Annotated in this window: 51 protein-coding genes, 1 pseudogene and 2 riboswitches; of the genes and pseudogenes, 34 read left to right on the forward strand and 18 right to left on the reverse strand. The window is 63.2% G+C overall.

Annotated elements, in window-relative coordinates; genetic code table 11:
* The first annotated feature begins 891 nt into the window (after positions 1-891).
* Positions 892-1109, forward strand: a riboswitch (cobalamin riboswitch).
* Positions 1110-1204: 95 nt separating this feature from the next.
* Genes HEP69_RS21905 through cobJ form a run of 8 tightly spaced genes read left to right on the forward strand, consistent with a single transcriptional unit; the run spans position 1205 to position 9361 of the window.
* Positions 1205-1570: a DUF1636 domain-containing protein gene (locus HEP69_RS21905; RefSeq protein WP_290560645.1), complete on the forward strand. Its 366-nt coding sequence runs from the start codon at positions 1205-1207 to the stop codon at positions 1568-1570.
* Complete coding sequence (gene cobW, locus HEP69_RS21910) at positions 1567-2619, forward strand: cobalamin biosynthesis protein CobW (protein WP_290560646.1); 1053 nt, start codon at positions 1567-1569, stop codon at positions 2617-2619. Before HEP69_RS21905 ends, cobW begins: the two co-directional genes overlap by 4 nt.
* A gap of 12 nt (positions 2620-2631) precedes the next feature.
* Complete coding sequence (locus tag HEP69_RS21915) at positions 2632-2856, forward strand: hypothetical protein (RefSeq protein ID WP_290560647.1); 225 nt, start codon at positions 2632-2634, stop codon at positions 2854-2856.
* Positions 2856-6131 carry a cobaltochelatase subunit CobN gene (cobN, locus tag HEP69_RS21920; protein WP_290560648.1) on the forward strand — a complete coding sequence of 1092 codons (3276 nt, stop codon included), beginning with the start codon at positions 2856-2858 and terminating at the stop codon, positions 6129-6131. Before HEP69_RS21915 ends, cobN begins: the two co-directional genes overlap by 1 nt.
* A complete protein-coding gene (locus HEP69_RS21925; RefSeq protein ID WP_290560649.1) occupies positions 6128-7261 on the forward strand; it encodes a cobalamin biosynthesis protein CobG in 1134 nt (377 codons plus the stop codon). The genes cobN and HEP69_RS21925 overlap by 4 nt, the downstream gene beginning before the upstream one ends.
* On the forward strand, positions 7258-7887 hold the full coding sequence (locus HEP69_RS21930) for a precorrin-8X methylmutase (RefSeq protein ID WP_290560650.1): 630 nt from the start codon (positions 7258-7260) through the stop codon (positions 7885-7887). The genes HEP69_RS21925 and HEP69_RS21930 overlap by 4 nt, the downstream gene beginning before the upstream one ends.
* Positions 7888-7895: 8 nt before the next feature.
* Positions 7896-8612 (forward strand): precorrin-2 C(20)-methyltransferase, encoded by a 717-nt coding sequence (locus HEP69_RS21935; RefSeq protein WP_290560651.1) that lies wholly within the window; start codon positions 7896-7898, stop codon positions 8610-8612.
* Entirely contained in the window at positions 8609-9361 is a 753-nt protein-coding gene (gene cobJ / locus HEP69_RS21940; RefSeq protein WP_290560652.1) for a precorrin-3B C(17)-methyltransferase, read from the forward strand. Before HEP69_RS21935 ends, cobJ begins: the two co-directional genes overlap by 4 nt.
* Here cobJ and HEP69_RS21945 read toward each other — a convergent pair.
* Entirely contained in the window at positions 9334-10089 is a 756-nt protein-coding gene (locus HEP69_RS21945) for a cobalt-precorrin-6A reductase (protein WP_290560694.1), read from the reverse strand. The two genes, cobJ and HEP69_RS21945, sit on opposite strands and share 28 nt — an antisense overlap.
* On the opposite strand from HEP69_RS21945, the gene cbiE reads away from it, so the two are divergent.
* From cbiE to HEP69_RS21980, 7 genes are read left to right on the forward strand one after another with little or no spacing between them, the layout of a single operon-like run.
* Positions 10088-11284 carry a precorrin-6y C5,15-methyltransferase (decarboxylating) subunit CbiE gene (gene cbiE / locus HEP69_RS21950; protein WP_290560653.1) on the forward strand — a complete coding sequence of 399 codons (1197 nt, stop codon included), beginning with the start codon at positions 10088-10090 and terminating at the stop codon, positions 11282-11284. The two genes, HEP69_RS21945 and cbiE, sit on opposite strands and share 2 nt — an antisense overlap.
* A complete protein-coding gene (locus tag HEP69_RS21955) occupies positions 11281-11643 on the forward strand; it encodes a cobalamin biosynthesis protein (protein ID WP_290560654.1) in 363 nt (120 codons plus the stop codon). The genes cbiE and HEP69_RS21955 overlap by 4 nt, the downstream gene beginning before the upstream one ends.
* Positions 11640-12434 carry a precorrin-4 C(11)-methyltransferase gene (gene cobM, locus HEP69_RS21960; protein ID WP_290560655.1) on the forward strand — a complete coding sequence of 265 codons (795 nt, stop codon included), beginning with the start codon at positions 11640-11642 and terminating at the stop codon, positions 12432-12434. The genes HEP69_RS21955 and cobM overlap by 4 nt, the downstream gene beginning before the upstream one ends.
* Positions 12427-13746, forward strand: a complete 1320-nt coding sequence (locus tag HEP69_RS21965) for a cobyrinate a,c-diamide synthase (RefSeq protein WP_290560656.1) — start codon at positions 12427-12429, stop codon at positions 13744-13746. Before cobM ends, HEP69_RS21965 begins: the two co-directional genes overlap by 8 nt.
* Entirely contained in the window at positions 13743-14471 is a 729-nt protein-coding gene (cobA, locus tag HEP69_RS21970) for a uroporphyrinogen-III C-methyltransferase (RefSeq protein ID WP_290560657.1), read from the forward strand. Before HEP69_RS21965 ends, cobA begins: the two co-directional genes overlap by 4 nt.
* Positions 14464-15207 carry a precorrin-6A synthase (deacetylating) gene (cobF, locus tag HEP69_RS21975; RefSeq protein WP_290560695.1) on the forward strand — a complete coding sequence of 248 codons (744 nt, stop codon included), beginning with the start codon at positions 14464-14466 and terminating at the stop codon, positions 15205-15207. The genes cobA and cobF overlap by 8 nt, the downstream gene beginning before the upstream one ends.
* Complete coding sequence (locus HEP69_RS21980) at positions 15204-15551, forward strand: DUF1636 family protein (RefSeq protein WP_290560658.1); 348 nt, start codon at positions 15204-15206, stop codon at positions 15549-15551. Before cobF ends, HEP69_RS21980 begins: the two co-directional genes overlap by 4 nt.
* On the opposite strand, the gene HEP69_RS21985 is transcribed toward HEP69_RS21980, so the two are convergent.
* From HEP69_RS21985 to HEP69_RS21995, 3 genes are all read right to left on the reverse strand, one after another.
* Positions 15535-16032 carry a hypothetical protein gene (locus tag HEP69_RS21985; protein WP_290560659.1) on the reverse strand — a complete coding sequence of 166 codons (498 nt, stop codon included), beginning with the start codon at positions 16030-16032 and terminating at the stop codon, positions 15535-15537. The genes HEP69_RS21980 and HEP69_RS21985 overlap by 17 nt on opposite strands.
* Positions 16033-16113: 81 nt before the next feature.
* Positions 16114-16815 carry a CbtA family protein gene (locus HEP69_RS21990; protein WP_290560660.1) on the reverse strand — a complete coding sequence of 234 codons (702 nt, stop codon included), beginning with the start codon at positions 16813-16815 and terminating at the stop codon, positions 16114-16116.
* Positions 16816-16819: 4 nt separating this feature from the next.
* Entirely contained in the window at positions 16820-16990 is a 171-nt protein-coding gene (locus tag HEP69_RS21995) for a CbtB domain-containing protein (protein ID WP_290560661.1), read from the reverse strand.
* A gap of 33 nt (positions 16991-17023) precedes the next feature.
* A riboswitch (cobalamin riboswitch) is annotated at positions 17024-17234 on the reverse strand.
* Positions 17235-17609: 375 nt separating this feature from the next.
* Between HEP69_RS21995 and HEP69_RS22000 the strand changes: the two genes are divergently transcribed.
* The gene (locus tag HEP69_RS22000) at positions 17610-18725 is read left to right on the forward strand and encodes a Fic family protein (protein WP_290560662.1); all 1116 of its coding nucleotides are present in this window, start codon (positions 17610-17612) and stop codon (positions 18723-18725) included.
* 141 nt (positions 18726-18866) lie between these two features.
* Here the strand turns inward: HEP69_RS22000 and HEP69_RS22005 are convergent, their stop codons facing one another.
* Genes HEP69_RS22005 through HEP69_RS22015 form a run of 3 tightly spaced genes read right to left on the reverse strand, consistent with a single transcriptional unit; the run spans position 18867 to position 20979 of the window.
* Positions 18867-19139, reverse strand: coding sequence for a DUF6525 family protein (locus tag HEP69_RS22005; protein WP_290560663.1), 273 nt, complete (start codon positions 19137-19139; stop codon positions 18867-18869).
* Entirely contained in the window at positions 19136-19771 is a 636-nt protein-coding gene (locus tag HEP69_RS22010) for a DUF1826 domain-containing protein (protein WP_290560664.1), read from the reverse strand. Before HEP69_RS22010 ends, HEP69_RS22005 begins: the two co-directional genes overlap by 4 nt.
* Complete coding sequence (locus HEP69_RS22015) at positions 19768-20979, reverse strand: GTP-binding protein (RefSeq protein ID WP_290560665.1); 1212 nt, start codon at positions 20977-20979, stop codon at positions 19768-19770. Before HEP69_RS22015 ends, HEP69_RS22010 begins: the two co-directional genes overlap by 4 nt.
* A gap of 407 nt (positions 20980-21386) precedes the next feature.
* On the opposite strand from HEP69_RS22015, the gene HEP69_RS22020 reads away from it, so the two are divergent.
* A complete protein-coding gene (locus tag HEP69_RS22020) occupies positions 21387-21785 on the forward strand; it encodes an Rrf2 family transcriptional regulator (RefSeq protein ID WP_290560666.1) in 399 nt (132 codons plus the stop codon).
* A gap of 151 nt (positions 21786-21936) precedes the next feature.
* On the opposite strand, the gene HEP69_RS22025 is transcribed toward HEP69_RS22020, so the two are convergent.
* Genes HEP69_RS22025 through HEP69_RS22040 form a run of 4 tightly spaced genes read right to left on the reverse strand, consistent with a single transcriptional unit; the run spans position 21937 to position 25110 of the window.
* Positions 21937-22383 carry a MarR family winged helix-turn-helix transcriptional regulator gene (locus HEP69_RS22025; protein WP_290560667.1) on the reverse strand — a complete coding sequence of 149 codons (447 nt, stop codon included), beginning with the start codon at positions 22381-22383 and terminating at the stop codon, positions 21937-21939.
* A complete protein-coding gene (locus HEP69_RS22030) occupies positions 22380-23666 on the reverse strand; it encodes a TRAP transporter large permease (RefSeq protein WP_290560668.1) in 1287 nt (428 codons plus the stop codon). Before HEP69_RS22030 ends, HEP69_RS22025 begins: the two co-directional genes overlap by 4 nt.
* Positions 23663-24118: a TRAP transporter small permease subunit gene (locus HEP69_RS22035; RefSeq protein WP_290560669.1), complete on the reverse strand. Its 456-nt coding sequence runs from the start codon at positions 24116-24118 to the stop codon at positions 23663-23665. Before HEP69_RS22035 ends, HEP69_RS22030 begins: the two co-directional genes overlap by 4 nt.
* Positions 24118-25110: a TRAP transporter substrate-binding protein gene (locus HEP69_RS22040; RefSeq protein WP_290560670.1), complete on the reverse strand. Its 993-nt coding sequence runs from the start codon at positions 25108-25110 to the stop codon at positions 24118-24120. Before HEP69_RS22040 ends, HEP69_RS22035 begins: the two co-directional genes overlap by 1 nt.
* A gap of 96 nt (positions 25111-25206) precedes the next feature.
* Between HEP69_RS22040 and HEP69_RS22045 the strand changes: the two genes are divergently transcribed.
* The 5 genes from HEP69_RS22045 to HEP69_RS22065 all read left to right on the forward strand — a co-directional run bounded on the left by HEP69_RS22045 (position 25207) and on the right by HEP69_RS22065 (position 29292).
* Entirely contained in the window at positions 25207-25995 is a 789-nt protein-coding gene (locus HEP69_RS22045; protein ID WP_290560671.1) for a hypothetical protein, read from the forward strand.
* 97 nt (positions 25996-26092) lie between these two features.
* Entirely contained in the window at positions 26093-26251 is a 159-nt protein-coding gene (locus HEP69_RS22050) for a hypothetical protein (RefSeq protein ID WP_290560672.1), read from the forward strand.
* A 359-nt stretch (positions 26252-26610) separates the two neighbouring features.
* Positions 26611-27294 carry a GntR family transcriptional regulator gene (locus tag HEP69_RS22055; RefSeq protein ID WP_290560673.1) on the forward strand — a complete coding sequence of 228 codons (684 nt, stop codon included), beginning with the start codon at positions 26611-26613 and terminating at the stop codon, positions 27292-27294.
* Positions 27295-27298: 4 nt separating this feature from the next.
* Entirely contained in the window at positions 27299-28141 is an 843-nt protein-coding gene (locus HEP69_RS22060; RefSeq protein ID WP_290560674.1) for a CoA ester lyase, read from the forward strand.
* Entirely contained in the window at positions 28138-29292 is a 1155-nt protein-coding gene (locus HEP69_RS22065) for an amidase (RefSeq protein ID WP_290560675.1), read from the forward strand. The genes HEP69_RS22060 and HEP69_RS22065 overlap by 4 nt, the downstream gene beginning before the upstream one ends.
* Before the next feature lie 12 nt (positions 29293-29304).
* Here the strand turns inward: HEP69_RS22065 and HEP69_RS22070 are convergent, their stop codons facing one another.
* Genes HEP69_RS22070 through HEP69_RS22095 form a run of 6 tightly spaced genes read right to left on the reverse strand, consistent with a single transcriptional unit; the run spans position 29305 to position 34971 of the window.
* Positions 29305-30852: a malonyl-CoA synthase gene (locus HEP69_RS22070; RefSeq protein WP_290560676.1), complete on the reverse strand. Its 1548-nt coding sequence runs from the start codon at positions 30850-30852 to the stop codon at positions 29305-29307.
* A 20-nt stretch (positions 30853-30872) separates the two neighbouring features.
* Positions 30873-31712: a MaoC family dehydratase N-terminal domain-containing protein gene (locus HEP69_RS22075; protein WP_290560677.1), complete on the reverse strand. Its 840-nt coding sequence runs from the start codon at positions 31710-31712 to the stop codon at positions 30873-30875.
* Between the two features lie 2 nt (positions 31713-31714).
* Positions 31715-32521, reverse strand: a complete 807-nt coding sequence (locus HEP69_RS22080; RefSeq protein WP_290560678.1) for an enoyl-CoA hydratase — start codon at positions 32519-32521, stop codon at positions 31715-31717.
* Positions 32518-33291 carry a short-chain dehydrogenase/reductase gene (locus tag HEP69_RS22085; protein ID WP_290560679.1) on the reverse strand — a complete coding sequence of 258 codons (774 nt, stop codon included), beginning with the start codon at positions 33289-33291 and terminating at the stop codon, positions 32518-32520. Before HEP69_RS22085 ends, HEP69_RS22080 begins: the two co-directional genes overlap by 4 nt.
* The gene (locus HEP69_RS22090) at positions 33281-33670 is read right to left on the reverse strand and encodes a cupin domain-containing protein (RefSeq protein WP_290560680.1); all 390 of its coding nucleotides are present in this window, start codon (positions 33668-33670) and stop codon (positions 33281-33283) included. The genes HEP69_RS22085 and HEP69_RS22090 overlap by 11 nt, the downstream gene beginning before the upstream one ends.
* On the reverse strand, positions 33661-34971 hold the full coding sequence (locus HEP69_RS22095) for an MmgE/PrpD family protein (protein ID WP_290560681.1): 1311 nt from the start codon (positions 34969-34971) through the stop codon (positions 33661-33663). The genes HEP69_RS22090 and HEP69_RS22095 overlap by 10 nt, the downstream gene beginning before the upstream one ends.
* Between HEP69_RS22095 and HEP69_RS22100 the strand changes: the two genes are divergently transcribed.
* The 12 genes and pseudogenes from HEP69_RS22100 to HEP69_RS22155 all read left to right on the forward strand — a co-directional run.
* On the forward strand, positions 34964-35263 hold the full coding sequence (locus HEP69_RS22100; protein WP_290560682.1) for a hypothetical protein: 300 nt from the start codon (positions 34964-34966) through the stop codon (positions 35261-35263). The genes HEP69_RS22095 and HEP69_RS22100 overlap by 8 nt on opposite strands.
* 84 nt (positions 35264-35347) lie before the next feature.
* Positions 35348-36511, forward strand: a complete 1164-nt coding sequence (locus HEP69_RS22105) for an ABC transporter substrate-binding protein (RefSeq protein ID WP_290560683.1) — start codon at positions 35348-35350, stop codon at positions 36509-36511.
* 6 nt (positions 36512-36517) lie between these two features.
* Positions 36518-37438 carry an ABC transporter permease gene (locus tag HEP69_RS22110; RefSeq protein ID WP_290560684.1) on the forward strand — a complete coding sequence of 307 codons (921 nt, stop codon included), beginning with the start codon at positions 36518-36520 and terminating at the stop codon, positions 37436-37438.
* 9 nt (positions 37439-37447) lie between these two features.
* On the forward strand, positions 37448-38332 hold the full coding sequence (locus HEP69_RS22115; protein WP_290560685.1) for an ABC transporter permease subunit: 885 nt from the start codon (positions 37448-37450) through the stop codon (positions 38330-38332).
* A 17-nt stretch (positions 38333-38349) separates the two neighbouring features.
* Entirely contained in the window at positions 38350-39441 is a 1092-nt protein-coding gene (locus HEP69_RS22120) for an ABC transporter ATP-binding protein (protein ID WP_290560686.1), read from the forward strand.
* A 6-nt stretch (positions 39442-39447) separates the two neighbouring features.
* Positions 39448-40356, forward strand: coding sequence for a polysaccharide deacetylase family protein (locus HEP69_RS22125; protein WP_290560687.1), 909 nt, complete (start codon positions 39448-39450; stop codon positions 40354-40356).
* Positions 40349-41536: a CoA transferase gene (locus tag HEP69_RS22130; protein ID WP_290560688.1), complete on the forward strand. Its 1188-nt coding sequence runs from the start codon at positions 40349-40351 to the stop codon at positions 41534-41536. The genes HEP69_RS22125 and HEP69_RS22130 overlap by 8 nt, the downstream gene beginning before the upstream one ends.
* An 11-nt stretch (positions 41537-41547) precedes the next feature.
* Positions 41548-42738 carry an acyl-CoA dehydrogenase family protein gene (locus HEP69_RS22135; RefSeq protein ID WP_290560689.1) on the forward strand — a complete coding sequence of 397 codons (1191 nt, stop codon included), beginning with the start codon at positions 41548-41550 and terminating at the stop codon, positions 42736-42738.
* 129 nt (positions 42739-42867) lie between these two features.
* Positions 42868-43842, forward strand: a complete 975-nt coding sequence (locus tag HEP69_RS22140; protein WP_290560690.1) for a TRAP transporter substrate-binding protein — start codon at positions 42868-42870, stop codon at positions 43840-43842.
* A gap of 70 nt (positions 43843-43912) precedes the next feature.
* Positions 43913-44449: a TRAP transporter small permease subunit gene (locus HEP69_RS22145; RefSeq protein WP_290560691.1), complete on the forward strand. Its 537-nt coding sequence runs from the start codon at positions 43913-43915 to the stop codon at positions 44447-44449.
* A 42-nt stretch (positions 44450-44491) separates the two neighbouring features.
* Complete coding sequence (locus tag HEP69_RS22150; protein ID WP_290560692.1) at positions 44492-45796, forward strand: TRAP transporter large permease subunit; 1305 nt, start codon at positions 44492-44494, stop codon at positions 45794-45796.
* Positions 45797-45859: 63 nt separating this feature from the next.
* Positions 45860-46075, forward strand: a pseudogene (locus tag HEP69_RS22155) (transposase); the annotation flags it as partial.
* Here the strand turns inward: HEP69_RS22155 and HEP69_RS22160 are convergent.
* A complete protein-coding gene (locus tag HEP69_RS22160; RefSeq protein WP_290560693.1) occupies positions 45978-46241 on the reverse strand; it encodes a helix-turn-helix domain-containing protein in 264 nt (87 codons plus the stop codon). The pseudogene HEP69_RS22155 and the gene HEP69_RS22160 overlap by 98 nt on opposite strands.
* Between the last annotated feature and the right edge of the window lie 152 nt (positions 46242-46393).

Genomic DNA, 46393 nt, shown 5'->3' on the forward strand with positions numbered 1-46393 from the left:
CTCCTGTCTCGCGCCTGCGCGTTCCCCCCCCCCCTGTGGGACGTTCCTTGGCCCTCCCCCCTCCCCGGGCGGTCCCTCCCCGCTCCCGACCCCATTCCCCCTACCCGGCCCTCGTTCCCCGTCCCACCAAACCCCCCGATCCCGCCGCTCAACATCCGTCCCGCGCTCCTCGCTGGGGTTGCAATCGTCGACCGCGCCGGACCCGCAACGATGAAGATGCCGCAGCGTCACATGTCAGGAGAAAACAAAACCCGGTTTGTCATGGCAACCGAGCATCCGGCCTCTCCCGCATGCGAGTGGGTACCACCTCAACAAATGCAGCTCTTCTCAAATCAGGGCGCAAAGATGCTCAGCCCAAAGTGCCAAAATTCCGCAAAACAATCGCGTTCTTACATTTAAATGATAAGGGACAATCGGTTGCTCCATCATTCTGATGAGCGCTTTCATTGTGATCAGGGTCTGAACTGGACCGGGTTTGTAAGTTGGCTCTGACGACCCACTGCCCTCCATGGCGGTGCCATGCGCTCAGATGAATTTTTGTACTTCGGGCCTAGCCGAGATCACGCCTAGCCTCAAATTGGGCGACCCAATGGAGCCGGCTCTCATGCAATCTGCAACATCCGTCAGATTGGCTTCTCCTGACACCTTCGCCGCATGATCTACAAACGGCTGTTCTGGGAAGGAGTGCCGTTCGCTGCACTGTGCACGGGCTGGTAAAGTGGTGGGACAAGGACGAAACCGCTCTCGCGGTATTGGTGCTTGTTGCGGGCGATCTGGCCCATCTGCGGGCGCAGGGCTGGACCGCCGATCCGGAGGCGCATCTGAATACTGACGGGCCATTGGCCGCCGCACGCCAGGGTCATTGTCGCTTGACATCAACCGGACTCTCGGCACAGTCATCCAGACGCTGGTGCCTGCTCTGTTGCAGGTGAAAAGGGAATGCATCAACCGAGGCAAGCTCGGCCAAATGCAGCCGCCCCCGCGACCGTGACCGGAGAGGTCCCTCAATCGCCACTGGCCATCGCGCTGGGAAGGCCGGGGGACCGGGTGGAGCGCCAAGCCCCACACATCCGCAAGCCGGGAGACCTGCCCGCGTGACGTGAATGAAACCGGACGGGGTGTTCCGGTGACGGGACCCAAGCGAGCTTGCCCCGCCATTTTACCCCTGCCGAAAAGGAACTGGACGTGCCGCGTGGATGCTGCGTTGAAACCTGTCGAATTGCTGGTCTGCACCAAGTGCAACCGGGCCGATGCCCTGGGAGACGTGGCGCTTAGCCATGGCACGCAGCTTTATGAAGAGCTGGCAGCCGAACCGCCGGAGGGCGTGAAAGTCACGCCCATCGATTGCCTGTCCAATTGCACGCGCAGTTGCTCAATTGTCCTGCGCGGGGAGGGGCGGTGGACCTATGTCTATGGCAACCTTCACGAAGGCGATCACCCCGACATCATCCGAGAGGGCGCACAGAAATACGCCGCCACGACCGATGGCCTGGTGACGTGGCGCGAGCGTCCTGAACATTTCCGAAAAAACTGCATGGCCCGCATTCCGCCAATGGAGATCCCAGAATGACCAATCTCGAAAAGCTGCCCGTGACCGTGATCACCGGGTTCCTTGGTTCCGGCAAGACGACGCTGATCAGCCATCTGATGCAGAACCCCGGCGGCAAAAGGCTCGCGGTGGTGGTCAATGAGTTCGGCGATGTCGGTGTCGACGGGGAGATCCTGAAAGGTTGCGCCATCCCCGATTGCCCGGCAGAGAATATCATGGAGCTTGCCAATGGGTGCATCTGTTGCACCGTGGCCGATGATTTCATCCCGACGATCGAGGCGTTGATGGCGCTGGATCCGCGCCCGGATCATATCCTGATCGAAACGTCGGGCCTTGCGCTTCCGAAACCGCTTCTGAAAGCCTTCGACTGGCCCGATATCCGCTCCAAGATCACCGTGGATGGCGTGATCGCACTGGCCGATGCGGAGGCCGTGGCAGCGGGCCGGTTCGCGCCGGACGTGGCCCGCGTCGATGCGCAACGGAAGGCCGATGAGAGCATCGACCACGAAACGCCGCTGAGCGAGGTATTCGACGATCAGATCAGCTGCGCCGACATTATCCTTCTAACGAAACCCGATCTGGCGGGCGCTGTCGGTGTGGCGAAGGCGAAAGAATTCATCGCGGCAGAGGCTCCACGCCCGCTGCCCGTGGTCGAAGTGACCGAAGGTGCGGTCGATGTCCGCGTGATCCTGGGGCTGGAAGCGGCGGCGGAGGATGACATGGAGGCGCGCCCGTCGCACCACGATGGCCATGACGATCACGAGCATGACGATTTCGAAAGCATCGTCGTGAACATCCCCGAACTGACCGACCCCACCGATCTGGTGGCCCGGATCGAGCGTCTGGCCAATGAGCGCAACATCCTGCGGGTGAAGGGCTATGCTTCCGTCGCTGGCAAGCCGATGCGTCTTCTGGTGCAGGCAGTGGGCGCGCGGGTGAGGCATCAATACGACCAGCCCTGGGCAGATCGCCCCCGACAGGGTCGTCTGGTGGTGATTGCCGAACATGACGACATGGACGCGGCGGCGATCCGCGCGATCCTCGCGCCGGTACCGGCCGCGGCTGAGTAGCGGGAGATGGTGTTGGGGCTGAAACAGACGGAGGGGCAGGGCGGCGCAAGCGGCGTCTTGCGCGATGTCGTCCAACTGACCGGCAGCGGGGCTGTGGCGATCTTAGCGGAGATCGATGGAACGGTGCGGACCGGTGATCTGGCGCAGCTGCCCGGCGGCCCTCCAACCGCGACCGGGAGAGAGGCGCTTCTTCCTTTGAACGGCACACGGATTTCCTTCGCCGGGGGAGATGGCTGATGCATGTCGTCTTTCGCGAAAGCCACGGGCTGGACGATACCGAGACCCCGCAGGATCTGGCGCAGACGCCCGCCGATCTTGTGGTGCTGTCGCTATCGGATTCCGACCTTGGGGCCTTTGCGGCGGGCTGGCACCGCGCGAAGGGGGCGCTGCCGCCCCTGCGGCTCGCCAACATCATCGGGCTGAAACATCCGTTGTCGGTCGATACCTATTTGGAGCAGACGCTGGAAGGTGCGAAGGGCATCCTGATCCGTCTGATCGGGGGTGTGCCCTATTGGCCCTATGGCTTGCAACAGATCGAAACTCTGGCGCGCAACAAAGGGATCGCGCTGGCGGTCCTTCCCGCTGATGGGCGGGTCGATCAGAGGCTTGATGAGATTTCCACTTTGCCGGTCAGCACCCTGCGCCGGTTGCAGCATCTGTGTGATGCGGGCGGAGAGGTCGCAGCGCAAGCGGCGCTGCAGCAGATGGCCCTGGCCTCGGGCCTTTATGCCGGTCCCGTGGTCGGTGTGAAGGGGTTGCCGCAGGTCGGTGGCTGGACACCTGAGGATGCCGTTTGCTGCCCGGTTCTGGCCGGTGGTGGCAATAGGCCATTGGTATTGGTGACCTTCTACCGGTCGTTTCTTGCAGCGGCCGATCTGGCCCCGATCGCCGCCTTGTTCACCGCACTGAGGGAACAGGGGTTCGAGGTGATGGGGCTCTTTGTGCCGTCGCTAAAGGCACCCGGCGCGGCGGAATGGATGACACGTATGGTCGCTCATCTAGCGCCTGCGGCGATCGTCAATGCGACCTCGTTTTCCGGCAGAAGGGGTGCGGGTGCCTCACCGCTGGATGCGAGCGATGTGCCGGTGTTCCAGGTGGCGCTCGCAACATCCACCCAAGAGGCCTGGGCAGACGCAGAGCGGGGATTGTCGCCCGCCGATCTGGCCATGCATGTGGTTTTGCCCGAGGTCGATGGCCGCCTCTTTGCGGGTGTCGCCTCGTTCAAGGAGCCGCAGGTCCGGGATGGCGCCCTGCAATTCGCACGCTTCGTGCATCGGACCGAGGTTGAGCGGGTGGGCGCCATCGCGCGCCGGGTGGGGGCCTGGCACAGGCTGGCGGTGTCGCACCCGAAGGATCGGCGCTTGGTCTTGGTCCTGTCGACCTATCCGGGGCAGGAGTGGAATTCGGCCCATGCCGTCGGCCTGGACGCGATTGCGTCGGCTGAAGCGATCCTGGGGGATCTGGCAGGGGTCGGGTATGGCGCGACCGGGACGGTGAAGGGCGACGCATTGAAAGAGGCGCGCCTGATCTGGCCGATGATGGAGTACAAGGCCGCGCTCGGGCGGCTGCCGCAAGAGCTGCAAGATGCGCTCCACGCCGCGTGGGGCAATGCCGAGGACGACGCGGATGCGTCGGAGGAAGGGATTGCCCTACGGATCCTGAAGCGCGGCTCGATATGGGTTGCGCTGCAACCCGAACGCGGCAATCCGCAGCTTCGCGATGCGGAATATCACGATCTCGCCCGCGTGCCGCGCCATGGCTATGTCGCCTTCTACCTGTGGATGCAGCGTCACGCCGATGCGCTGATCCATATTGGGGCCCATGGCACGCTGGAATGGCTGCCTGGCAAAGCCGTTGCCCTATCGGACACATGCTGGCCGGATGCCCTGACCGGCGATCTGCCGGTCATCTATCCGTTCATCGTCAACGATCCCGGGGAGGCCGCCCAGGCCAAGAGGCGCATCGGGGCAGTGACGCTCGGCCATGTCCCGCCGCCGATGAAGGCGTCGCACACGCCGTTGCGACTGGCACGGTTGGAGGCCCTGCTGGACGAGTTTTCAAATGCTGACGGTCTGGACCCGAAACGCCGCGACCGGTTGCAGGAGGATATCAGGGCCGAGGCCCGGGCGCTTGGCGTCGAACGGGATCTGGGGCTTGAGAGGGCGCGCTGCCCGGCCGAGGCGATCACCCGGATCGACCGGTTTGTCTGCGACGTGAAGGACAGCCAGTTCGGTGACGGGCTGCATGTCTGGGGCCGACCCGAACCTGGGCAAAGCGCGTTTGACAGCGCCCCGTCTGCCGCATCCGAGCGGCAGGCGCTGCTCAATGCGTTGGACGGCAGACGCATCGAGGCCGGGCCGTCCGGGTCGCCTTATCGGGGGCGGCTTGATGTCTTGCCGACGGGCCGGAACCTTTTCACAACCGACCCGCGCAGCGTGCCGTCACGGACGGCCTATGGGCAAGGCGAGGTGCTTGCGGCCGAATTGGTGCGGCGTCACCTACAGAACGAAGGTGATTACCCCAGGGGCCTGATCGTGGACCTTTGGGGATCGGCCACGATGCGCACGGCGGGAGAGGACTTCGCAATGGCCCTGGCGCTTCTGGGGGTGCGTCCGATCTGGGATGAAGGGTCGGAACGGGTGTCGGGGATCGAAGTTTTGCCCATTGCAGAGCTCAATCGCCCCCGCATCGATGTGACGCTTCGGGTCTCGGGCCTGTTCCGGGACGTGTTCCCGACGCTGTCGGCATTGTTCTCGCAGGCGATCCGCGCGTTGGCGGCCCGCGATGAGGCGCGGGATTGGAATCCATATGCCGGGCAGTCCGTCCTGGCGCGCGTTTATGGCCCCGCGCCGGGCAGCTTCGGTCTTGGCATGGGGGCGATGCTGGGTGACTATTCCGACGATGCGCGGCAGGCGGCGGGCGAGGCCTGGTTGAGCGCCAGCGCCTGGTCGATCGACGGAGAGACGATCACCAAAGACCCCGAAGGTATCCGGGCCCGCGTCGCCCGGGCGGACAGTTTCGTACACCTCCAGGACCTGCCCGAGACCGATGTGCTGCTGGCGTCGGATTATGCGACCCATGAAGCCGGGTTCGCTGCCGCGCAGGGCGTCGCGGGGGGCAATGCGACGCTCTATCACCTCGACAACACCGATCCCTCAACCCCAAAGGCGCGCGGGTTGCAGGAAGAGATTGCCCGCGTCGTGCAGGCCCGCGCGGCGAACCCGGACTGGATTGCCGGAATGCGGCGCCACGGATTTCGCGGCGCGGCGGAAATTGCCGCAACCCTCGAACATATGGCGGCCTTTGCCCATCTGGCAGGCGTGGTCGGACCACATCTGTTTGACGCGTATCATGCGGCGACGCTTGGCGATGAGGATGTCACGGCCTTCCTCAGGAAGGAAAACCCGCAGGCGCTGGAGGCGATGCAGGCCCGGTTCGCGGCCCTTTACGAGGCAGGCCTTTGGCAGACCCGGCGAAACTCTGTGCTTGCGAATATGCAGGTGGCGGAATGAGCGTACCGGGCGTCAAAGGCTGGTGCCCCGGTGCACATCGTCCAATGGTGTCGGGCGACGGGTTGGTGGTGCGTGTGCGCCCCTGGCATGGCCGATTGAGCCCGGAGCACGTGTTCGGAATCTGCGATCTGGCGGATCGGTTTGGCTCTGGCATCATCGACGTGACCCGTCGCGCGAATGTTCAGATCCGAGGCGTTTCACCAGAGGGTTTTCCGGCGCTTCTGGAGGGGTTGGATGAGCTTGGCCTGCTGGATGCCGATGCCGATCTGGAGGCGCGCCGGAATGTGCTGGTCACGCCGTTTCACCAGGAAGGTGACCTGACCCATCGCCTTGCCCGGGCCGTGGTCAGGACCCTCCCACGTCTGCCCGACTTGCCCGCCAAGATCGGGTACGCGGTGGATACGGGTCCATTCCCCATCCTCAGAGAGGAGCCCGCAGATATCCGGTTTGAGAGGGCCGGTGACGGTAGCCTGATCATCCGGTTGGACGGGACCGATGCCGGTCGTGCTGTCACGGAAGCAGGCGCAATGGACGCGTTGGTCGAGGCGGCGGAGTGGTTGGCGCGGGGGATCGGGCCCGATGCGCGCCGGATGGCAAAGGTCGTGACCAAAGTGCGGCCACCCGAAAGCTGGGTTCAGATCGCGCCAGTTCCACCTGGGCCGCGCCCGGAGCCGGGCCGCGTCGATCAGGGCGTCCTGCTTGGCGTGCCCCTTGGCCGGACGCAGGGCGGTGATCTGCGGGATCTCGTAAGGCAAGGCGGCGCGGTCCATCTCCGCATGACGCCGTGGCGGATGGTGTTGCTTGAAACACAGACGCTTCCCGATCACCCCGCCTTCATCGAAAGCGCAGACGATCCGATCCTGGCAATCGATGCCTGCCCCGGCGCGCCGTATTGCTCTGTCGCGACGGTGGAAACGCGGGCCCTCGCCCGCCGATTGGCGGGCAAGACGGGTGGCGCGCTCCATATCTCGGGCTGCGCCAAGGGGTGCGCGCGGTCCGCACCCGCCGATGTCACGCTTGTTGGCCGAAACGGCGCGTTCGACCTTGTCCGCAACGGACATGCATGGGATGACCCGCAAACTTGCGGGCTTGTCCCAGACGACCTTCTTGCGCAGTTCCACACATCATGACCTACACCTACGAGACTGATGGCGCGGCCATCTACAAGCAGAGCTTCGCGACAATCCGCGCTGAGGCCGATCTGGCCCGCTTCGATGCGGATGAGGAACAGGTCGCGGTGCGCATGATCCATGCGGCCGGGATGGTTGGTTTGGAAAAGCATGTCCATTTCTCCCCCGGTTTCGTACCGGCTGCCCGGCGCGCGCTGGAGGCGGGGGCGCCGATCCTGTGTGATGCGCATATGGTGAGCGAAGGCGTGACGCGCGTCCGGCTTCCGGCGCAGAATGAGGTGATCTGCACGCTCCGCGCCGAGGGCGTTGCGGAGATGGCGATGACGATGGGGACGACGCGGTCGGCGGCGGCGTTGGAGCTGTGGCGCCCGCATCTGGGCGGTGCCCTGGTGGCCATCGGCAATGCGCCCACCGCTCTGTTCCACCTGCTCAACATGCTGGGCGACCCGAATTGTCCCCGCCCGGCCGCGATCATCGGCTGTCCGGTGGGGTTTGTCGGCGCGGTGGAATCGAAGGATGCGCTTTGGGCAGATCAGCCGGTGCCGAGCGTCATCGTTCAGGGCCGCCTGGGCGGCAGCGCGATCACCGTGGCCGCCATCAATGCCATCGCGAGCCGGGCGGAATGAGCGCGGGCATGGTATATGGCGTGGGCCTGGGACCCGGTGACCCAGAGCTTATGAGCGTGAAGGCCGACCGGCTGGTACGCGGCGCGAAACATGTCGCATTCTTTCGCAAGTCGGGCCGGTATGGCCAGGCGAGGCGTTTGGTGGACGGAATGCTGCGCAACGACGCGGCGGAAGTCGCGATGGAATATCCCGTCACCACCGAGATCCCGCTCAGCGATCCGCGGTACAACCAGATCCTGTCGGATTTCTATACCGAGAGCACGGCGCGGGTTCTGGAGCTGGTGCGGGCGGGGGAAGACGTGATCGTTCTGTGTGAAGGGGATCCGTTCTTCTACGGCTCTTTCATGCATCTCTATACGCGGTTGAAGGAAACGGTGCCGGTGGAGGTTGTGCCGGGGATCACCGGCATGTCGGCGGCCTGGACCGCGACAGGTGCGCCGATCACCTGGGGCGATGACGTGCTGAGCGTGCTGATGGGCACACATACCGAGGATGAACTGGCTCGGCAGATGGGCTGCGCCGACGCGCTGGTTGTGATGAAGCTGGGCCGAACGCTCGACAAGGTGCGACGGGCGCTGAGGGTGGCGGGCAGGTATGACGATGCGTGGCTGATCGAAAACGCCGCCATGCCGGAACAATCGGTGATGCGCTTGTCTGAGACGGAGGGCCGGGTTGCGCCTTACTTTTCAATCGTCGTGGTGCATGGGCAGGGGCGCAGGCCATGAACGGGCGGCTCGTCATAGCCGGGTTGGGCCCCGGCGCCGAGGCCCTGGTGACGCCTGAGGTGACGGCGGCCCTGATGGAGGCTACGGATATCGTGGGCTACATTCCCTATGTCGCGCGGGTGCCCGATCGCGAGGGGCTGATCAAACATGCCTCGGACAACAGGGTAGAGCTCGGCCGGGCGCAGGATGCCTTGCGGATGGCTGCCGACGGGCGGCACGTTGTGGTGGTATCCTCGGGTGATCCGGGTGTCTTCGCGATGGCGTCGGCGGTGTTTGAAGCGGTGGAAAGCGGCCCGGATGGGTGGCGGGATTTGCAGATCGAGGTTCTGCCGGGCATCACCGCGATGCTGGCGGCCTCTGCGCGGGTTGGCGCGCCCTTGGGGCACGATTTCTGTGCCATCAACCTCAGCGACAATCTGAAGCCTTGGGCTCTAATAGAAAAACGTCTGCGACTGGCGGTTGAGGCCGATTTCGCGATGGGGTTCTACAATCCCCGGTCCAAGGCCCGGCCCGAGGGGTTTGCCAGAGTGTTGGAGGTGCTGCAGGACGCGTGTGGCGACGACCGGCCGATAATTTTTGCGCGGGGGGTCTCCACCGACGTTGAGGCGATCCGCGTGGTTCCGCTGACCCAGGCCAAGCCAGAGATGGCGGATATGCGCACCATGGTCCTGATCGGGTCATCGCGCACACGCCTGATCGAGCGGGATGGCGCGCCGTTTGTCTATACGCCCAGATCGGTGCGGGTATGAGCGATCCATTCCAGAACGTCGGGCACCGAAGCCGCCTCGTGCCGAACCGGTGTCGCGGGGCGATCGATCATCACCACCGGAAGGCCAAGGGCGCGGGCAGCGGCGATCTTGGCATAGGCTCCGGCGCCTCCGGAGTTTTTGGATACGATCAGATCGATCCCGTGCGTTTCCATCAGCCTGCGGTCTCCGTCTTCGGAAAACGGGCCGCGATCCACGATCACCTCGTGACGCGGAAAGGGCGGTGGGGTCTTGGGCGGATCGACCAGGCGCAACAGATAGCGGTGCTGCGGGTTGGGCGCGAAGTCGGTCAGGTGCATGCGGCCGACCGCCAGCATCACGTTGCAGGCCGGGCGGTCGAGCGCGGTCACCGCAGTGGCGATATCCGCAACATGCCGCCAGTCATCCCCATCCTGCGCGGTCCAGGGCGCACGGGTCAGAGCGATCAGCGGGACGGAGGCCAGGTTCGCCGCTTCCACCGCATTCCGGCTCATCTGCGTGGCGAAAGGATGGGTTGCGTCGATCAGATGGGTGATCCGCTCGGTCTTCAAATAGCGCGCCAGACCCTTTGCCCCACCGAACCCGCCCACACGCTGCGGCAAGGGCTGGCGCACGGGGCGATCCACGCGACCCGCGAAGGACACTGTGCCTGTCAGACCCCGCTCGGCCAAGGCCCGGCAAAGTGCCGTCGCTTCGGTTGTGCCGCCCAGGATCAGGAGGTTCGGTGTGATGGCTGAGGCTCCGTGGGTGACGATTATCGGGTTGGGCGAAGATGGACTGGATGGCCTGTCGCCCGCAAGCCGGGACGCATTGGCGGCGGCGGAAATCGTTATGGGGCCGACACGTCATTTGGCGCTGTTGGGTGACATCGCGGCGGAGGTCGTGGAATGGCCCGTGCCGTTTGCCGACGGTTTGCCGAAGCTCCTTGGGAGGCGGGGACGGCGCGTGGTCGTCCTGGCCTCAGGCGATCCGTTCTGGTTCGGAGCGGGCCGCGCGATCGCGCGGTCGCTGACACCGGGAGAGTGGCGGGCCTTTCCCGGAATATCGACCTTTTCGCTTGTGGCGGCCCGGTTGGGCTGGCCGTTGGACCAGACATGTTGCCTTGGCCTGCACGCCGCCCCCATTCAACGCATACGGCGGCATCTGGCGAAGGGGGCAAGGCTGATCGTGCTGTTGCGTGATGGCGCCGCCGTATCGGATCTGGCGGCTTGCCTGGAGACGACCGGCTTTGATGCCAGTTTCCTGCATGTCTGCGAAGCAATGGGCGGCCCGCGTGAGAGGATCCGCCACATCTCGGTCGCCGACGCGCGCTCGGGCGATTTCCGTCACCCCGTCTGTGTGGCGGTCGAGGTGGCAGGAGGCGGCCCGGCCCTGCCCAAGACCTCGGGCTTACCGGACAATCTGTTCAAGACCGACGGCGTAATGACAAAGCGCGCGGTGCGGGCTTTGACGCTGTCAGCGCTGGCCCCGAAACCCGGAGAATATCTTTGGGATATCGGGGGCGGGTCCGGCAGCATCGCCGTGGAATGGGCCCTGGCGCATCCGAGTTGTCGTGTCAGCTCTATCGAACTGCGCTCGGATCGCGCGGCGTTGATCGAGATGAACGCGGCGGCGTTCGGGGTGGCCGTGGACGTTGTGACGGGCGGCGCACCTGAGGTGCTCGACAGGTTAGATGCGCCGGATGTGGTGTTTGTGGGTGGGGGGCTTGATCGCGCGCTTTTGGATGATTTACGCGCGCGTTTGGCCCCGGGCGTAAGGCTTGTCGCCAATGCCGTAACGCTGGAAACCGAGGCATTGCTGGCCGAGGCGCAGGCGGATCTGGGCGGGGATCTGATGCGGATCGAGGTTTCCAACATAACCGCGATGGGATTGAAGCGCGGTTGGAAAGCGGCCTATCCCGTGGTGCAGTGGAGCGTGGTCCTATGATTGTCGCGGGGTTTGGGTTCAACGCGCAGGCGCGGGTGGACAGCCTGTTGGAGGCAATGGCTCTGGCCGGTCCGACGCCCGACGGTGTGGCGACCTTGGTCGGCAAGGCGGATGGCGAGATATTCGCGCGGTTTGCGGACCTGCTGGGCCGCCGCGCGATATTTGTCGCGGCGGTGGATGCACAAGCGCAATCGACGCTGACAAAGTCGGACCGGTCCATCGCGGCCCATGGTGTCGGATCGGTGGCTGAGGCCTGCGCTTTGGCGGCGGCGGGGCCGGGGGCAAAGCTGCTGGGGCCGCGCGTGATCTCCGCCGACCGGACAGCGACCTGCGCCCTGGCGGAAAGGTCCGAACGATGAGCGTGCATTTCATCGGTGCAGGTCCAGGCGCGCCCGACCTGCTGACCCTGCGGGGCCGCGATCTGATCGCGGCCTGCCCGGTCTGCCTTTATGCCGGATCGCTGGTACCCGAGGCAGTGCTTGACCATTGCCCCGACGACGCGGAGATCGTGAATACCGCCCCGCTCGACCTGGATGCCATCGTTGCAAGAATGGCGGCCGCCCATGCGGCAGGCCAAGACGTGGCGCGCCTTCATTCGGGCGATCTGTCGGTCTGGTCTGCCATGGGGGAACAGATCCGCCGCCTGCGCGCGCTCAAGATCCCCTACACCGTCACACCCGGAGTGCCGTCATTTGCCGCCGCCGCGGCGACGTTGGGCGCGGAGTTGACCCTTCCGGGTGTTGCGCAATCGGTGGTGTTGACCCGGACCCCGGGACGCGCGTCCTCGATGCCGGAACGCGAAACACTGGCCAATTTCGCCGCCACCGGTGCCACGCTGGCAATCCATCTTTCAATCCAGAACGTGACGGCGGTGGTGGATGATCTGCGCCCCTGCTATGGTGGCGATTGCCCGGTCTGCGTAGTGTACCGCGCCTCGTGGCCGGACGAGCGGATCATCCGCGCGACGCTGGACAGCCTGGCCGATCATCTGCCGCCCGAGATTGCGCGGACCGCGCTGATCCTGGTCGGCCCGGCCCTGGCGGCGGAAGGTTTCGTGGAAAGCTGCCTGTATTCAACGGATTATGATCGGCGCTATCGACCGCAGACGGCGGATAGCCCGTGGTCGGAATGGAGGCATGGTGATGATTGAGCCGCGCGGTCTGATGATCTCAGCCCCCGCATCCGGAACCGGCAAGACCACGGTAATGCTGGGGCTTTTGCGGGCTTTGGCCGATGATGGGCTAGAGGTCCAGCCCTTCAAATCGGGACCGGATTACATCGATCCCGCCTTTCACTTCGCAGCCGCACGGCGTGCCTCGTACAATTTCGATACTTGGGCGATGGGCCCGGCTTTGCTTTCGGGCATCGCGCATAGGGCTGAAGGCGCGGATATCTGCGTCGCCGAAGGGTCAATGGGGTTGTTCGATGGTGTGGCAACGCGCGGGCAGGTGGGGTTCGGCAGTTCCGCCGAGACCGCAAAGCACATGGGCTGGCCTGTGGTTCTTGTCATCGATGTAAGCGGGCAGGCGCAATCGGCAGCGGCCACCGCGATGGGGTTCCGCGACTATGATCCGGATCTACCATTCGCGGGGGTCATTCTGAATCGTGTCGCCAGTCCGCGGCACGACCGATTGGCGCGCCTCGGTATGGATCGGGCGGGCATCCGGGTGCTGGGGGCCTTGCCCCGGCGCGGTGACCTGACCCTGCCTGAGCGGCATCTGGGCCTGATTCAGGCGGTGGAACATCCTGATCTGGAGGCCGCCGTCTCGGGGTATGCGGCATTCCTGCGCGAGCATGTGGATCTGGCCATACTGAGGGAGGCGGCGACGGGTGCGGTTCTGGAAGGACCGACAGGCCTGCCAAGACCACCCGCCCAGCGTATTGCGTTGGCCCGGGATGCGGCGTTTTCCTTCACCTATCCACATTTGATTGAGGGATGGCGCGCGGCCGGGGCCGAGATCCTGCCGTTTTCCCCCTTGGCCGATGAAGCACCCGACAAGGACGCCGATCTGGTCTGGTTGCCTGGCGGCTACCCGGAATTGCATGCCGGACGGATTGCGGCGGCCGAGACGTTTCGCGCGGGCCTGCGCAAACATGCGGAGACCAGGCCGGTTCATGGTGAATGCGGGGGCTATATGGCACTGGGGGCGGCGCTGATCGACAAGGACGGCGTGCGGCATCGGATGGCCGGGCTGCTTGGCCTTGTGACCAGTTACGAGACGCGGAAATTCCACCTCGGCTATCGGCGTGCGGTGCTGGAAGATGCGATGCCGGGGCACCGCGTCGGCGCTGCGCTGCGCGGGCATGAATTCCACTACTCGACCATTCTGGACCAACCGGACGCCCCTCTCGCGCAGGTCTTCGATGCCGATGGCAATCCCGTGCCGGAAACCGGGTCCCGCAACGGCCACGTCACCGGCACGTTCTTCCACCTGATCACGGCAGAGGATGCGGCCGCATGAGCGGGTTTGTCAGCTTTGTGGGCTCCGGCCCCGGTGACCCGGAGCTTCTGACGCTCAAGGCGGTGGACCGGCTGAAGCGCGCCGATGCGGTGCTGTTCGATGATCTGTCATCGGGTCCGATCCTGTCCCATGCGCGGTCCGGGGCCGACCTGGTGGGCGTGGGCAAACGCGCGGGCCGCCCGTCGCCCCGACAGCATCACGTGAGCCGACTTTTGGTCGATTACGCCGAGACCGGCCAGCGTGTCGTGCGCCTGAAATCCGGCGATAGCGGCATTTTCGGACGGCTGGAGGAAGAAATCACGGCGCTGCGGGCCGCCGGGATCGGGTATGAGATCATCCCCGGTGTTCCCTCGGCTTGCGCGGCGGCGGCGGCGGCGGGCATTCCGCTGACCCGGCGGCTGACCGCGCGGCGCATTCAGTTCGTGACCGGCCACGATGTGTCCGGCGAATTGCCCGAGGATATCGACCTGACCGCACTTGCCGATCCGACAGCCAGCACGGTGGTCTTCATGGGCAAGCGCACCTTCCCAAAGCTGGCGGCGGCGTTGGTCGAGAAAGGCCTGCCGGCCGACACGCCCGCGGTCCTCGCGGAAGCCGTCAGCACGCCGGATCAGGCGATCCAGCGCAGCACGATCACCGCATTGGCCGAGCGGTTGGGCGGAGGCATCGGTGCGGCACCTGCGCTGATCCTCTATGGCCCCCTCGCCGACGGGCGCGATGATTGAGCTGTGGCTCATAGGGATTGGCACCGGCAGCCCGGGCCATGTGACGCTTGAAGCGCAGGTCGCGCTGCGGGATGCGGCGCTGATCCTTGTTCCACGCAAGGGTGTCGGCAAAGACGATCTGGTCGAGATCCGGCACCGGATCATTGCCGAGGCCGGATCGAAGGCGCGCCTGGTGGCATTCGACTACCCGGTTCGCGACCCGGCATTGCCCTATCTGGATCGGGTTGAACGCTGGCATGACGAGATCGCGGCACGCTGGCAGGCGGCCATTGACGCGGCGGGTGCGGACGGCCCGGTCGCGCTGCTGGTTTGGGGGGACCCGTCGCTTTACGACAGCACGCTCAGGATCGCGCGGCGGCTGGACCCAGCCCCGCGCCTCAAGGTGTTTCCGGGCATCACGGCGCTGCAGGCCTTGACGGCGGCCCACGCGATCCCGCTGAATGCGCTGGCCGGCACCGTAACGGTCACGACGGGGCGGCGGCTTCGGGACCATGGTTGGCCCGAGGGCGCAGAGAGCGTTGTCGTGATGCTGGACGGGGAATGCAGCTTCCAAACGCTCAGCCGCGCGGACTTGCTGATCTGGTGGGGTGCATTTCTGGGCATGCAGGAGCAGATCGTCGATCATGGACCTGTGTCCGAAGTGGCGGCCCGGATCGTCGATACCCGCGCGAAGGCGCGGGAGGCCCATGGCTGGATCATGGACACCTATCTGCTGCGCCCGGAGGATGTGTCATGAGCCGGCCGATCGTGCGCTTGTGTTCGACCTGCGAGCCTGCGGGCGCGGAGGCGGCGCGCGTGGCGTTGACAGAGGCCTTGGTCGTGGCGGGTCTGGATGCGGCGGTGGTTGACCAGGCCTGCATGAGTGCCTGTTCTAACCCTGTCAGCCTTTCGCTTCAGGCCGATGGTCGTGCAACCTACTTCTTTGCGGGCGTCGATCCGCAAGACGATCTCGCGGATATCGTGGGCACTGTGCGCGCCTATCTCGACAGCCCTGCGGGCTGGATCGAGGATGCCAGACCCTGCGGCCGGTTGCGCCATTGCCTTGTCGGACGCGTGCCCGCACTTAGTCCGGGATCGTGACGCTGGCCGAGATCGGTGCGTCTGCTATGGCCAACGGGCGGTGATCGTTTGCGTTCAACGTGATCTTGACCACATCCCCGGCCTGCACTGCGCCCAGATGGACCCATGACCCGTAGTAGCGTCCAATCTTCTCGGCATTCACATAGACATGGACATGGCCCTCGCCGGGCACATGATCGCCGCTGACATTCTGCGGTGAAAACGTGAAGTTCTCGGTCCGAATCTGAAGGTTCCAGCTGCCATCCGGATCGGCGTGCAGCATCGCGTCCAGTGTGGGATTGTCGGCCGCCTTATCCAGCACCAGCCGCGTGGAATGGTCGTGGCCCGCCATGCCCGGCATCGTCGTGCCGTGATCGCCATGATGGGTCGGATCGGAATGGTCGTGGCCATCCAGCGTGATGCCATTGGCGGCGGCGATGGTAAAGCCGATGCCGGTGCCAAAAATCAGACCAATGGCCAGCAAGGGAAGTCCGGTTCTCATGGTCTTGCACCTCTTGTCCAGAAAGGGAAAGGGACACCGCAACATGTGCGGTGCCCGATCCGGTATCGTTTCGCGGTGACGTCAGGCCGTCTGCGTGGTTGCGTCGTCTTCGGCCAGGCGGGTCCAGAAATAGCCTGCAAAGCCGCCCAAGATCACCCAGACCGCCAGCCCCACGCCGAAGGCCCGCGCGGCAAAAAGCGCGCCGATCTCTGTGGGGACCGGGCCGGTGAAGACGTCGGGTTCGGGCGCGCCGTAGACATGGGGAGCCAACAGCAGAACCACCGCCGCGCCCCAGCCGAGCCAGTTTTTGGCAAACGCGATCAGCCACAGGGCAACCCCGGCCAGACCAACGGTGGCGAACCACCAGATCTGACGCAGGCCCACATCCGCCGCCGCCACGCCTGGCACTTCCGGGGCCAGCGAGAAGCCGGGGGCCAGATGCACCACGACAAACCCGGCCACGCCCCAGATCAGGCCGCTGCGCGCCGTGATCGCCGCGCCCCGGGTTTCGGCCTGGGACATCAGCGCCAGAAGGATCATCGCATAGGCCGTGTAGACGAGCATCGTGAACACAACACTCAACCCGTCGCGCACAAGATCGATACCGCCCAGGTCCTGGATGGCGGACACGGTGGAGGCCGAGCCGAAATGCACCAGTTCGCCACCTTCATAAAGCTCGGCATGAAGCAGGACGGGCTGGACGAAGTAAAGCTGCAACAGGGCGGCAATCAGCCCCGCAACCGCACCAGCGAGCAACGCGCTGGTCAACAATCTGATCAGCATGATCTTAGTGGCAGGGGAAGCCGGTTGCATGACGCATATCGTGGGCGGCGTCATGCAGCGTGGCGGCCTGAACGTGACCGGTGACAATCATCAGTGTCAGGCCAATTGCGGCCACGAGAACCGCTGCGCCAAGGCGAGAACCGGCTGAGGATGTTGTTTGTGCTTGGGTCGTCATATGTAGCTCCTTTTTTGCTGTCACACCCGACAGCTATCTGCACTTACATCCGGCAGGTCTCCTGGCTCGCGGTTCGTGTCTCGGACTTGCCTTCCCAGATTGCTCCAGTGGCGTTGTCAGCCTTCATCACCGCTTACAGTTGCGGGGGCAGCCGCAGAGTTGGAGCTGATGGCTCCGCACTGCGTTCCCTGTTTCCTCCTGAGCGACTCTGTTGCGCCCAGGAACCGAATGTCAGCCTGTAGTGACAGAAGGGCGCCAAGCCCGTCAACCGGATTGGCGCCTCATTTGAGATTGTGAGTATGGTTCTTCTTGAATTGACAGCATCCGGCGCGGCCTGACGCCTGGGTCCGAATGGCTTCGTCAATCTCATCGGCAAGAAGATCAATCATGAAATCCGTGACCGAATGAACCTGGGAGCGATCGTCTCGGATGAAGGGACAAAGCACAAGCTGCGATATCAATTTGGTTGCCCAGTCCCAGATTTTGTGCCCGCGCACCCCGTTCAAATCATCTACAGCGCCGCCTCAGATCTAAATGCTAAGGGACAAGAGCGATAGGATTGACGCCTATGGCTCAAAAATGATCTATCTATGAGTTATAGAAAGGATCTCTATAACTCATGGCTTGGAATTGGCAGATACCCGGTTGGCCGGGTTTTCGGTATGACACAGGGGCCCTGGCGCCACTTGAGCAGCGTTTCTTGCTGTCGTCGGGCGAAATCCTGGGTGCTGTCCACCATGTCAGCCCGCCCGAGCGCGATCAACTCCGCATCGATCTGCTGAGCGATGAAGCCATGAAGACGAGTGCCATCGAAGGTGAAATGCTGGACCGGCTCAGCGTACAATCCTCGCTCCGCCGACACCTTGGTTTGGCCCCAGACAATTATCCAAACAAGCCCCGTGAGCAGGGCGTGGCCGAGATGATGGTTGATGTCTACTCAACCTATGCCGATCCGTTAACGCATGAAACGCTGTTCCGGTGGCACGACATGCTTTTATCTCATGACCGGCGGCTGGAGGCGATCGGGGCATATCGGCGGCATGAAGAGGCAATGCAGATCGTCTCGGGCCGCTTTGATCGTCCGGCCGTGCATTTTGAGGCACCGCCGTCGGAACAGGTGCCGGAAGAGATGGATCGCTTCCTGAAATGGTTCGAGAGGACAGCGCCGGACGCTGCCGATGCGCTTCCAGCACTGACGCGGGCGGGCCTCAGCCATCTCTACTTTGAAAGCATCCACCCTTTTGAAGATGGAAACGGGCGTTTGGGTCGGGCCCTGGCTGAAAAATCATTGGCACAAAACATCGGCCAGCCAAGCCTGATCGCCCTTGCCTTCACGATCGAGCGGAAGCGCAAGGACTACTATGCCCAGCTTGAGCAGCATCAGAGGACATTGGATGTCACGCCTTGGTTGGAATGGTTCGCCGACGCGGTGCTGACAGCACAACAGGTCACCTTGGACCGTGTGGGGTTCTTCATTGCCAAAGCACATTTCTACGACCGGCATCGCGAAAGGCTGAACGAGCGGCAGGCCAAGGCGATTGAGCGGATGTTCCGGGAGGGGCCGGATGGGTTCAAAGGCGGCCTCAGTGCCGAAAACTACATTTCGATTACAGGCACGTCCCGTGCAACGGCGACAAGGGATTTACAAGACCTGGTTGAAATAGGCGCTCTGACTCGCACCGGTGAGCGGCGGTACACACGTTACAGGCTTAAGCTTTCGCAAACATCTCCATAGGTTTTGCGGTACAGTCGGGCGAAGGGGCTTGGCCGCTCCGCGGCATTGGTGCTTTTGGCTTGCGCCCAGGCGTGCGGCGTTGAGACAAACGCGCTCAGCGCGGCGGTGGCAATTCATCAGAATAGTGGCATTCAGGTTCCATCAGACGTTCATCGGCGGTTTGTCGGACGTCGCAAAGCGATCACGTGCAAGCGTATGCGCCTCGGCCTGTGACAACAGCGACAGTGCATCCTCGGCGCTCAGGCCCTTTGAACAGGCGCGGTTCCACAGACGGCGCGCCGAGGTGGGTGACCAGGGCAGTTTTGCCTCGGCCAGCCAGCGGCGCAGCGGCGCGGGGAGGCTGTCAAAGCTGCGCATCTGATCGGCGTTTCGGCGTTTGCGGCGCAAAGACGTGACGCCGAGGTTGCGGCTCATGCCTCATCCTCCGGATCGTCGACCGCATCCACCACGAAAACCAGCCGCGTTTCGCCGGTTCCTTCCATCGGTGGCGAGCGATGCAGCAAGCCCGAGGGTGGCGAGGACGGCCAAAGTGTGCCGCGCAGCAAAATCGGCGCGCCTGTCGGGACCGTGAAAACACGTTTCGGGTCATGCCCGTCGGTCGACATGCCATATTGAGTGCCGACCCCGCGATAGGTGCAGACCAGCCGCGCTTTGATCGCGTCGATATGGAACTTGCGGCAGGCATTGGTCGTCACCGCTTGCAGCCGCAGGCGCAGATACCGCGCGCTCATCAGGTCCGCGAACAGGCGCGCCAGGGCTGTTGCGTCATCAATCAGCCAGTCTTGCTCGACCCCCTCGGGCGTGTCTGCACATTTGCAGAGCTGGCTCAGAGCCTGATGGACGTTGTCCGGTCGCAAGACGATCCGGCCTTGTGGCAGGTTTGCGGGGCCAAGCGCATCGACCCAGGACTGAAAGCCGGGTTCGGGACGTCGCCGCCAAATGGCCGCCGCGCAGCCAGGCTTGAGAAAGGCCGTCAGGTCGTCGGGCCTGTCGGCAACCGCCACACCGATCGCAGCGTGCCGGACCGTCTCGCGTACCAGTGTCATGCGGCTGCCTCCGCCCGCTGCCAGACCGGGAAGGGGTCGGGGTAGTCAGGCAAACTGTCGGGGCCCGTCGCGGCTGGCGCCGGAACCAGGCAGGCATCCAACCGCGCCCTGAGTGCCGGCCAGTCAATGCCCGCGCCGATAAAGACCAGCTCCTGCCGCCGGTCGCCCCAGGGGTCTTGCCAGTGGGCCTGCAAGTAGGCTTTTGCACTTTCATGTTCGGGCCAGCGATCCCTCGGCACCGAGGCCCACCATGTGCCAAGCGGTTTGACGCTCGACAAGGCTCCGGCCAGCGAGAACTCGGCGACCCAACCAGGCCGGGTAACGATCCAGAAATGCCCCTTGGCCCGGATCACACCGGGCAGATCGCCATTCAGCACTTCGAGGATTTTCTCGGGGATGAAGGGCAGGCGCGCGCGGTAGACAAAGGAGGCAACGCCGTATTCCTCGGTTTCAGGGGTGTGGTCCGCAAAGCCATAGAGCTCCTTGGCCCACATCGGATGTTCGTGCGCTTTTTCAAAGTCGAACAGCCCGGTGTCGAGAATTCTGCTTGCGTCGACCTCTGACTGGTCGGTCTCGATGATCTGTGCATCGGCATTCAGGCTGCGGATGATCTTGCGTGCAGCGTCCACCTTCTCGGGCCCTGCATCCGTCACCTTGTTCAGAATCACCACGTCCGCGAACTCGATCTGATCGGTCAGCAAATGCACCAGCGTGCGATCATCCTCCTCGCCCATCGCCTCACCGCGGTCGCGCAGGAAATCATGGCTTGCATAATCGGTCAGCAGGTTCGCGGCATCGACGACCGTCACCATCGTGTCGAGGCGGGAGACATCCGACAGGCTGTCGCCGAACTCGTCACGGAAATCGAAGGTCGCTGCTACGGGCAGGGGTTCGGAAATTCCCGTGGATTCGATCAGCAGATAATCAAAGCGGCCTTCGGCTGCCAAGCGCCGCACCTCATCCAGCAGGTCATCGCGCAAGGTGCAACAGATGCAGCCGTTCGACATCTCGACAAGCGTTTCGTCGGTGCGGCTGAGTTCGGTATCGGCCCGCACCAGATCCGCGTCGATGTTGACCTCGGACATGTCATTCACGATGACGGCGACACGACGGCCATCGCGGTTGTTCAAGACCCGGTTGAGAAGTGTTGTCTTGCCGGCACCCAGAAAGCCGGACAGGACAGTGACGGGAAGGCGGGTATCGGTCATGCGGAGCCTCAAGCAGTTGGATCACGTGGGGGAAGACCAGCGGTTGGCGGCAGCCGATGTCAGCCACTGCCCTGTCGCCGATCGCGCAGGTTGCGTTTTTGGGCGGGTCATTGGCGGTGCTTTCGCGGCAAGCCAGACGACACAGCCGTCCCGTCCCAGCCCGCCACACCCTGCGCCGCCGCCGATGTTCGATTGGGCGGAGCCCCTGCATCGACCACGCTCACCCTCCGGCTGGCACGACCCAGTTGCAAAGCGCCGGTCAAACCGGCGAAACTGTCCCCAATGATCACGACATCTTGCATAGAACGGCCCCGAGTTCGATTCGGCTCAACACAAGTAACTAGTAAAGTTACTAGATACTCGCAACCGTTATTGTTACTTGATGCCGGGATGGAGGAGCCTCGCCGATGAAACGCAACAGCAGACTGTCGCTTGCGCTGCACACGCTTGGCCATATGGCAGCTGAGCCTGACCGCATGCGCACCTCTGCTGATATCGCCGAACACGCAGGGACCAATCCGGTGGTCGTGCGACGCGTGCTGGGCCGTTTGCGCAAGGCTGGCTTGCTGAATGCCGAAAAGGGCCATTCCGGCGGATGGCGATTGGCGCGATCGCCGCAGGACATCACGTTGGCCGATGTCTATCTTGCATTGGATGAAAGCCTGATCGCGACCGTAGCGGAGGAAGATACACCGAACTGCGCGGTCGAGCATGCGCTGCATCGCAAGGTGTCTTCGGTCATGGCAGACATCGAGCGGAGCCTGATCGAGAGGCTTGCAGCCACGACAATCGCCGAGATGAAGTAGGCATTTCCCGACGGCATTGATCCGGGCGGCCTTGTCAGGACCATCCGTTCGCCGTGGGGCGAGGTGTAGCTCTGGCAACGGAGGTCTCGCGTGGCTCGTTTGCGGTCTGCGCTTTTTGGTTCTCGACCACGTCGAAAGGCTGATTGAGCCGCTAGAACTCCAGATCGCGGAGCAGTGCCATAAGCCGTGCTTTTTCATCTTCGGGTATGGCCGCGAAGGCCTTTCTGTCGCGCTCGAGCGCGGCAGGCAGGATCGTGTCAAACAGATCCCACCCGGCTTCCGTGAGTTCCCAGAGGTTGCGACGGGCGTTGGCAGGGTCCTGTTCTCGCCGGACGCGGCCATGCTGCTCGAGACGGCGCAGGGATCGGCTGACGGCCATCTTGTCCATCGACATGCGCCGGGTCACGTCTTCGCCGGATGATTTTGGATGGGCGGCCAGTGCCATCATGCACCGCCATTCGGGCAATGTCAGGTCGTTCGGTTTGCCGAATCTTTCCTGGAACGGCTGCACGATGCGATTGACTGCGACCAGCAGGCGGAACGTCAGGGTTTCCTTGATGCGGCTGTCCGCGCGGGCTGCGGGTCTTGCCCCGCTCATTCTTCCGCAAGTCCCGGCAGCCAGAGCACCAGGTCCGGGGCCATGACGACAAGCGCCAGGGTTGCCAGAAGCGCGCCCAGGAAGGGGAGTGTTTCGACGATCACCGACATGGCGCGAGATTGTGCTTGTGCCGCAGTAATGTAAAGCAGGATGCCCACCGGCGGTGTGACCAACCCGATGGACGCCGCCAGGATCGACACAAGGCCCAGATGCACCAGGTCGATACCGCCCGCCTGGGCCGCCGGCACCAGCAGCGGCACGATCACGACGATCAGCGTGATCGGCTCAAGCACGGTGCCAAGCACCAGCAGGACCAGCGCGATCAGCGCCAGAAGCGCCGCGCCTTGCAGACCTGTCGCCGCGACAAGGGCGGCAATGTCGCGCGCGATGCCAAGGCTCGCGATGATCCAGACGAAGCCGCCGGAAATGGCGATGATGATCAGCACTTTCGCGCTGTCCGCCGCAGCCTCGCAGACCGCGCACCAGAGATCGGCCAGCTGGGCCTCGCGGTAGACAAGGGCGCTGATCGCGGCGGCATAGACGGCGGCAACGGCTCCGATCTCGGCCGTGGTGGCGAAGCCGCCGATCAGGCCCACGACCACCACCACCGGCATCAGCAGTGCAAGCGATGCCCCCCGAAGGGCCGCGCCCAGCTCACCCCAGCCCCGCCAGGCCGACGCCGGATAGCCACGGCGCAAGGACAGCACGGCTGAGGCCGCGATCAGGAAAAGGCCCATCAGGAACCCCGGCAAGACGCCCGCCAGAAAGAGCGCACCGATCTCCGCCCCTGTGAAAAGGCCAAAGATCACCATTGGGATCGACGGCGGGATCACCAGCCCGATGGTAGCCGAGGCGGCGGTCACGGCGGCGGCATAGGCGCCCGGATAGCCTTCCTTGCGCATCGCCGGGATCATGATCGAACCTACGGCGGCCGCATCCGCCACGGCGGAGCCCGACACGCCGGCAAAGACCACCGATGCGCCGATATTGGCGTGGCTCAATCCGCCGCGCAGATGTCCAAGACAGGCCCGCGCCAACCGCAAGAGCCGCCGGGACATGCCCCCGAGGTTCATGATCGCACCGGCCAGAAAGAAATAGGGGATCGCCGTGAACGCCGTATTGTCGAGCCCCTGCATAAACGTTTGCACAAGCACGATGGAGGGCAGCGCCGGAGCGAAGGCCACGGAGAATATGCCGATCGCAAGCGCCATAGCCAGCGCCACCGGCGCACCGATGAACAACACGCCAAGGAAGGTGCCGAACAGGATCGCGAGTTCAATCATGGACGGCGCAAGACCAACATCAGCGCCGCCGCAAGGCAGAGAAACCCGGTGCCGACCGCGACGGGTGCATATTTGATCGCCCCCGACACAGGCAGGGTGGGCAGGTCGATGAAGGAAAAGGCCGCCATCGTGTCAAAGATAAGCGGCAAAAGGACAAGGCCACCGATCAGCACGGTCAGATCAAAAAGCACCGTCAGCGCGCGCGTCATTCTGGCCCCCGCGCCCAGCAGATCAACGGCGATATGACGGCGCGTCAACCACAGGTGCCCCGCGCCGATCCACGCCAGGCCCAGCAGCAGGATGATGCTGACATCCCCCGCCCAGGGCCAGCTGACGCCCAGGACATACCGCTGGATCACCTGCCAGAAATCCAACGTCACGAGCACCAGCAGGCACAGTCCCATGGCCCAGAGCGAGGCCCGTGCCAGGATCTTGTGCGCTGACCTGAGCATCACATATCGCCGATGGTCGCGGCGAGCCCCTCGGGCCACATCTTGCCTTCCATATCTGCGACGATTCCGTCACGGGCATAGAGAAAGGCATCGCTGTCAGGTTCCGTTACGGTGACGCCAAGCTCGCTCAGCTTGACCATTGCCTGTTCCATCTGCTTGGCGTGCAGCTTGCGTCCCTCGACGCCCGCCCGTTCGGTTGCTTCGCGGACCCAGCCTTGCTGTTGCTCGTTCAGCGCTGCCCAACGCTGCGGGCTCATCCAGATGCCGACGCCGGAATGGATATAGTCGAGCGGGATGTAGTGACCCTGCGCCGCGGCATAGCCCGCACCGATGAAATCGATCACGCCATTGTCCTGCCCATCCACCAGGCCGGTCTTGAGCGCGTTAAACAGCTCCGATCCCTTGATCGGCGTTGGTGCCGCGCCCCATGCCTTGAATGCGCCGATGATCATCGGATGTTCGGGGGTGCGGATTTTGAGACCTTCGAGGTCGTCTGGCGTGCGCACCGGTGTCGTAGCCGTTGTCAGGGCGCGCGGCGGGCGGTCGCCTGCGAGGCCAAGATAAACGACGCCTGTCTGCTCTTCGACATCGGCCATCATTTCCTGGAACGTGTCCGACGCGATAAACCGGTGGAAATGGTCCTGATCAGAAAACAGGAAGGGCGTCCACATCACCAGAAATGGCCGTGCTTCCTTCATCGCGACGGTGGCCGAGACGTCGATCAGATGCAAATCCAGCGCACCTGCCCGCGTCTGCACCCAAAGCTGGCTGAGATCGCCCAACACGCCGCCTGGAATGATTTCGACGGCCATGGTGCCGCCCGACATTTCAGACAGATTGGCGGCAAACCGTTCGGCCGCGGTCTGATAGGTTGTCTGCGGTGGCGCGACATGCGCAAGGCGCAACGTGATATCCTGCGCGGGCGCGGCGGCAGCGGCCAGCGACAGTGTAAGCGCCGCGGTGGCACCGCGGATGAATGTCCTGAATGTCATTGATGATCCTCCCTGATCGCGAGAGTCTTCCCGCTTGCGCCAAGGATGATATGTAACATATGTTACATTGCAAGCGGAATCTCAGGGAGGACCATCGTGGTCGACATTCTTCACGCCCGTGCGCGGGGTGGCATCTACGGATACGACAAACGCGACCTGAAGTGGATCAGCACGGATAAGAAAGGCATGCAGCTTGCCCCGGTCCGTGCCGACCGTGAAGAGGGGCAATACCTTGGCTACCTCAAGTTCGATAGTATGGCGGAGACAGGGCTGCACCAGCATCTGGGGCCCGCATTCTCTTATTTCTTGGACGGTGGGCTTGCCGATTTTCAGGGCGTCGCCCGCGCCGGGGAGGTTGGCATCAACCTTGCCGGTGCCACGCACAGCGCGATTGCCTATGCCCCCACGCTCATGGCCTCGCGGCTGGAGGCGCCGGTGATCTATCCCAGTCAGGACAGCGTCGCGGGCGAGACGCTACACACGGGGGCCACGGCGGGAGAGATCGTCAATGAGACGCCGGAGGTCCTCCCTGATATCAACATCTTTCTCGAAGACCTAAGCTGGCAAGGCACGCTCCACGCGGGCGTGCAGCGGCGCATGATCTTCGATTACACTCAGACCGAGCACAGCCGCCGTCACCTACAACTGCGCTTGCTGCCCTATACCAGCCTGCCACCCTTTCGTGCGGGTGGTGCCACGGATATCTTCATCATCGGAGGCGATCTCGAGGTCGGGGATGAGACGCGAATGGCGGGCGATTTCTTCGTGATGGAGGAGGGGGCTGTCGTTGAACTGGGAACCCGGTTCGGAGCGCTTGTACTGGTCTGGGCGGAAGGCCCGTCGAACTGGCACCACGAAACTGGGCCGGACCTCTGGGGGTTCTAGCGCTTGATCCAAGAGCAGCGGTTCGCTGGGTCGTCGAGATGCCGATCCAACCATCGACCTGCCGATCTGAGCGCGTGCCGGGCTTCTGGACGGGTACGTGTCGACAGCGATTGCTGATCTCGATCCGAACTTGCGCGAGGCGGCCATCGGTTTGGGGGTGCGCCCGATGCAACGCCTGCGGCAGGTCGGGACACCCCTGGCGCCGCCTGTGATCATCGCGGGCGTCCGCATGGCGGTGGTGATGAGATCGGGGTGACGGCCATTGCGGCCCATGTCTGGGCAGAAGGGCTGGGCATCTTCATCTCGCGCGGGATCAACCTGTCGGACACCTGCCAGCTGATCACAGGGTCCATCGCGGCCTCGCTGTAGTCCGTCGGCCGCCCATGGTGGATTTTGGCCGCAGGACGTTCAGATCACGGCAAGACAGTTCTCTCGCCCGATCCCGAAGTGACGATCCGGCTGTCGCAATACGGATGCATCTGGATATTGCGCGCTTTGGTCCACAAGCCGCACCGGTAAAAATGTATGCGAAAAGCGGGCTTATATTCAAATTCTTCTGGAATTGGCGTGATTTTGCATGCAAAATGAGAGTATGTGTTATGAATGCGTGTCGCCATGAACCGGATCCCGCCGCAGAAGATGAACGCGACCGAGCAGGCCTATTCGATCATTCGAAACAATATCCTGACCGGCAAGCTCGCGGAAGGAGAGAGGCTGACCGAAACGCGCTTGTCGGGGGATCTGGGTCTCTCACGCACGCCCATTCGCGAGGCGATCGGGCGTTTGATTATGGAAGGCTTCATCGATCGGCAGCAAGGCTATACCACGCGTGTGGCACATTTCCCGCAGGACGAGGCCGAGCAGGTCTTTGAAATTCGGCGCCTTGCGGAGTGTTACTCGGTCGAGCGGGCCGCGCGTTTGGCCACGCCGGAGGATATCGCGGAACTGCGCCGTATCCACGCCGCGATGAAGGCCGATACGCCGCCACGCGATGATGCCGCCTATCAGCGACTGACCGAGGCAAACGAAGCCTTTCACCGCACGATCGTCAATGCCGCACGCTCTCCGCGTCTTACGGCGCTGATGACCACGGCGCTTGACGTGAGCATGGTGGTGCGCACCTATTCGATGTTTTCGGACAAGGACCTGATGCGCAGTCTCAACCACCATGAGGAGATCATTCAGGCCATCGAGGCCCGTGCGCCCAAATGGGCGGCGAGCATCATGTCAGCGCATCTTTTGGCGGGCGCTGCGCGCGTGTCCGAACGCGCGGCCAAACCAGACCCGGCAAAGGAATAACCTTATGTCCGGCGTTCTGCGGTCGCTGCTGTTTACCCCCGCCAATCGGCCACAGGCCTTTGAAGCAGCACTTCGCTCGGGGGCTGATTGCGTCTGTCTGGACCTCGAAGATGCTGTGCCTTTGGATGCGAAGGCCGATGCGCGCCCCGATGCGCTGGCCTTTCTCGGTTCCGTGGATGCCGGACCTATTCGCGCGCTGCGGATAAATGCGCTGTCCTCGGCGACGGGGGTGCGCGATCTGGCGTCGCTGACGGATATGCTACCGCGCGCCGGTCTGATCATGTTGCCCAAGATCGCGAGTGCCGCAGAACTGCGTCTGGTCGCCTCCATTCTCGAAGAGGGGGGCAGTGACACAGGCCTGATAGCATTGGTGGAGACCGCTGCCGGTTTGGCCGCAGTGCACGAAATTGCACAGGCCACGCCCCGGTTACACGCGCTGATGTATGGTGGTGTCGATCTGTCGGTCGATCTTGGTGCTGCAAGGGATTCGGACACGCTGCGGATGGCCCGGTCGCGCATCGTGCAGGCGGCCAAGGCGGCCGAGATTGGCGTGATCGACGTTCCGGAACTGGACTTTCGCAATGCCGACACCGTTGCCCACGCGGCCCGGACCGCCGCGGAAAACGGCTTTACCGGCAAGGCAGCGATCCACCCGTCAAACCTGGCGGCCATCAACGCGGCCTTCACGCCGTCGGCCGAGGAAATCACCCGCGCGCAGGAGATCGTCGCCGCTTTTGAGGCATCGCCCTCGGGCCTAGTCGTGATCGACGGCACATTGATCGAGGCCCCGGTGATCAAGGGCATGCATCGGCGTCTGGCCATCGCAAAGGCGGCTGGCGTTCTGTGAGGCTGCATCAGAATGACATCGCCGCGCTGAACGCGCAATTCCGGTTTTGCGAGGATTTCGAGGTCTCGGCACCGCTGGATTTTGCGCAACCCGCCACGTCGGGGCCGCTTTCGGATCTGCGCATCGGGGTGAAATCCAATATCTCCGTCGCCGGTCAGGCGTGGACGGCCGGCATCGGCCCCCGGGTCGACCGGAGCGCACCTGCCGACGCGCCTGTGATCGCGTCGCTTCGGGCGGCCGGGGCCGGGGTGTTGAGCCGCTTGATGATGGACGAAGGGGCATTGGGTGCGGCCACGGACAATCCGCATTTCGGCCGTTGCGAAAACCCGGCCTATCCCGGCCACAGCGCGGGGGGCTCTTCGGGCGGATCCGCCGCAGCGGTCGCGGCACGAGCGGTCGATGCGGCGCTTGGGACGGACACGCTCGGCTCGGTCCGGATCCCGGCGGCCTATTGCGGGGTCTATGGCCTGAAACTGGGTGCCGAAAGGGTGGATATGGCAGGCATCCTGCCGCTGGCGCCCGGTTTCGACGCGCTGGGGGTGATGGCACAAAGCCCTGCAAATATCGGTCGCGTGCTGGACGTGCTGGATGTGGACGCGGGGCCCGGTCTGACGGGATGGTGCATGCCGTTGGCTGCCACATTGGATGACTGTACGCCGGAAATCCGCGCGGCCATGGCCCATACCGCGCGCCGGTTGGAAGGCCTGTTTGGGCCACCCGCCGCCGGGCCGGTCCTGGACCTGCCCGGGCTGCGCGGCGATGCGTTTCTGCTGACCGAACACGAAGCAGTCGACAGTCTGGGTGCGCAACCCGGACTGAGCGCCGGACTGCAAAAGCTGATCGCCTATGGGCGCAGCCTGAGCCCGGAGCGTTTGGCAGACGTGCGCGGGCGCATCGGTGTCGCACGTGAGACGGTGATCGAGGCGCTCGGCACCGACCGGGTGTTGTTGATGCCAACAGTGGCCGAGCCGACGTTTCAGCACGGCACAAGGCCTCCGGTCGGACAGGCGGATTTCACCGGTATTGCCAATATCGCGGGGCTGCCCGCGCTCGCCATACCGATGGGCGGTCTGCCGCCTGTGATCTCGCTCCAGCTTGTCGGCCCGGCAAGGGCGGAACGGGCGCTTCTTGCGCTGGCCGCGCAGCTCTGAACGGGACCCGGATCAAGCCACGCTGCTGGCGGGTGGCCTGCGTTGCGCCCCAGGCTGGAACAGGTCCGCATAAGCGTCGCGCAAAAGGTTCTTCTGGACCTTGCCCATTGTGTTTCTCGGCAATGCCTCCAGCACAACATAGTGTTTCGGCCGCTTGTAATTGGCCAGCTTCACCGCCACGGCCTCGCGGATTTCCGCCAGATCGAGCGGACTCCCCTCATCAGCCACCAGCACCGCGACGATACCTTCCCCGAAATCCGGGTGGGGCGCACCGACCACGGCGCTTTCCTGCACGCCGGGCTGATCATCCAGGATCAGCTCCACCTCCTTGGGATAGATGTTGTAGCCACCCGAAATGATCAGATCCTTGTCGCGCCCGACGATGGTCACATAACCATCGGCATCCAAGACCCCCAAATCGCCAGTGATGAAGAACCCGTCGGGGTGAAACGCCTGAGCCGTCTTGTCAGGCATCTGCCAATAGCCCTTGAAAACATTCGGGCCACGCACTTCGATCATCCCGATCTCGCCCTGCGGCACCTCAAGTCCGGTCTCGTCGACCACACGCAACGCGACACCGTCCAGCGGCAGCCCCACCGTGCCTGCGCGGCGCGCGCCGTCATAGGGGTTGGAGCTGTTCATACCCGTCTCGGTCATCCCATAGCGTTCCAGGATTGCGAGCCCGGTCCGCTCCTCAAAACGCATATGCGTCTCTGCCAAGAGCGGTGCGCTGCCCGAGGTGAAGAGCCGCATGTGCCCGGCTATATCCCGGGTGAAGCGCGCATCCTCCATCAGCCGGGTATAGAAGGTCGGTACGCCCATCATGGCCGTGGCCTGTGGCAAGGCGCCCAGCACACCGTCAACGCTAAAGCCGTTCAGCCAGATCATTGACCCGCCCGCGCACATCAACACGTTGCAGGCCACAAAAAGACCGTGCGCGTGAAAGATCGGCAAGGCGTGAACCAGGACATCCTGATCGGTGAACCTCCAGCAGGTGGTCAGGGTTTCGGCATTCGACAGCAGGTTGCCTTGTGTCAGCATCGCCCCCTTGGACCGCCCGGTCGTACCCGAGGTATAGAGAAAACAGGCCAGATCGTCGGTGCTGCATGTCACGGGTGTCCGCGCGGGCGCCGCGTCTGCTACGGCGCTGGCGAAACTGCCGCGCCCCTGCGCATCGAGCGTAAGCACCTTCGCTCCGTTCTTGGCAGCGATCGGCGCCAGCGCCTCGTGCGCGTCTGGGTCCACCACGAGGATCTTCGGCGTCGCGTCGCCGACGAAATAGGCGATCTCATCAGGGGTATAGGCTGTGTTCAGCGGCAGGAAAATCACGCCCGAGTGCAGGCACGCCAGATAAAGCGCCAGCGCCGCGGGTGACTTGGGGCATTGCATTGCCAACCGGTCGCCTTTCTCCAGTCCCGCCGCGCGCAGGTAGCCCGAGATGCGCGCCACCCGCGCGGCCATGTCGGCATAGCTGACCACCTCGCCCTGCGGCAGATGCAAAAGCGGCGCGGAACTGTCAGCGCGCTGTCCAAGAACGGTGTCATAGAGCGGATTGGTCATCGAAGTCTTCTCCCGGGAAATCATGGATCGGCCTCCAGCGTGACGGTCATGGCCAGCGTATCGTCCGGCCCGCGCGCCCAAAGAAAGAGGCCGTCTTCCGTCTCCCGGCCTTCAAGCCAGAAGGGCTCGGGACCAAACAGGGGAGCCATTGCGCTGATGTCGAAGGCCCTGGGCTGACGGAGACCCAGCTGCTCCATCGCAAGATCCACAAGCAATGTTGCGGTCAGCGGTCCGTGCACGACAAGGCCGGGGTAGCCTTCGGTCAGGCGGGTGTAGTCGAGATCGTAATGGATCCGGTGACCATAAAAGATCAGTGCGGAGTAGCGGAACAAAAGCACCGGATCGGGGGTGATCCGGCGGCGGAATGTGGCATCGTCCGGCGCGGGCGTGCCGGGCGGCGGGGCCATATCGGGGGCAGGGGGCGCGCGATAGACGATGTTCTGGGTCTCACGCAGGCGGTGCGCGCCGCCCACGCTGAAATCGTGGTCCACGGTCACAAAGCAAAGCCGCCCGGATCGCCCGGTCTTGTCTTTGATCGCCCGGATGGTCGATGTCTTCTGGACCGTCTCGCCCAGCCGCAGGGGCGCCTGAATGCTCACACGGCCTCCGGCCCACATCCGCCGGGGCAGGCCAAAATCGGGGATGAACCGGCCCAGCCGTTCATGCCCGTCCGGCCCCAGAGCCGAGGCGCGGATCTGCGGGTTGAAATAGAGGTAATGCCAGAACGGCGGCAGCGCATCTCCAACCGCAAGGCTGACATCGCGGTCCAGCGTCAGCTGCATCAGCCGGGCCTGGCGCAGATCCAGCGTGTCGGTCATATGCTCCTGGCGGCCGATGGCGTCGTTCGGATCGGTGCCCATGCTCAGCGACCCTTGAATACTGGCGCGCGTTTTTCGGCAAAGGCGCGTTGGCCCTCGGCATAATCCTGGCTGTCGAAACAGATGCGTACCATCGCATCAACCGCGCTGTGGTCCTGCGCGGCCTGCGGCTTGGCCAACTCAACCAGTGCTGCCTTGATCGCCCGGATGGTGAGGGGTGCATTGCTTGCCAGCGTTTCGGTATAGGCGGCGCAATCGCTGTCGAACCGGTCGGCTGCATAGACGTAATCGCACAGACCCTTTTGCAGCGCCTCTGCCGCGTCCAGTCTGCGCCCGGTGAACATCAGATCGGCAGTCACCGCATGCCCCAGCCGCCGATGCAGCGACGCCACCCCATCAAACCCATAGCCCAAACCCAGCTTTGCCGGAGTGATCCCAAATTGGGCATCCGTGCGCGCCAGCCGCAAATCGCAGCGCAGCGCCAGCGCAAGACCGCCGCCGATACAATAGCCACGCACCAGCGCCAGCGTCGGTACCGGCATCGCCTCCAGCGCATGCTCGGCGCGGTCGACGGCCCGATTGTAGGCATCGGCACGCGCGGCATCGCTGCGGCTTTCGCCGAATTCCGAGATATCCGCGCCCGCCACAAAGGCGCTTTCGCCCGCGCCGGTCAGGGTAAGAACCCGCAAGCTGTCATCCTGGGCCAAGCGCGCGCAGATCTCGGCCAGCGCCTCCCACATCGCCATATTCATGGCGTTGAGCTTGTCGGGCGCATTGAACGTCAGCGCCGCGACCCCGCCCGTGCGCGCCAGGAGCAGGCGCCCGCCCGCGTGTTCTTCCGTATGCATCATGCCTCTCTCCATTGTCCGCCACCATCAAGATCAATCACCGTGCCGTTGACATAGGTCACGATGGGCGAGGCCAGCATCACCGCCAGGGCGGCGACTTCTTCGGGGTTCGCCGGGCGTCCGAAGGGAAAGCGCGCCGGGTCGACCATCTCAGGCCACCGCGCGGCATCGCCCAACTCTTCGCGCGCTCTGTTTTTCATGAAATCCGTCATCCGGTCGGTCAGCGTGGGCGCGGGGTTTATGCCAAGCACGCGCAACCCGTAGGCCTGAGCCTCGGCTCCCAACGCCTGGGTGAAGGCAATCAGTGCCGCGTTGGCCGCCGCGCCCGAGATATAGGGCGCCCGGTTCGCGCGCCCGCCCATCCCGATGATGTTGAGCACCGTGCCAGAGCCCCGCGCCGCCATCTTCGGCAGCACCTGCTGGCACAGATGAATATAGCCAAACACCTTTAGATCCCAGTCGCCGCGTATATCCTCCATCGTCATCTCGGCCAAGCGCCCGGGGCGGATCGCGCCGGCATTATTGACCAGAATATCGGGCGTCTCGATCACATCCAAGAGCTGCAACCGACCGGCGTCGCTGGACAGATCGGCAGGCAGGACACGCACGCGATCTGACCCCAGCGCGGCCCGGGTGGCCTCCAGCTGTGCTGCATCGCGCGCGGTCAGGGTCACCCAAACGCCCTCGGCCAGGAGCGCGGCGGCAATCGCCCGGCCAATTCCCTTGGAGCCACCGGTGATCAGCGCGGTCTTGCCAGACAGTTCAAGATCCATGCCCGTCCCCCAGATAGTACTGAATTTCAAAGAACACGCAGCCGTCTTTCGATGTGAACGGCCCATGCTCGGTGCCCGGCGGACGGCAGGCATAGGCGGGCGCGGTATATTCGGTGCCGCCCATACCCTGCGCGTCGCAGCCGTTCACCAGTTTGCCGGAGATCAGATACACTTCCTCCCAATAGTCGTGCAGAAAGATATGCGGGGCGATGGTGCCCGGCACAAAGCGAATGAGGCGGGTGCGCACACCGATCTTTGCCTCCTCATCCAGAGCACCGGACAACATCTTTTGCTCCACACCGGCAGCGCCGCCGGGGACAGGCTCCCAGCCGGTCTCGGGGTCGAGGTCGTGGAACGCAATGGCGGGCTTCAGGGACATCTGGTCTCCTCCGGTGTTGGGGTAAACGCCATGGCAAAGGCGGATTTCAGGGCCGACAGGTCAGCGGCATCAGGCAGATCCATGACGGCGCCGAGGATGCGATCCGTTTGATCTGGGCGCAACCTGCCAGAGGCCGCATTGGCGCAGAACTTTGCGATCAAGTCACTGTTATCCATTGGGTTTTCCGGGTCGCCCCAGGCCGCGGGGCAGATGGCCTCGTCAACGGTGCCATCCGCCCAGGTGACGCTGACGCGTGCGCCATAGCCTTGCGGAAACGCGGCGTCGAGCGCAGGGTCGACATGCAGCCGGACCTTTGCGCGAAGCGCTTCTATGTCGGGTCGGCTCAGCGCTTCGATGTCGAAATCCGCGATTTCGGGTCGACCTTTCGAGAGCGCGACAGCGACGCAATGTTGCAGGCTGAACCGGGCCTGATCGGGCGTGGTTGGGCACGGTGCGTCACAAAAATCCAGCGCCGCGCGGTAGGTATGGATGTCGATATGTCCGGGAGGCGCCGACGCTGCCCGTGACGCAAGGTCCAGCGCCGCAGAGATGGCCGGATGGGTGTGCCGACAGGCGGGAAAGGGTTTGAAGCTCATCTCCAGCAGGGCCCAATCGCCGGGGCGCGTCAACGCGGCGACATCGGCACCGGGGTAGTAGCTTTGGAAAAATCCCATCGGCCCGGTCAGAATTGCCCGCGCGCCCGGAAAGCCCGCCATGGCCAGCTCGGCTGCCAACACGCCCGCGCGCGCGGCATGGGCGGTGGCGAGCTGCTTTGAAAACGTCTGCTCAAGGCGGCATTGCCAGATGCCGGATGCCATCATCCCGGCCTGACCCAATGCGTCGGCCACGGCGGTCTCGTCGTCTGACATCACATCCATGGCTGCAAGGGCAGCACCGAACACGCCGCAGGTGCCCGAGTTATAGAAGGTCGTATAGCCGCCCGATGCGGCGACCCGCCCGATGCGGATCGCGGCTTCGTATCCTCGGGTGAGCGCGCGCAGCACCTCCGCCCCGGAGCGATCGGCGCGCAGTGCGACGGCCAACGTCGACGCACACACCGCATCGCCCGGATGCAGGATCGATGCGCGGTGCAGGTCATCCATTTCCAGCACATTGCCGAGCGCCCCAAGCAGCAATGCCGCCTGCTGGGCGTCGCAGGATGCGGATGTGAGCCCGGCATGCATCACCTCTGTCTCTGGGACCCGGCTGGCCCGCGCAAAAGCGCGCGCCACATCCGAGCCCTGCGCGGCAATGCAGCAGCCCAGCCAATCAAGCAGGGTGAAGCGTGCGCGCTTGAGCACATCCATCCCGACGGGGCGTCGGCAAAGCCCGATGAGTTTAGCTTCAGGTTGGGCGGTGGCTTCTGTCATTTCGCATACAAAATTTGGATTATTTGGCGTACGGTCGGCTAATTTTGTGGGCAAATCAACCCGTTTGACGACACAGTTCAGCCGTCCAACTCAGGATAAATCCTATAACTATCTGAAAAAATACACAATCTTGATAAAACATTTTGCATACAAAAATTTATTGCTTAACAAGATTTCTGTCGACATAATCGAAAGCACAGAAGGTGGTGAGCATGGCCTGTGAGCGCATCGAGATATGCGGTCAAAAGGCAGCTTCGACAGCCCGTGTCCGCCAAAGGCCGGTGTGACCCAACAGGAGAGAAGTCTGATGAACCAAAGTGAATTTAACCGCCGACAGTTTATGGCTCTCATGGGCGCGACCGCGGCACTCGGCGGAGTTGGCTCGACGGCCTACGCGCAGCAATCTCTCAAGCTGTGGGCGCCCGGGATCGCCAAGGTCGGTGCGCAGGACTGGTCCGACATGGAAAGCCAGGCGGGCATCGGCATCAACGCCATCGCCAAGTCCGCCCGCGCCGATGAGGCGATCCAGAAGATGGTCGTAGGTGACGGCAACGCGCTTTATGACGCGATGACCGACAATGGCGGCGGGATGGAAGACGCGCTTGCCTCCCAGGGCGCCATCGTCACTCTGGACACGTCGCGTATCGCCAATTGGGGCAATATCCTGCCCAGCTACAAGGAAGGCGGCTCAAGCTTCGACACCATCCGCCACGAGGGCGCTGTGGTGGCCGTGCCGTACATTTCCAACGCCGACAGCCTTGCGTTCAACCACGATGTGATCGGCGAGGAGCTGACCTCATGGGAGGCGCTTTTCGACAGCCAGTTCCGGGGCCGTGCAGCGATGCAGAACGACTTTGGTCCGACGCTGACCAATACCGCCATCTACCTCAAGCAATCCGGCAAGGGCAGCATCGACAACCCCTCGGACATGACCGAAGACGAGGTGCGCCAAACCTGTGAGTTCCTTATCGACCTCAAGAAAAAGGGCCACTTCCGCACCTTCTGGGACGGTGTGCAGAACGGCGCGGATCTGCTGTCGTCGGAGGAGGTGCTGGTGTCGTCCTGTTGGGAGGTCATCCAGATCTTCGCCGCGCGCAAGAATGGCCAGGACATTCGCTATGGCACGATGAAAGAGGGCCACCAGTCGTGGAACAACGTCGTCATGCTGACCCAGGGCGGCAAGGATCGCGGCATGGAGGATGCGTTCTACAGCCTGGCCAATGTCTATCTCAGCCCGTGGTTCGGCGCACAGACGCTGGCGGGTCTGGGCTTCACGCCCCAGATGGAAGGCGTGCAGGACTTCGTGGATGCCAATCCCGATATGTTCGATGCCGATACCAAGGCGATCATGTCCGAACGGCTGGAGCGCAAGCTGGCGCGCCGCGCGGTGCCGGGCAATTCCTGGCAGAACGTCTTTCCGACCAATATCCGCGCCTACCAGGATTGGTGGGCCCGCGTGCAGGCGGCCTGATACTCCATGGCCAGCCCCACAACTGACGTGACCGACGGGGGCACTTTACCCGTCGGCACCCCCCCTGTGACGCCATGGCGCGACCGTCTGACCCCTTGGGTGTTTCGCGCGCCGCTCGTTTTCATGGTGATGTTCTTTGCCATTCCCATGGCGCTGACAGTGGTCTTTTCAGTTTTTGAGCGCACGATGTTCTGGATGGAGCCGGGCTTTACGCTCTTTTCCTATGAAAACTTCTTTTTCTCGGCACGGCTGATCAATTTCCTCGATTCGATGAAATACTCTCTGATCGCGGTGGCGATCTGCTTTGTGTTGGGGTTCCCCATCGCCGTCTTTATTCGCAAATCCGTGCCGCAGGTCGCCCAGCACCGGGTGATTCTGCTGTTCATCCTGCCCTTCATGGTCTCCGAGATCATCCGCGTCTTTGCCTTGCGCCCCGTGCTACAACGCAACGGTCTGGTCAACTCCACGCTGATGGATCTGGGCCTGATCGACGAGCCGATCACGGCGCTGCTTTATTCCCACACCGGCGTAGTGATTGGCGAGGTGCTGTCCTTTTTGCCGTTCATCGTCTTTGCGGGCTTTCTGGCCATGGAGGCGGTGCCGAAATACATTTTCGAGGTCTGTGACGATCTGGGCGTGGGTCCGTGGCGCCGCTTCAAGGACGTGATCCTGCCGCTTGCGGCCCCCGGCATCTTCGCGGGGTCGGTCTTTATCTTCGTCAATGGTCTGGGGGTTGCATTGCTGCCCAACATCCTGGGCGGGGCAGGGGCCGTGAACGCGGGCCTGATTGCGACCCAGGCTATCACCGCTCTGGATTTCCCGCTGGCCATGGCGGTGAGCGCGATCATGATGGCGACGCTGATGACGCTGCTTTGGATCGGGCACAAGCTGTTCGACCTGACCAAAATCCTGTCGCCGCTGAGCTAGGACCCCAAGATGAACGATTACGACAATCCGCTGCTGCACAAGCTGAAATGGGCGTATCTGCTGTTGGTGGTGACCACGTTGATGACGCCGGTGCTTTATGTGATGTATGTGTCGTTCAACGCCAACGGCTTTGGCGCGAACGCGTATGTTTTCACGCTGGAATGGTACGGTCTGATCTTCTCGGACGAGCTGTTGATCGGCGCGCTGCGCTGGACCTTCATGCTGGCGGTGGTGGTCACGGTGATCGCTGTGCCCATGGCGCTGTTGGCGGCGAAATACTACAAATCGGCCAACAACAAGCTCTTCCCGGTGTTCCTGCTTTTGGCGCCGCTCTTTGTGCCTCCAGATATCCTCGGTTCGGCGCTGCTGGTGTTTTTCAAGAACCTGAACCTGACCTTCGTGTGGCTGGGCGATCTGCTGGGCACCACGATATTCGACAGCTGGTTCCGGCTCAGCTTTCTGACTGCGACCATCGGCCTGATCATCTATACGATCCCCTATTCCTTCGTGGTGATCCTGATCACCATGGGCCGCTACCGCCCCGAACAGACCGAAGCCGCGCGGGCCTGCGGGGCGAACGGCTGGCGCGCCTTCTGGGACATCGAGTTTCCGCAGATCCGTGCGGGCGTCTTTTCGGCCTGCTCTTTCACGGTGATCCTGGTGTTCAACGAATACACCCGTACCAGCCTGCTCAAGGGCGGTTTTGACACGTTCACAACCGTTCTGATCAGCCAGATGCTCAACACCGGAATGTCGCCGCAAAGCTATGCGATGTCCGCGCTGGTCAGCTTCATTGCAATTGCCGTGATCGGCTCCATCATCCTGTTTACAATGCTCCGGGCTGACAGCCTGTCGCGCACCGCGCGTGCCAAGGCGGAACCGGTGATGTCATGACCAAGGGGACACCTGATATGACCAGCCCGAGACCGCCCGCCGTCGAGGTGCGCAACCTGTCCAAACACTATGGCGATTTCGTAGCCCTGCGCGACGTGAACGTGACCATCGGTGCGGGCGAGTATTTCGTGCTGCTGGGGCCGTCCGGTGGGGGCAAGACGACGCTCTTGCGCACCATCGGTGGCTTTCACCGGCCCACCAGCGGCGAAGTTTTGCTGAACGGTCAGAGCGTGGGTCACCTGCCCCCCGACAAACGCCCCACGACGATGGTGTTTCAGGCCTATGCGCTTTTCCCGCACATGACGGTGACGCAGAATGTGGGCTATGGGCTCAAGGTCGCGGGCCTGCGCAAGGACAAGATCGCCGAAAAAGTCGATTATGCGCTGGAGCAGGTGGGGCTGTCGCAGTTCACCCACCGCAAGCCGCATGAGCTGTCCGGCGGTCAGCAGCAGCGGGTGCAACTGGCGCGCGCAATCGTGCTGGACCGCGACATCCTGCTGCTCGATGAGCCGCTGGCGGCGCTTGATGCGCAGCTGCGCAAGGACATGTGCCTTGAGCTCAAGCATTTGCAGGAACAGGTCGGCATTACGTTCATCCACGTCACCCACAACCAGGAAGAGGCGATGACGGTTGCGGACCGCATCGCGCTGATCGCCAATGGCAATCTGGTCGAATGCGGCAACGCGCGCGACATCTATCGCGCGCCGGACAAGACATTCACCGCCAGCTTCGTGGGCGAAAACAACATGCTCAGCGGCAAGATCGCCACCGCCAACGGCACCTCGGCCATCGTCGATGTGGCGGGCGCGCGGCTGAGCGTCGACACCCGGGGCTTGCACGTGCAGGATGGGCAGCCTGTGAACCTGTCGATCCGCTCGGAATGCGTGGCGATTGATCACGCCGATGCGGCCGCGGACGCCCATTCGATCAAGGGGGCTTATACCGAAAGCGTGTATCTGGGGCTGACCACATCGCACCTGGTGCGCCTGCCCGACGGCACGGAGATGATCAGCCGCGTGATCTCAGACACGGATGACGGCCTGCCTGAGGCGGGCGCGCCGCTGCGCGTCACCTGGAAGCCATCCGACATCCGTTTACACGTGGAGTAGGTCACCATGCCATCGAACCCGCGCATCCCGTTTCAGCTGTCCTCGGACCGGCCTGCCCTGGCAGCCCCCGAGGGCAAGCCGCTCATCGTGCATATCGCGATGAATATCGAATACTGGCCCATCGAACGTGCCATGCCGCGCGGCATCATTCCCGCGCCCCATGGTGCCACGCCCGCACCGCCCGATGTGCCCAATTTCTCGTGGGTGGAATACGGCTTGCGCTGTGGCATGCCGCGCATTCTCGGCATGCTGACGCGCAGGGGCCTGCCGTGTTCCGCCTTTCTCAACGCGCAGGTGGCGGATGTCTATCCCAGCCTGATGGACGCGGTGACGGAGGCAAACTGGGAACTGGTCGGGCATGGCTGGTTCCAGCAATCGCTGAAACAGGCCGGTGATGAGGCCGACGTGATCCGCCGCTGCCTCGACCGGCTGGAACAGGCGGGCGGCACCCGCCCCCGCGCCTGGCTCGGCCCGGGTCTGGGCGAAACCGAAGATACGCCTGACATCCTCAAGGCCGAAGGGATCGAGTTCCTGCACGATTGGGTTCTCGATGACCTGCCCACTTGGATAAAGACGAAACACGGTCCCCTGATGTCCCTGCCTTACAGTTTTGAGCTGAACGACGTGCCGGTCTATGCGATCCAGAACGGATCCACCGACGAATACCTCAAACGGGTGGAGGCCACATTGGCCACTTTCGAGCGTGAATTGCAGAGCCAGCCGCGCGTAATGACCCTGGCGCTGCACCCGCATATCATCGGCGTGCCGCATATCGCGCATCACTTCGAGGCCGCGTTGGACCTGCTGCAAGCGCGCGACGACACGATCTTCATGACCTCAAGTGGCATAGGCGACTGGTATGCCAGCGCCGACCCCGACGGGGCAGGCCGCGTCATGGAGAGCGCAGATGACTGAGAAATCGACCGCCCTCGACACCCTGAAAGTGCTGGATCTGACCCGTGTGCGCGCAGGCCCCACCTGTTGCCGCGTGCTGGCCGATTTCGGAGCCGATGTGATCAAGATCGAGGCCCCGGCGGGCAAGGATCCCTCCGCAGGCGTGTCTGGCGCGCGGCATGGCTATGACATGCTGAACCTGCACCGCAACAAACGCTCGCTGACACTCAACCTCAAGGACCCCGACGGGCGTGCGCTGTTTTTGCGGCTGGTGGAAACGGCGGATGTGGTGGTGGAGAACTTCCGTCCCGACGTGAAGGACCGGCTGGGGCTCGGCTATGCCGCACTGGCCGAGGTGAACCCGCGTATTATCCTCGCCTCCATCTCCGGTTTCGGTCAAACCGGCCCTTATGCGGGTCGCGCGGGTTTTGACCAGATCGCGCAGGGCATGGGCGGGCTGATGGGCGTGACCGGCGATCCTAAGGTCGGGCCGATGCGCGCGGGCGCAGCGGTGGCAGACAGCGCCTCGGGCCTTTATGCGGCCATCGGTATCCTTGTGGCGTTGCAGGAGCGCACGACCTCAGGGCAGGGCCAGTGGGTCCAAAGCTCCCTGCTGGAGGCGCAGATCGCGATGATGGACTTTCAGGCCGCCCGCTATCTGGTGGAGGGTGAGGTGCCGCAAAGCTCGGGCAATGAACACCCTTATGTGACCCCGATGGGCGTTGTCGCCACCGCCGACGGTTACCTGAACCTCGGCGTTGGCAGTGACGCGCAATGGCGCGCCTTTTGCGATCTGATCGACCGGTCTGACTGGGGCACGGACGCAGCCTATGCCACCAATGCCGCACGGTTTGAAAACCGCCCGCACCTTTGGGCTTTGCTTGCGCCGATCTTTGTCACGAAAAGCACCAGCGACTGGGTCACGGCGCTGGAAGAGGTTGGCGTACCCGCCGGGCCGATCTACGCGATGGACGAGGTCTTTGCCGATCCGCAGGTCCGGCATCTGGGCATGGCCGCCCCGGTCCACCACCATGCGCGGGGCGAGACGCGTCTGGTGGCGCAGCCCGTGAAACTGTCGCGTACCCCTGCAACGATCTATGCCTCTGCCCCCGATGCGGGCGCGCAATCCGACGCAATCCTGACAGATGTCGGGCTTTCGCAGGCAGAAATCGCCGACTTTCGCGCGCGCAATGTCATTTGAAGGATTTTCTCATGAACCACTATGACCCTGACATGGTCTCGATGCCCGTTAACCCGGTGTGGGACGACATCCGCGACGCGGTCGGCAAGCTTTGCGATGACTTTCCGAACGCGTATTGGATGAAGCTCGACAAAGAAGACGCCTATCCGCAAGAGTTTGTGACCGCCCTGACGCAAAGCGGTTTTCTGGGCGCTCTGATCCCCGAGGAGTATGGCGGGTCGGGTCTGCCGCTATCGGCGGCGGCGGCAGTCCTGGAGACGATCCACGCAAAGGGCTGCAACGCCGCAGCGTGCCACGCACAGATGTATACAATGGGCACGGTGCTTAAACACGGGTCCGAAGAGCAAAAGCAGAAATACCTTCCCAAAATCGCGACGGGTGAGCTGCGCCTCCAGGCCTTTGGCGTCACCGAGCCGACCACCGGCAGCGACACGACCCAGCTTAAGACGCGGGCCGAAAAGACCGAGCGCGGCACATATGTGATCAACGGCCAGAAGGTCTGGACCTCACGCGCGTTTGAATCCGATCTGATGCTGCTGCTTGCCCGGACCACACCGTCGGACCAGTGTGCAAAACGCTCCGACGGGATGTCGGTTTTCCTGATCGACATGAACGAGGCCAGAAAAAACGGCCTCTCGCTGTCCAAGATCGACGCGATGATCAACCACAACACCTGCGAGGTCTTTTTCGACAATGTCGAGATCCCGGCCGATACGCTGGTCGGTGAAGAGGGCAAGGGCTTTCGCTATATCGTCGACAGCATGAATGCGGAACGTATCTTGATTGCCGCGGAATGCATCGGGGACGCTAAATTTTTCATCGAAAAAGCCTGTGACTATGCCAATGACCGTTCCGTTTTCGGCAGGCCGATCGGGGCCAATCAGGGCATCCAGTTTCCCATCGCCGATGTCTATGCCAAGGCGCAGGCCGCCGAGTTGATGGTGACCAAGGCCGCAGCCGTGTTCGATGCGGGCGGCAAGGCGGGTGCCGAGGCAAACATGGCGAAACTGCTGGCCGCTGACGCCTCCTGGGCCTGTGCGGAGGTGTGCATGCAGACCTATGGCGGCTTTGCCTTCGCGCGCGAATACGGGATCGAGCGCAAGTGGCGCGAGGCCCGACTTTATCAGACCGCGCCGATCTCGAAGAACATGATTTTCGGCTTTCTGGGCCAGCATGTTCTGGGATTGCCGCGCAGCTACTGAGCGGAGCGCCACACTTGCGCAGGTCCCGCATCTGTGGCCACATTCGCCATAACGATCTGCCCCGGCAAGGGGTGGGCAAGGGGCATCTTCACGCCCACGACAGTGAACAACAACACCAGGGAGACAACGATGAAAACACTCAAATCACTGGCGGCCCTGTCCGCCACAGCCATCCTGATCGGGTCCGCGGCACCGGTCTTTGCCGAAACGTCCTGGGATATGGCGACGCCATACCCGGAGGGTGAGTTTCACACCCAGAACATCCTGCAATTTGCAGAAGACATCTCCGCCGCGACCGATGGTGGCCTGAGCATTACCGTCCACTCCGGTGCGTCGCTGTTCAAACACCCCGAAATCAAGCGGTCGGTTCAGAACCAGTTTGTCCCAATCGGCGAGGTGCTGATGGCCAATCTCTTTAACGAGGATCCGATCTTTGGCGCCGATAACATCCCGTTCATCGCCACCACCTATGACGACGCCAAGGCGCTGTGGGACGCGCAACGCCCCTTGGTCGAAGCCAAACTGGCCGAGGATGGCATCCGTCTTCTTTATGCGGTGCCGTGGCCTGGTCAGGGCTTTTTCACCAACAAGGAGCTGAACGTCGGAAGCGATCTGGAGGGTCTGCGCTTCCGCACCTACAACGCGACAACGGCGCGGATGGCCGAACTGCTGGGTGCGTCGCCCACCACGATCGAGGCCGTCGAGATCCCTCAGGCGTTCTCGACCGGGATCGTGGACGCCATGGTGACGTCGGGCGCCACCGGCGCGCGCACCAAGGCTTGGGACTTTACCACCCAGTTCTATGATCTGCAGGCCTGGCTTCCCAAGAACATGATCATCGTCAACGAAGCCGCTTTCTCGGGTCTGCCCGCAGACCAGCAACAGGCGATCCTGACGGCGGCTGCCGCTGCCGAGACGCGTGGCTGGGAGATGAGCCAGGAGGTGGCCGGTGTTTCGGTCGACAGCCTGGGCGAGAACATGACCGTGCACACAGCCGGGGAGGCCCTGTCCGCCGATCTGGCCGCCGTCGGTGCGCAGATGGCGGCAGACTGGGCCGCGGATGTGGGCCCCGAAGCCCAAGCCATTCTGGACGCCGTGAAGTAAAGACCGCGCGGGGGCAGTTCCTATTGCCCCCGCGCACCCGGTCAGGGGCGGAAATGGGGAGGACGATGGGATGATCACGCGCGGTCTTGATGCGGTCTATAGGGCCGCTGGCGCATTGGCGGGCGTCTTTCTGGTCGCCATTTGCGTCATCGTCACAGCGCAAATCGTGGCGCGGCAGTTCGAAACCATCATTCCGTCCGCCGATCAATTCGCGGGCTTTTGCCTTGCCGCGACCTCGTTTCTGGGGCTCGCCTACAGTTTTCGAAGCGGCAGCCACATCCGCGTCACGCTGTTCGTTCAACTGCTCAGCGGCACGGGCGGGCGGATCATGCTGATCCTTGCCCTTGCGATGGCGGCCTGGATCACCGGCCTTTTGGCATGGCACACGTTGTATATGGTCGTGCAGAACGCCAGCCGGGGCGAATTGACCTCGGGACTGGTGCCCGTGCCGTTGTGGATCCCGCAGATGGGCATGGCCATCGGTGTGACCCTTTTCGCCGTGGCAATTCTTGAGGATCTCGTCAGCGCCATTCTGGGCCGCGATACCGTGTTCAATCAGGCCGAAGCGGAGCGCGATGCGCCGCTTGATGGTGCAGGAGATATCTGATGCGACCAGCCACATGCGCCGTCCCGCGAGAAGCCGCTTGCAATGGACCCTAACGTCGTTTCTTTTGTCCTGATTGGGGCCATGCTGGTGCTGCTGGCCTGCGGCATCTGGGTGTCGCTCACGCTGGCGGTTGTGGGTTTTCTGGGTATCGCCGTTTTCACGAACGCGCCCGCTGGCGCGATCATGGCAACAACCATCTGGGCGCAATCGTGGTCCTGGGCGCTCACGGCGCTGCCGCTGTTTATCTGGATGGGCGAAATCCTTTACCGCACAAAGCTGGCGGCAAGTATGTTCACCGGCCTTGCACCCTGGATGAACGCACTGCCGGGGCGGCTCTTGCATGTCAATGTCGTCAGTTGCGGGCTTTTTGCCGCCGTCTCGGGCTCATCGGCGGCCACCACCGCGACCATCGGCCGGATCACCATCCCCGAGCTGGAAAAGCGCAACTATGACCAGAAGATGATCGTGGGCAGCCTCGCAGGCTCTGCGACGCTGGGCTTTTTGATCCCGCCCTCCATCATCCTGATCGTCTATGGGGTGGCCGCCGAGGTGTCCATCAGCCGACTGTTCATCGCAGGCATCCTGCCAGGGCTGATGCTGATGCTGCTTTTCATGGGCTACATCATGATCTGGTCGCTGATGAACCCCGACCGCATCCCGCCCCGCGAGCCGCGCATCCCCTTCCTGGAGCGCATCCGCGCCACCGCCGGGCTGTTTCCGATGCTGGCGCTGATCTTCGCGGTCATCGGCTCGATCTACGCAGGTATCGCCACTCCGACCGAGGCGGCAGCAGTCGGTGTCCTGGGTGCGCTTGTGTTGTCCGCGCTGAGCGGCATGCTGTCTTGGACCTCCTTCGCCGAGAGTGTCGCGGGGGCCACGAAAACCACCTGCATGATCACGCTGATCCTTGCGGGCGCCGCATTCCTGTCCGTGGCAATGGGGTTTACCGGCATTCCGCGCGCGCTGGCCACATGGGTCGGATCGTTTGATCTCAGCCAGTTCGAGCTACTCATCGCGCTCACGCTTCTTTTTGTGGTCATGGGGTGCTTCCTCGACGGGATCTCGATTGTGGTGCTCACCGCCTCGGTGATCATGCCCATGGTGCAGGCTGCGGGCATCGACCTGATCTGGTTTGGCATCTACCTTGTGGTCGTCATCGAGATGTCGCAGATCACGCCACCGGTGGGGATCAACCTGTTCATCCTGCAGTCCATGACCCGCCATGATCTGCTGAAGGTTGCACGCATGGCATTGCCGTTCTTTATGGTACTGGTGCTGGCGACGTTCCTGTTGATCGTCTTTCCGCAGATCGCCACGTACCTGCCGTCCCTGATGACCCGTGGCTAGGGTCAGGATCCATTGATTTCCGTCTAGCGGCGTGATTCACGGCACGAAAGACGAGCGGTGAACATGTCTGATCTTTTTTGGTTGAGCGACGCGCAGATGGCGCGTCTTGAGCCCTTCTTTCCAAAGTCCCACGGCAGACCCCGCGTCGATGACCGGCGTGTGCTGAGTGGGATTATCTTTATCAATCGCAATGGTTTGCGGTGGCGAGACGCCCCTGCTGCCTATGGGCCGCACAAGACGCTATACAACCGTTGGAAACGGTGGAGTGACAAGGGTGTCTTGGATCATCCGGTACGATCAGCGTGTTCCGACGGATCTCCCGGTGCAGCGTGGAGGGGTTTCGGCTGAGCCTGGCCGCGATCTCCCGGATCGCGATCCCAGCATCACGCCACCTCCAAAGCTTGCGGCCTTCCTCCAGGCTCAGTTGGCTATCGTGCTTTCCCACTCATTTTCCTCCGCACAAACTCCTGTTTTCATACAGAAGTTGCACTTCGAATGTGAATCCAACCCCAAGGGGATCGACCAACGCTCTGCGGTCGTGACCTTAACCTGACTGCGGACCGGCCGGACGATCTTGAAATCAAGATCCCCGCATTT

Origin of the sequence: Aestuariivita sp. (assembly GCF_021404545.1) — a bacterium.
Classification (GTDB): Bacteria; Pseudomonadota; Alphaproteobacteria; order Rhodobacterales; family Rhodobacteraceae; genus Aestuariivita.

Excerpts from the sequence above, each read along its gene's own strand:
- cobW (WP_290560646.1), top strand. The coding sequence starts at position 1,567 with ATGACCAATCTCGAAAAGCTGCCCGTGACCGTGATCACCGGGTTCCTT.
- cobN (WP_290560648.1), top strand. The coding sequence starts at position 2,856 with ATGCATGTCGTCTTTCGCGAAAGCCACGGGCTGGACGATACCGAGACC.
- HEP69_RS21925 (WP_290560649.1), top strand. The coding sequence starts at position 6,128 with ATGAGCGTACCGGGCGTCAAAGGCTGGTGCCCCGGTGCACATCGTCCA.
- HEP69_RS21930 (WP_290560650.1), top strand. The coding sequence starts at position 7,258 with ATGACCTACACCTACGAGACTGATGGCGCGGCCATCTACAAGCAGAGC.
- HEP69_RS21935 (WP_290560651.1), top strand. The coding sequence starts at position 7,896 with ATGGTATATGGCGTGGGCCTGGGACCCGGTGACCCAGAGCTTATGAGC.
- cobJ (WP_290560652.1), top strand. The coding sequence starts at position 8,609 with ATGAACGGGCGGCTCGTCATAGCCGGGTTGGGCCCCGGCGCCGAGGCC.
- cbiE (WP_290560653.1), top strand. The coding sequence starts at position 10,088 with ATGGCTGAGGCTCCGTGGGTGACGATTATCGGGTTGGGCGAAGATGGA.
- HEP69_RS21955 (WP_290560654.1), top strand. The coding sequence starts at position 11,281 with ATGATTGTCGCGGGGTTTGGGTTCAACGCGCAGGCGCGGGTGGACAGC.
- cobM (WP_290560655.1), top strand. The coding sequence starts at position 11,640 with ATGAGCGTGCATTTCATCGGTGCAGGTCCAGGCGCGCCCGACCTGCTG.
- HEP69_RS21965 (WP_290560656.1), top strand. The coding sequence starts at position 12,427 with ATGATTGAGCCGCGCGGTCTGATGATCTCAGCCCCCGCATCCGGAACC.
- cobA (WP_290560657.1), top strand. The coding sequence starts at position 13,743 with ATGAGCGGGTTTGTCAGCTTTGTGGGCTCCGGCCCCGGTGACCCGGAG.
- cobF (WP_290560695.1), top strand. The coding sequence starts at position 14,464 with ATGATTGAGCTGTGGCTCATAGGGATTGGCACCGGCAGCCCGGGCCAT.
- HEP69_RS21980 (WP_290560658.1), top strand. The coding sequence starts at position 15,204 with ATGAGCCGGCCGATCGTGCGCTTGTGTTCGACCTGCGAGCCTGCGGGC.
- HEP69_RS21985 (WP_290560659.1), bottom strand. The coding sequence starts at position 16,032 with ATGAGAACCGGACTTCCCTTGCTGGCCATTGGTCTGATTTTTGGCACC.
- HEP69_RS21990 (WP_290560660.1), bottom strand. The coding sequence starts at position 16,815 with ATGCTGATCAGATTGTTGACCAGCGCGTTGCTCGCTGGTGCGGTTGCG.
- HEP69_RS21995 (WP_290560661.1), bottom strand. The coding sequence starts at position 16,990 with ATGACGACCCAAGCACAAACAACATCCTCAGCCGGTTCTCGCCTTGGC.
- HEP69_RS22000 (WP_290560662.1), top strand. The coding sequence starts at position 17,610 with ATGGCTTGGAATTGGCAGATACCCGGTTGGCCGGGTTTTCGGTATGAC.
- HEP69_RS22005 (WP_290560663.1), bottom strand. The coding sequence starts at position 19,139 with ATGAGCCGCAACCTCGGCGTCACGTCTTTGCGCCGCAAACGCCGAAAC.
- HEP69_RS22010 (WP_290560664.1), bottom strand. The coding sequence starts at position 19,771 with ATGACACTGGTACGCGAGACGGTCCGGCACGCTGCGATCGGTGTGGCG.
- HEP69_RS22015 (WP_290560665.1), bottom strand. The coding sequence starts at position 20,979 with ATGACCGATACCCGCCTTCCCGTCACTGTCCTGTCCGGCTTTCTGGGT.
- HEP69_RS22020 (WP_290560666.1), top strand. The coding sequence starts at position 21,387 with ATGAAACGCAACAGCAGACTGTCGCTTGCGCTGCACACGCTTGGCCAT.
- HEP69_RS22025 (WP_290560667.1), bottom strand. The coding sequence starts at position 22,383 with ATGAGCGGGGCAAGACCCGCAGCCCGCGCGGACAGCCGCATCAAGGAA.
- HEP69_RS22030 (WP_290560668.1), bottom strand. The coding sequence starts at position 23,666 with ATGATTGAACTCGCGATCCTGTTCGGCACCTTCCTTGGCGTGTTGTTC.
- HEP69_RS22035 (WP_290560669.1), bottom strand. The coding sequence starts at position 24,118 with ATGCTCAGGTCAGCGCACAAGATCCTGGCACGGGCCTCGCTCTGGGCC.
- HEP69_RS22040 (WP_290560670.1), bottom strand. The coding sequence starts at position 25,110 with ATGACATTCAGGACATTCATCCGCGGTGCCACCGCGGCGCTTACACTG.
- HEP69_RS22055 (WP_290560673.1), top strand. The coding sequence starts at position 26,611 with ATGAACCGGATCCCGCCGCAGAAGATGAACGCGACCGAGCAGGCCTAT.
- HEP69_RS22060 (WP_290560674.1), top strand. The coding sequence starts at position 27,299 with ATGTCCGGCGTTCTGCGGTCGCTGCTGTTTACCCCCGCCAATCGGCCA.
- HEP69_RS22070 (WP_290560676.1), bottom strand. The coding sequence starts at position 30,852 with ATGACCAATCCGCTCTATGACACCGTTCTTGGACAGCGCGCTGACAGT.
- HEP69_RS22075 (WP_290560677.1), bottom strand. The coding sequence starts at position 31,712 with ATGGGCACCGATCCGAACGACGCCATCGGCCGCCAGGAGCATATGACC.
- HEP69_RS22080 (WP_290560678.1), bottom strand. The coding sequence starts at position 32,521 with ATGATGCATACGGAAGAACACGCGGGCGGGCGCCTGCTCCTGGCGCGC.
- HEP69_RS22085 (WP_290560679.1), bottom strand. The coding sequence starts at position 33,291 with ATGGATCTTGAACTGTCTGGCAAGACCGCGCTGATCACCGGTGGCTCC.
- HEP69_RS22090 (WP_290560680.1), bottom strand. The coding sequence starts at position 33,670 with ATGTCCCTGAAGCCCGCCATTGCGTTCCACGACCTCGACCCCGAGACC.
- HEP69_RS22105 (WP_290560683.1), top strand. The coding sequence starts at position 35,348 with ATGAACCAAAGTGAATTTAACCGCCGACAGTTTATGGCTCTCATGGGC.
- HEP69_RS22110 (WP_290560684.1), top strand. The coding sequence starts at position 36,518 with ATGGCCAGCCCCACAACTGACGTGACCGACGGGGGCACTTTACCCGTC.
- HEP69_RS22115 (WP_290560685.1), top strand. The coding sequence starts at position 37,448 with ATGAACGATTACGACAATCCGCTGCTGCACAAGCTGAAATGGGCGTAT.
- HEP69_RS22120 (WP_290560686.1), top strand. The coding sequence starts at position 38,350 with ATGACCAGCCCGAGACCGCCCGCCGTCGAGGTGCGCAACCTGTCCAAA.
- HEP69_RS22125 (WP_290560687.1), top strand. The coding sequence starts at position 39,448 with ATGCCATCGAACCCGCGCATCCCGTTTCAGCTGTCCTCGGACCGGCCT.
- HEP69_RS22130 (WP_290560688.1), top strand. The coding sequence starts at position 40,349 with ATGACTGAGAAATCGACCGCCCTCGACACCCTGAAAGTGCTGGATCTG.
- HEP69_RS22135 (WP_290560689.1), top strand. The coding sequence starts at position 41,548 with ATGAACCACTATGACCCTGACATGGTCTCGATGCCCGTTAACCCGGTG.
- HEP69_RS22140 (WP_290560690.1), top strand. The coding sequence starts at position 42,868 with ATGAAAACACTCAAATCACTGGCGGCCCTGTCCGCCACAGCCATCCTG.
- HEP69_RS22145 (WP_290560691.1), top strand. The coding sequence starts at position 43,913 with ATGATCACGCGCGGTCTTGATGCGGTCTATAGGGCCGCTGGCGCATTG.
- HEP69_RS22150 (WP_290560692.1), top strand. The coding sequence starts at position 44,492 with ATGGACCCTAACGTCGTTTCTTTTGTCCTGATTGGGGCCATGCTGGTG.